This is a genomic window from Peribacillus sp. NPDC097295 (assembly GCF_044761665.1).
Lineage (GTDB): Bacteria > Bacillota > Bacilli > Bacillales > DSM-1321 > Peribacillus.
In genome coordinates this window covers 57,672-98,722 of the sequence record NZ_JBIWCW010000010.1, presented here as the reverse complement: position 1 = coordinate 98,722, position 41,051 = coordinate 57,672, and the positions used below count along the sequence as shown (strand labels likewise).

The window sequence follows — 41,051 nt, the reverse complement described above, 5'->3', positions numbered from 1 at the left end:
CTTGAACAAGTTTGAATTTAAATTCCGTATTATATTTCACCAAAAAAAACACCCCAAAAGTTAGTTTTTAACTCTAACTTTTGGGGTGCAGCACCCCTTCTTTAGACTTTTTTTATTAAAGTTCCAATTCTTTTTCAATGGCGTCAAGATTAAAGCCAATAATGACTTTTCCATCAATGACCACTGTCGGTGTGGAATATGAGCCATATTTATCCGTTAATTCTTTGCGTGCATGCCCATCTGCTTTAATATCTTTTTCCTTGTATTCGATATTATTATCATTTAAGAACAATTTCGTTATTTTGCAGGGAGGGCAATCTGGTTGTGTATAAAGGGTAATGTCTTTCATAGTTCCTCCAATAAACTTTAATTGAGTACTCTTTCATTATATTGAATGGCATCACATTTGAATAGGATTATGTCCTGTTTTTTCGCGCTTGGCACAATAGTCGATTAATCCCATGGCCGATACCTCTAGGTCCAGTCGAAGAATTTCAAAAACGGGGTGATCCCCCATAATGCCTAGGGTGGCTAGCTGGGTGGTGACTTTATCGAATATATTTGTTTGAGTTGCAGCGACTTGTTCCTTGAAAGTTTCGTACTGCTTGAAGGCTGTTTCAGCTATCTCCACGAAAATAGGGAGCCAGTAACGTAATTGCTTATAAACTTCCTTGGGATTATCGGAAACGCCATAATGACCAAAATAAATACGTTTAACATCAAGACTTTCATATAGGTCTGCAGCCGCCAGCATCGCTTCTGGGTTAAATTGATTAGGCGATGTGGATGGTAAATAAAATTCAATGCCGTCTTGCTCCAGTTCGCGATAGTATACACCGACCGTATCACCCGAAAACATCCCTTTTGAAATGGGATCGAAAATGCTGAGATGATGGTTGGCATGACCTGGTGTATCATAAAAGGTCAAAGTACAAGTTTCACTCGTTTGAAGGGAAGCCTTGTCTTCTTTTACGATTATTTTATCGTGAGGGATCGTAAGGATGGGGTTGAAAAGTTTGTCGAAATCTTCCCCATAGACCTCTTTTGCCCCTGCGATAAGTCTAGTGGGATCTTCCAGGTGCCGCGCACCTTTTGGATGAACGATCACTTTGGCGTTAGGGCAATGTTGTAAAAAAAGTCCTGCCCCACCTGCATGGTCCAAATGAATATGGGTAAGAATGATATATGTAATCTCTTCTAGAGCGATTCCTATATCATTCAGCCCCTTGAGAATATGAGGGACGGAGGGGCTTGCGGATGTTTCAACTAAAGTTATATCCTCATCAGCAATTACATAAGTACCTGTTCTATTCTTCCGGCCCAAATCAAAACCATCAATCAGGGAAATGCGGTAACCAAGTTCACTGAAATTCAACATGAAATGACACCTCCAGTAATTTTTTTATGTACAAAATTCATTCCTTATTTTATTCTGATAATAGTAGCATGTAAAGAATGAACGTTTTAATTATTCTGAATTTATTTCAGCGTGGCTACTGCATAGAAAAGTATGGTATAGTGAAACCTATCGAAAAGGTTTTATTCAGAAAGGAGAGGGAGTATGTCTCAATTACAGGGCATTCTTACCAGATTGAAAAGTCTTCAAGAGCAAGCAAAGGAATCTGAATCTGCTCAGCGTTTTTTTGAAATAGATGGTGTGAAAAAATGCCAGGTTACATATTTCAGCAAAACTGAAATGTTCGAGCTTGAAGTATACAGTGATAAAGGGAAATCATCTAAATATCAATTCGATAACGTTGATATGATTACCATTGAAATCTTTGATCTTCTTCAATCTTAATTTGATTTAATGTAAAAGCTGCATTCCATTAGGATTGCAGCTTTTTTATTGATACGGGCAAGTGACGGGTTGAATGAATACAGGGAGTTTATGAAACATTAGAAAGAGGAGGGATTTAAATGGAAAAACCAAAAGTGATTTGCCCTGTTTGCTTAGATGAAAGGATATTGGAGGATGTTTTAACTGCCCAGTCCAATCAAAATGTGATTTACCAATGCCCTGAATGTGGTTATAAAAAAGGTGACATCAAAACGAGTAAGGGATAATAAATGTGATCTGATGTCCCTTATTTTGGAATATGAGCGGTTTTGGTTGGGCCTTTTTCGCATGTTTATGTTAAAATAGAATAAGGGATATATATATAAAAACATATGGTAAGGGGTTTTAACATGATCGGTACTCATGATGGGGATTTATTAGATTCCAGCGTGAAAGACTTAATGATTTCTTCTGAACGCGTGGCCCACGTGCAGGTAACCAATAATTTAGAACATGCGCTATTGGTATTGACGAAGAGCGGTTATACGGCCATTCCCGTTTTAGATCCAATGTATAAACTGCATGGCTTAATCAGCACACCAGTCATTCTCGACTCTATCTTGGGACTTGAGAGAATTGAATTTGATAATCTGGAGAATAAAAAAGTTTCTGAAATTATGAATATAGATATACCTCGTCTGAATATAGAGGATCCATTGATAAAAGGTGTAGAACTGTTAATTGATCATCCATTTGTCTGTGTTGAGAATGACGAACATCTATTTGAAGGCATTCTTACGAGAAGGGCGATTTTGAAGAAAGTCTTTAAAGAACAATTGTTACCTGAATGAGGAAATAGCCATAGTAAATGAACAGTTTACCTCAGACTCGCCAAGTGGCGAGTTTTCTTATTCTACATAAATCACTAAAAATGGGTTAACCATAGATATCATATTAGTTGAGAGGATGCGTAACTTGGTACAAGCAATAAATACTTCGAACGGTCAAAACTTAAAATTAAAGCGGCCATTCATCCTTGCGGCGATCATGTTGGCGATGTTCATGAATGCAATTGAAGGTACGATTGTCTCGACGGCCATGCCGGCAATCGTCAGTGACCTGGGTGGCTTTTCATTATATAGCTGGGTTTTTTCCGGCTATTTACTTATGAATGCCGTGACGGTCTTGATATATGGAAAGTTATCCGACATAGTCGGTCGAAAACCTGTTCTTTTATTTGGCATAATCGTCTTCCTGATTGGTTCGATTCTATGTGGCTTTGCGGATTCGATGACGGAGCTCATATTTTATCGATTTCTGCAGGGGTTTGGTGCCGGGGCGGTCGCGCCGGTGGCATCAACGATTGTCGGGGATATCTATAAGAATGAAGAGAGAGCCCGCATACAAGGATACCTTTCAAGTGTGTGGGGGATTTCCGCGGTAATGGGACCGGCATTGGGCGGGTTGATTGTCGAGTCTCTTTCTTGGAGACTTGTATTCTGGATCAACATTCCCCTGGGTTTACTTTCATTCGTTGGAATCTGGATGTTCCTTCATGAAAATATTGAAAAGAAAAAACGTGACATTGATTATATAGGAGCCGCATTGTTAACGTTATCGATTTCAACCTTGATGGTCGTTCTCGTTCAGGGTGGGGTAAAATGGCCATGGGCCTCTACACCAGCAATTTCACTGGTAGTCATTGCTGTCATTTCTTTTATTTTGTTCATTATGCAGGAAAAAAGGGCTTCCGAGCCTATGATGCCATTTGAAATCTGGAAGGAGAGGTCCATTTTAATCGCTAACCTTGTTTCTCTTACAACAGGGGTCATGATGATTGGATTATCGAGCTTCCTTCCGACATTCGTTCAAGGTGTAATGGAGCGCTCACCTACGGTTGCAGGGTTTACTCTGACTGCCATGTCCATTGGATGGCCGATTGCATCGGTTTTTGCTGGAAAACTCTTACTAAGAATAGGGTTTAAGGCTACATCACTCCTTGGTGGGTTTTCTTTGATTCTTGGAAGTGTGATTTTAGTCCTGATGAAGCCTGAAGCCGGTCCATTCATTGCGGCAATGGGATCCTTCTTTGTTGGGGTTGGGATGGGTTTGACTTCGACATCTTTCATCGTTGTCATTCAAAAGACGGTCAGTTGGGAACGCCGGGGGATTGCCACTGCCTCGAATATGTTTATGCGTAATTTAGGAAATACTGTGGGAGCGGCATTACTGGGTGGAGTCATGAATACAAGGCTGCAAGCCTATATAAATGAACATGCACCAGCCGATTCTGGAGTGACGATCGACACGGCCAATAAATTATTGAACAGTGAAGAAAGGGCTAGATTGCCTAAGGAAGTAGTGGAAGTCTTGCAAGAAGGGCTCACGATGTCCCTGCACAACATTTACTTTATCGTCTTACTCTTTGCTGTAATCAGCCTGGTCACCCTCACTAGGCTAAAACGTAGGGAGAAAGAAACAAAATAGAATGTTAAAAGAGAGGCAATCTAAAATGGGTTGCCTCATTTTAGATTGATTAAGACATGGCAATGCGGATTATAAGTTGAATCAATAAGGCAATCGTTACGCTATGTAAAATGAACTTTAGTTGACGGGTGGAGATTTTCTCGGCAACGCGTAGAGCAAGTTGGGATCCGATAAGGGAGCCTATCGTATAATAAATTGCAACTTTCCATGTGATGTTACCGGCGATTAAGTAAGTGACAAACGCTGCCGCACAGCTGATAAAGGTTTGAAAGCGTGTAAAGGCAAGGGATTGCAGGTAAGTCGCTCCGTTGCGAAGGAAGGTATACATGAGCATGGTTGCCTGACCTGGCCCGAACATGCCATCATACACGCTTATGCCAAAAAGAGATGGATAGACTTTCTTCGGAAGTTTCCATTCCTCTTCATTGTTGGGGCGTGGTTTCTTTAAAAAATTTAGAATCATGGCAACTGTTAGGAGAAAAATAGCCATGACATTCATCGTCTTTTCTGTAAAAGCATTTGCGAGCAGTCCGCCACAAAAGCCACCTAATATAGCAAAGGGTACTAATTTAAGAGCCTCTATCAATTTCAATTGTTTTTTCTTGAACAAGAAGTAAAAACTAGAAAAGGAAGAAAGCATATTGGAAAACTTAACGGAGCCAATGACCTGATGAATCGGGATTCCGATTAAAAGCAGGGAAGGCATACCGATCAATCCACCGCTACCGGCCAGGGTCCCTATAAAAGATGCCGCAAATCCGATGATCAGCAATAAAAAAATTGTCATGAGGATCACTCCCGTTTCTTTTCTCTTGTATTATAATCTAACTTTGTTGATAATTAAATTAATAAAAAATGAGTCATAGTGATAAGAAAAAATTATCAAGAGGTTGGTGTGTATGTCTTTTTCTGAATACCATTTATTATCTGTGTTAGCCCAGGAGATGAATATGAGGAAAGCAGCAGAACGTTTATTCGTTTCCCAGCCTGCGCTTTCTCAACGTCTACAAACGATTGAAAAGGATTGGGGATCAAAGCTGTTCCTCCGTTCACAAAAAGGGCTTTCCTTGACACCTGCTGGGGAAGCGGTCATACGATTGGCCAATGATATATTGGCAAAGGAAGAAACGGTGAGAGAAAGTATCCAGGCGATGGATCACGAGGTATATGGAACCCTGAAAATTGCCTGTGCATCTATAGTCGGCCAGAATTGGCTACCGCAAGTTTTGAAAAAGTTCGTTCAGAAATATCCGTATGCCAAAATTTCTTTAATCACAGGGTGGAGCAGTGAAATTTTAAAATCTTTGTATGAAGGCCAGGTCCATATTGGCATTATTCGTGGAGCGCCCGACTGGAAGGGCGTCAAACAGCATTTGTTCACGGATATGCTCTACTTGGTTGATACAGAGATGAAGGAACTGGATCAGGTATTCGAAACGGACCGCCCTTTCATACAATTTAAGAGTGATTCAAATTATTATCAGGAGATACAGGATTGGTGGCATCGTCAATTCAAGACCACCCCAAAAAATACAATCGTCGTGGATCAAATCGAAACATGCAAACAAATGGTGTTCAACGGAATTGGGTATGCGATTCTCCCGGCAATCACTTTACATGATAAGGATACCAATATTTTTAAAATCCCCCTCTTGGATGGGCAGAACCATTCCATCGAGCGTGATACCTGGCTTTGTGGATATGAATCAGCATTTCAGCTTAAACAGGTCCAAGCTTTCACGGAAGTGGTGAAGGAACATATCCGTGAACAAGGATTGTTGTAGGTTTCAACCAAAAATGTCAAGGAGTGAAACCCTTTAGAAAAAGATATTCATTTCTTGTCTTGCAAGCTGTTGTCTGTTAAATTTAAATCGAGCAATGATACATAATTAGGAGGTTTTTCAGAATGAATAAAATGGACGCGCATGAAATTATTTCTTTTATATCAAACAGTAAAAAATCAACACCTGTGAAGGTATATGTCAAAGGTGAATTAGAAGGCATAGATTTCGGACCTGCTTCTAAAACTTTCATTACTGGTAACACCGGAGTGGTATTCGGTGAGTGGGCTGAAATTGAATCAGCTATCGAAACAGCAGGTTCGAAAATTGAAGATCATGTGGTTGAAAATGATCGTCGCAATTCAGCAATACCACTATTGGATCTAAAAGGAATCAAGGCACGCATCGAGCCTGGCGCGGTGATTCGTGATCAAGTTTCAATTGGCGACAATGCCGTTATCATGATGGGAGCATCAATCAATATTGGTTCTGTCATTGGCGAAGGTACAATGATTGACATGAACGCTACTCTTGGAGGACGTGCAACAGTGGGGAAAAACTGTCACGTAGGCGCAGGAGCCGTACTCGCTGGTGTCATTGAGCCACCTTCTGCACAACCAGTCGTATTGGAAGATGATGTGTTAATTGGTGCTAACGCTGTCGTGCTGGAAGGCGTTACAATCGGTAAAGGTTCTGTTGTAGCTGCAGGAGCTATCGTAACGAAAGACGTACCTCCATACTCAGTGGCTGCTGGAATACCTGCTAAAGTAATTAAACAGATTGATGAAAAAACTAAATCAAAAACTGAAATTATGCAAGAGCTTCGTCAACTTTAATTTAACCTTAATATTGTTCAAGAGCGTGGATAACTATATCCACGCTTTATGTATAGGGAGTGAAGGAATATGGAATTGAGCCCGTTTGTTACCATCCGACGCGATTTGCATAAAATACCGGAAATCGGTTTTCAAGAATTCAAGACGCAGCAATATCTGCTTCATTACATAATGAATTTGCCTTCTGAACGAATCGAAGTAGAAACTTGGAGAACTGGTATTTTCGTGAAAATCAAAGGGGAAAATCCAAGTAAGATAATTGGCTACCGAGCTGATATTGATGGATTGCCGATAAAAGAGGAGACGGGTCTGTCATTTGCTTCTACACACGAAGACTATATGCATGCATGTGGGCATGATTTTCACATGAGCATAGGTCTCGGAGTTTTGACATATTTTGTTGAAAATCCAATCGATGATGATGTACTATTTATTTTTCAACCAGCTGAGGAAGGTCCAGGAGGAGCTGAACCGATGCTGGAATCCGAGACGATGAAAAAATGGAAACCTGATATGATCCTTGCCCTGCATGTTGCACCGGAATATCCTGTGGGAACGATTGCGGTTAAAGAGGGACTTTTGTTTGCGAATACATCGGAACTCTTCATTGATTTAAAAGGAAAGGGCGGACATGCAGCGTATCCGCACCAAACAAATGATATGGTAATCACTGCCTGTTCGCTAGTTGGACAGCTACAAACCATCGTTTCCCGTAATGTGAATCCGCTGGATTCAGCAGTGATCACCATAGGTAAGATCACGGGTGGAACCGTTCAGAATATCATTGCGGAAACGGCGCGTTTAGAAGGCACCATAAGAACGTTAAACCCTGAGTCAATGGTTAAGGTCAAGTCTCGTATAAAAGCACTTGTAGATGGCATTCAGGTAGGGTACGGGTGTGAGGCGGAAATTGACTATGGTTGCATGTATCATCAGGTGTATAATGATGAGAAGCTGACACGTGAATTCATGGATTTCACCGAACAATCAACGGAGGTCCAATTGTACCGTTGTACAGAGGCAATGACAGGCGAGGACTTTGGCTATATGTTGAAAGAGATACCAGGTTTCATGTTCTGGCTGGGTGTAGCATCCGATCATGGCTTACATCACGCTAAGTTGACCCCTGATGAGGAGTCCATTGAACTTGCCATCAATCATCTAACAAACTATATAACATATAAAGGTAAAAAATCTTAAAAGGTATGGGGAAGGTTCATCATAAGAAATGATATTTCCCGATGCGTAAGGGAGATTTTGGAGGGTGTACTGTGAAAAAAGAATTTGCAGTGATAGGACTTGGCCGTTTTGGCGGCAGCATTGTTAGGACGTTGGCAGAAGAAGGAATGGGTGTGCTTGCCATTGATGCCGACGAAGTTCGCGTTAATGAATATGCCAGAATTGCTTCACATGCCATCGTAGGGGATACAACTGATGAAAATGTGCTCAAAAATATCGGTATCCGTAACTTTGAACATGTTATTGTCGCAATCGGAGAAAATATTCAGGCAAGCATTTTAACGACCCTCATGCTCAAAGAACTGGGTGTTACGAATGTTACGGTTAAGGCACAGAATGACTATCACGAAAAGGTGCTCCGGAAAATTGGTGCGGACTTTGTGGTGCATCCGGAACGAGACATGGGAAGACGTATTGCCCATAATATCGGTTCTAATAATATCCTGGACTATTTAGAGCTTTCTGATGAACATTCCATTGTGGAAATCGTTGCTAGCCAAAAAATGAACGGTAAATCGATTTTCGATCTTGATATCCGGGCCCATTACGGTTTGAATATTGTTGGAATCAAAAGGGAAAATGAGATCAATGTCTCTCCACAGGCTAATGATTTAATCCATAAAGGGGATATCTTGATAGTCATTGGTGCTGATTCTGACATCAATCGATTTGAAAAAAAGATCGTCGATTAAATAGAAAGGAGGACCTAATGATTTTTACCGGGTCCTCCTTATACATATAATAAAGAAAAACCCCAACCATTCGGTTGGGGTTTTTCTTTATTATTGAACCTCCATGATGATTGGAAGAATCATCGGGCGGCGTTTTGTTTTTTCATATAAGAATGGTGACAAAGTATCTGTAATCTCATTTTTGATTTCAGACCATTGAGTAGTTTTGCGCTCCATCACTTTATTCAAGTGCTTAGTGATAAGGGACTGAGCATCATTGATAAGGTCTCCAGATTCTCTCATGTAGACAAACCCACGTGAAATGATATCTGGACCGGAAGAGATTTTAAATTCTTTCATGTTTATGCTGACCACGACAACAACTAGTCCTTCTTCGGAAAGGATTCTACGATCACGTAAAACGATGTTCCCGATGTCACCGATACCGCTACCGTCGATATAGACCGAACCTGAAGGGATCTTGCCAGCAATCTGTGCTGTATTTTCACTTAGTGAAAGCACCTCACCATTATCCATGATAAAGCAATTTTCTTCAGGTACACCGCAGTCCATTGCATGTCCTGCATGAAGTTTTTGCATACGATATTCACCATGAATAGGCATGAAGAATTTTGGCTTGATTAAACGAAGCATTAACTTTTGCTCTTGTTGTCCGCCATGACCGGATGTATGAATATTATTCAATGGGCCAGAAATGACATCCGCACCTGCACGATATAATTGGTTAATGGTTCTAGAAACGCTGATTGTATTTCCTGGGATAGGTGAAGAAGAGAAAACGACTGTATCTCCAGGTATGATTTGAATCTGGCGGTGGGTCCCGTTTGCAATCCTCGAAAGGGCTGCCATAGGTTCACCTTGGCTACCAGTACAAAGGATGGTCACTTTGTTGGCAGGCATTCGGTTTAATTGCTGTACATCGATAAATGTATCTTTAGGAGCTACGATATAACCAAGCTCTTGACCGATAGCAATTGCTGAATCCATGCTACGACCAAAGACGGCAATCTTACGGCCATTCTCGACTGCTGCCTCAACGACTTGTTGAAGACGGTGTATGTTCGAAGCAAAGGTTGCAAAGATGATTCGGCCATCTACCTTACGGAATATGTCTTGAATCGTATCACCGACGCGGCTCTCTGACATCGTAAAGTTTTGCACTTCACTATTCGTGCTATCAGAAAGTAAGCATAATACGCCTTCTTTACCGATTTCAGCCATTTTGGTCAAGTTGGCCGGTTCTCCTACTGGTGTAAAGTCGAATTTGAAATCACCGGTATGAACAATTTGTCCAGGTGGCGTTTTTACGACGATTCCGTAAGAATCTGGAATACTGTGAGTCGTGCGGAAGAAAGAGACAGAAGTCTTCCGGAATTTGATTACTTCATCTTCCGTGATTTCAATCATGGTAGTTTGTCGTAAAAGACCATGTTCTTCCAGTTTATTGCGAAGTAGTCCAAGTGCAAGTTTGCCACCGTATACAGGGACATTCACTTTTCTTAATAAATAGGGAATCCCGCCGATGTGATCTTCATGACCATGGGTGATGAAGACCCCTTTGATTTTATCTACATTTTTCTCTAAATAGCTGTAGTCGGGAATCACATAGTCGATTCCTAGGAGTTCGTCTTCCGGAAATTTGATTCCGGCATCGATGACGATGATCTCATCTTGGAATTGAACAGCGTATGTGTTCTTACCGATTTCGCCTAAACCGCCCAGGGCGAATACAGCTGTTTGATCATTTTTCACAAATTTCATAAATTATCCTAGCTCCAATACTTTAAAATCATCACTTTGTTTTTCATATTCCAAATATGCACCAGTTACTGGCGCTACCAACTCCACGTTATACGGTTCTTCTTTTAATTTAAAACGAACGTCACGGATGGATTCACCTTCCACATACATCGTTTTAGTATTCTCCCGGATGGGAACCTCTGCTATGGTTACTTGATAGTATACCTTAAAAACCATTTTAATCTCTCCTCACTTGTTTACATTGCTTTTTTCATTATATATAAAAACAACAATTTTTACATGTTTTTCAACATCATGGAAAAACAAACCCAACTTTCCTTTTGGAAGAGGGGTTTTTATTTAACTTATTATACCAATACGTAATAGTATATAAAAATAAATAGCTGAAATCGAAGCTTCCTCTAATCTCTATTCTTTCCGTTTTTACCAAGAGTAAAACCAAACGGATAAAGATATGTCCCAGAGTAGGCCTTTTTGATGGATCACATATGGATTCAAGAATACCCCTCAATGCATTAGTAAACCGGCGTTTTCCTTATAAGGGAACCATCGGTAGTATGAACTTCAATGCAAGGTCAGGATATTATAGTATGTACATTTAATGTTTCAAGTAGGCTTATAAGCACTTTACAACAAGGAAGAAGCCCTCCGCAAGTTTTAGAAGGGCTGTACAAAAAAATCTCGCTTATGGATGACGGCCAATGACAAAACGGATATGGCTATCAAGCGATTGATTTTTTTCTTAGAAGATCATTCCATTGTTTTACAAGCTTTTTACGAAGCTTTTTTAACATGGTGATCACACTCCCTTAGTTATTATTGTATAGGATTATTCCATAAAGTAAATACGTCTTTGCAGGTAAAAGGCTTATTTATGAAAAAAAGGCTCCGATTCATCTCGAAAGTTTGGCTGCCTTGGGAGGATGGGAAGAGGGATTTGATTACATCTAATAATATATGCTAAAACGCATATGAAAAACCTGGTTATATATGGTGTTGTACAAATGAGTTACTTGACTTATTTTAATGACAATTATTAAATGGGTACATATTAGAAATAGGGAAACTCAATGAATGGGAAGTGAAGAGTAAGTGAAAATCGTATTTTTTGATATTGATGGAACGTTGCTTGATCATGATAAAAAATTACCGGCTTCAACAAAAAAAGCAGTGAAGCAACTGCAGGATAGCGGAGTCTTTGTAGCCATTGCCACTGGACGGGCTCCCTTCATGTTTGAAGATTTAAGAGAAGAGCTGGGGATAGATACTTTTGTAAGTTTTAACGGGCAATATGTAGTATTCGAAGGCAAGGTCATCTATAAAAATCCTTTGAATCTGTCTGAAGTGAGAAGGCTTCATAAGGCTGCCGAAAAAAGTGGGCTGCCCATCGTATTTATGAATGAGGAAACGATGCAATCCAGTGTTCCCTATCATAATCGAATTGAAGAAGCTTTAAGCAGTTTGAAATTTCCACATCCGGAGCATCAGGCGGATTTTTATGAAAAGAATGACATATATCAAGCCTTATTGTTTTGCTCAGAGGAAGAAGAAGGGGAGTACGTGGGCAAGTACGATAAATTTAATTTTATCAGATGGCATACGTATTCGACGGACGTTTTGCCTTTTGGAGGATCAAAGGCGGAGGGCATAAAGATATTGATGGATAAAGTCGGTTTTGGTTTAGAGGATGTTTATGCATTCGGGGACGGTTTAAATGACATTGAAATGCTAAAAGCGGTGGGGTATGGAGTGGCTATGGGCAACGCAGGTCAGCTGGTCAAGCAGGAAGCTGACTATGTGACGAAAGATGTCGATAAGGATGGCATACTTCATGGACTGAAGGAACTTGAATTGATTTAATATAGCATTCAAATACCCCCATCAATTTAAATTGGTGGGGGTATTTGGTACCTATCGGATGGATCTCACCTTTCTATTGGAATGTAATCTTCCGGAATGTCGAAAGGATCTTCTGCATTGATATGGTCATAAAACATAATTCCATTCAAATGGTCGATTTCGTGTTGGAAGCAAATGGCGGCGATGCCCTTCAAACGAAGTTTTACCACTTCCCCTTCTAGGTTCGTACCCGATACTTTTATGCGAGCATAGCGGGGGACATAACCTGAAACAGTCCGATTAACGGAAAGGCAACCTTCACCAGCAGTTAGGTAGGACATTTCCAATGAATGGCTTACGAGTTTAGGGTTGAAAAGAGCATGACTGACCAAATCACCTTTTTCATTTTTAAGATGAACGGCTATCATCCGCTTGGATATATTAACCTGTGGTGCGGCCAATCCAATCCCTGCCCTTAACCCATATTGAGTGGCGATTTCCGAATTTTGGCTGTTGCGGACGTAGTCCATCAAGTCGTTCAATATCTGCTTGTCTTCCTGGGAAGGTGGCAATATGACTTCCTCTGCCACTTTCCTTAATACGGGATTGTCTTCTTTAACAAAATCATTCATTGTAAACAAGTTCTTTCACCCCATTAAAGTTCATAATAGTATGTATGGAATTATTTTAACAAAGATATTCTCAAAAGTTAATAATAGAGAAAATAAATGATAGGGAAGAAACAGCGGTTCCCTATCAATATATTTCTTGAGATTTTCATATGTGAATTTCGTTAATATTCGTAAATAAGGGTAATTATATAATATTTTTGGGTAAAGAGATGGTGTGGTTATCTGTTTAGCATAAGCAAGCGCCGACAATGACAAGTAGGATGAAAAGGACTACGATTAAAGCGAAGCCGCTGCCAAAACCACAACCGCCGCCACCGCATTGCCCCCCATAACCATAGCTTGGTGCAGCGGAAACCGGATAACAACAATCTTGGGTGTAACCTCCGTAATACATAATTTATACCTCCGTTTTATATTTTGGGTTTCAACCATCCTGATTAGAAACGGTTTAATACAGCCTATGCATTATGGTTTAAAGCGTGTAGGCTCAAACCCAGACTTGAAAAAATTCCTGTTCGGATAGTGGAATGTGCGTGTTTTCGGAAGCGGCTAATCAGATTCAGTAAAAAACCATCCATGTAGAAAGATCAGAGGGAGTTGTTAGGGTTGAAGCATTATCGTCTATATGTTGTTTTGTTATTTTCTGTAGTAATGATGGCCGGCTGTTTAAATAGTGGGTCTCCGGAAGGAAGTATCGATAAGATTCTTGATAAAACAAGTGATAAAGAAAGTGATTTTGCGGAAAATCAAGAACCACTTAATGACTTGGAAAGGGAAGAAAAAGAAATATACGAGAAAATCATCAAACTTGGGATGAAAGAGTATGATCAAATCGTTGAACTTTCCGATGAAGCCTTAAACAACATTGAGAAACGGGAAGACTTGATAGAGAAAGAGCAGGAAAGTATGGAAGCTTCAGAAAAACAATTCAATAAAATGGAGGGGAAGACTGAAAAAATCGAGGATCAAAAGGTGAAAAAAGAAGCAGTGAAGATGGAAAGCACCATGAGCGAACGATACAGCTTGTATGAGGAATTATATGAAGCCTATCAACAAAGCTTAGCAAATGATAGGCAACTGTATGAATTGTTCAAAAAAGAGGATCTGAAAATGGATGAACTTCAAATCCAAATCGACAAAATCAATAAATCCTATGCAAAAGTAGTGAAGGCTAATAAGAAATTTAATGAAGTCACAAAAAAATTCAACCAAGAAAAAGAAAGCTTTTATGAAACTGCGGACTTAAAAGATACGGAGACAGACAAAAATTAAAAAGTATGGAATAGGCCATGAGCATCGTTCATGGCCAATTTTTGATTCGTTTTTTTGTTTAGAAAATTAAATCTTTCAGACTTTTCATTTAATTGCAGAATGACTTTGAGTATGAACTGTACTAAAAAAAAATAAAAGTAGAAATTCTAACAGTTCATGGGTATGAAAGCGTTTGAAATTCTTTTAAAATATTATTTAAAAGTTAGAAATCCCTTTAGATAAAGCTAAAAATTGAACCTATAGGAAATTGAGTGTAAGGGAATTACTATACTTTAGCATCTTAAAATTGCTAAAAGGGGAGAACTTTGTAGTACAGATATATTTTAAAAACTATAACAGAGATTGAATTTGTGGAAAATTTAACAAAATAAAATCTAAATGTAAGGAAGTATGGGTGATTGACTTGGTGATAATTCATCTTGTAAACTAAAATCATAAAAGTTCTTGTATCATATTTCTTGATTATTTTATTGGTACAGCATAAGATTAAGACATAAATACCAACCCCGTGTTTGAGAGATTAGTCTTAAGGGGAAAATAAAACAATGAGTTCTTGAAGAGACTATAAGACAAATCATTTTGCTTTATAGAATAATAATTACTAACCTTTTTAATGAAAGGATGAGGTGTCAAATGGCTCAAAAAACTAAACAGCCTAAATTTAATGTTCAAGATCAGCTGAAAAAGGTTGAAGAACAATTTGAAATGTTCCAAATCTTAAATGAAGAGGGAGAAGTCGTTAATGAAGCGGCGATGCCTGATTTAAGTAACGAACAACTACAGGAATTAATGCGTCGTATGGTTTATACGAGGATATTGGATCAACGTTCGATTTCCCTTAATAGACAAGGTAGATTAGGCTTTTATGCACCGACTGCAGGTCAGGAAGCATCTCAAATCGCTTCCCAATATGCTTTGGAGAAAGAGGATTTCATTCTCCCTGGATATCGCGATGTTCCGCAAATCGTTTGGCATGGCCTGCCGCTTTGGCAAGCATTCTTATTCTCAAGAGGGCATTTTAAAGGAAATCAAATTCCAGAAGATGTGAATGTCATTTCACCACAAATCATTATCGGTGCCCAATACATTCAAGCTGCTGGTGTAGCGCTAGGTCTTAAGAAGCGTGGTAAAAAAGCCGTTGCTATTACATATACTGGTGATGGTGGAACTTCACAAGGTGATTTCTATGAAGGAATCAACTTTGCCGGAGCCTTTAAAGCCCCAGCCATTTTCATTGTTCAAAATAACAGGTTTGCCATTTCTACACCGGTAGACAAGCAATCTGCAGCGAAGACTTTGGCCCAAAAAGGTGTGGCAGCAGGTATCCCTGGTGTTCAAGTTGATGGGATGGACGCATTGGCTGTTTACACAGCAGTTAAAGAAGCTCGTGAGCGTGCGATTAATGGTGAAGGTCCAACATTGATTGAAACTTTGACTTACCGCTATGGTCCACATACAATGGCTGGTGATGATCCGACCCGTTACCGGACAACCGATTTGGATAATGAGTGGGAACTTAAGGATCCGTTGGTTCGACTTCGTAAGTTCTTGGAAAGTAAAGATCTTTGGAATGAAGATTTAGAGAACGAAACTATAGATAAAGCAAAAGAAGATATTAAAGAAGCAATCAAAAAGGCTGATGCAGAACCTAAGCAAACAGTGACAGACCTAATTTCGATCATGTTCGAAGAAATGCCTAACAATTTAAAAGAACAATATGAAATTTATAAAGAAAAGGAGTCGAAGTAAGCCATGGCTCAAATGACTATGATTCAAGCAATTACAGACGCATTACGTACAGAACTTAAAAACGATGAGAATGTACTCGTTTTTGGAGAAGATGTCGGTAATAATGGAGGAGTATTCCGTGCAACGGAAAATCTTCAAAAAGAGTTCGGTGAAGAACGTGTATTCGATACACCTCTAGCGGAATCAGGAATCGGTGGATTGGCAGTCGGTCTTTCCCTGCAAGGTTTCCGTCCTGTTCCTGAATTACAATTCTTTGGATTTATTTATGAAGTAATGGATTCAGTCAGCGGACAGCTTGCTCGTATGCGCTACCGTTCAGGCGGTCGCTACAATGCACCTGTTACCATTCGCTCTCCTTTTGGCGGTGGAGTTCACACTCCTGAAATGCATGCGGATAGCCTTGAAGGTTTAATGGCACAGCAACCAGGGTTAAAGGTAGTTATCCCTTCCACTCCTTATGATGCAAAAGGATTGTTAATATCTGCAATAAGGGATAATGACCCTGTCATTTTCCTAGAACACATGAAATTGTATCGTTCTTTCCGCCAGGAAGTGCCTGAAGAAGATTACACCATTCCATTGGGCAAGGCTGATGTAAAACGTGAAGGAACTGACTTATCCATTATTACGTACGGTGCGATGGTACAAGAATCCATCAAAGCTGCGGAAGAATTGGCTAAGGAAGGTCATTCGGTAGAAGTGGTCGACTTACGTACGGTTTCCCCATTAGATATTGATACAATTATTGGATCAGTTGAGAAAACGGGACGGGCTATCGTCGTTCAAGAAGCACAAAAGCAAGCCGGTGTTGCAGCAAATGTGGTAGCGGAAATTAATGAACGAGCTATTCTAAGCCTGGATGCTCCAGTTTTACGCGTAACGGCTGCCGATACAGTCTTCCCATTTTCTCAAGCGGAGACGGTTTGGCTCCCTAATTATAAAGATATTATTGAAACAGCGACTAAAGTCTTGAAATTCTAATTATTTTTTCACGTAAGATAAAAGAATAGGCTTTACAAGGTCTTTTTATAAGTAGAAATACATGACTTAGGGCTTTATTCAAAGTCCTAAGTATGATTTAATATAGGAGGTTGAATTCAGTGGCATTCCAATTTAGACTCCCTGATATCGGAGAAGGTATACATGAAGGTGAAATAGTAAAATGGTTTGTTAAACCAGGAGATAAAATTCAAGAAGATGACGTGCTTTGTGAAGTTCAGAACGATAAAGCCGTAGTAGAAATTCCATCACCGGTGGAAGGTACCGTTGAAGAAATCCTTGTACAAGAAGGAACGGTTGCTGTAGTCGGAGATGTACTTGTCACTTTTGATGCTCCTGGATATGAAGATCTTCAGTTTAAAGGGGATCATGGGGAAGAAGCGAAAACAGAAGGCAAGAAAGATACCGAAGCTCAAGTTCAAGCTACTGCTGAAAGTGGACAGGAAGTTAAGAAAGAAGCTGCTCCAGTTCAGGAAAAAAGTGGAGAAACAGGCGCGGGAGCTCAGCCACAGGTGGAAGCAGATCCTTCAAGACGTATCATTGCCATGCCTTCTGTCAGAAAATATGCACGGGAACAAGGGGTAAATATCCGCGAGATTACTGGCTCAGGAGATAACGGCCGTATCATGAAAGATGATGTTGATGCTTTCAAAAATGGTACAGCTACTTCCGAAGAACCGGCTCGTCAAAGTGATGATGCTTCACAACAAAAAGAATTGGATAGCACAGATAATAAAAAAGTGACGATTCCTGAAGGGCAATACCCTGAAACACGCGAGAAAATGAGTGGCATGAGAAAAGCCATTGCCAAGGCTATGGTTAAATCGAAACAGACAGCTCCTCATGTAACATTAATGGATGAAGTTGATGTGACGGCTCTTGTTGCTCATCGTAAAAAGTTCAAGGATATTGCTGCAGAAAAAGGAATTAAGCTTACATTCCTACCTTATGTTGTAAAAGCCTTGACAAGTGCATTACGTGAATATCCTATGCTTAATACATCATTTGATGATGAAACAAGTGAGATTGTCCATAAACACTATTACAATATTGGAATTGCAGCAGATACAGATAAAGGACTGTTAGTTCCAGTTGTAAAAGATGCAGATCGAAAATCAACTTTTGCTATTTCACAAGAAATTAACGATTTAGCTGCGAAAGCTCGTGATGGTAAATTGGCATCTAATGAAATGAAAGGCGCTTCATGCTCTATCACGAATATCGGTTCCGCAGGCGGTCAATGGTTCACACCTGTAATCAATCATCCAGAAGTTGCCATTCTAGGGATTGGACGAATTGCAGAAAAAGCAATTGTTCGCGACGGGGAAATCATCGCCGCTCCAGTTCTGGCATTATCACTTAGCTTTGATCACCGTATTATAGACGGGGCCACTGCTCAGCATGCTTTGAATCACATCAAAAAGTTATTGAACGACCCAGAATTATTGTTAATGGAGGCGTAAACAATGGTAGTAGGAGATTTTCCGATCGATACAGATACATTAGTAATAGGTTCAGGACCTGGGGGGTATGTTGCGGCAATTCGCGCAGCACAGCTTGGACAAAAAGTAACAGTAGTTGAAAAAGGATCAATCGGCGGAGTTTGCTTGAACGTAGGTTGCATTCCTTCTAAAGCTTTAATTTCAGCAGGACATCGTTTCCATAACGCTCTGCATTCAGAAGATATGGGGATCTTTGCAGAGAAGGTTTCTGTGGACTTTTCTAAAGTGCAAGCTTGGAAACAGTCTGTTGTAAACAAGTTAACGGGCGGTGTAAGTAGCCTCTTAAAAGGAAATAAAGTTGAGGTCGTGTCAGGAGAAGCTTATTTCGTAGATGAAAATAGCATCCGTGTCATGAATGAAGACTCAGCTCAAACATATACATTTAAAAACGCGATTATCGCAACTGGTTCTACACCAATCGAGATTCCATCATTTAAATATACGAAACGTGTACTTAATTCTACTGGTGTTCTTGCTTTGGATGAGTTGCCAAGTTCAATCGTTGTTATCGGTGGGGGTTACATTGGTACTGAGCTTAGTGGGGCATTGGCTAGCTTTGGAACTAAGGTAACTATCCTTGAAGGTACGGAAGAAATTCTTTCCGCTGGTTTTGAAAAACAAATGGCAGCCCTAGTTAAAAAGAACCTTAAAAACAAAGGTGCCGAAATTGTTACAAAAGCTCTTGCTAAAGGAGTGGAAGAAACAGAAACTGGCGTAACCGTTACTTATGAAGTTAAAGGCGAAGAGAAAAAAGTCGAAGCTGATTATGTTTTAGTGACAGTAGGTCGCCGTCCGAACACTTCTGAAATTGGTCTTGAACAAGTCGGTATCAAAATGACTGATAGAGGCTTAATTGAAATCGATAAGCAATGTCGTACAAATGTGAAAAACATTTATGCGATTGGTGATATCGTTTCTGGACCTCAATTAGCACATAAAGCTTCTTATGAAGGAAAAATCGCTGCAGAAGCTATTGCTGGTGAGTCTTCTGAAATCGATTATCTTGCGATTCCGGCTGTTGCATTCACTGAACCGGAACTTGCATCTGTAGGATATAACGAAAAAGATGCGAAAGAAGCAGGAATCGAAGCACTTGCTTCTAAATTCCCATTCGCTGCAAATGGACGTGCCCTTTCATTAAACAGTACGGACGGATTTGTGAAGCTTATCACTCGCAAAGAAGACGGATTGGTTATTGGAGCACAAATCGCAGGTCCGAACGCTTCTGATATGATTGCTGAACTTGGTTTGGCTATCGAAGCAGGAATGACTGCTGAAGATATCGCGATGACAATCCATGCGCATCCAACTTTAGGAGAAATCACAATGGAAGCTGCTGAAGTAGCCCTTGGAACTCCTATCCATATCATCAAATAATTAGTCTTAAAAAAGCACACTTCCCAAATCTGGGACAGTGTGCTTTTTTCGTTTCAACATAATGCTGACTAAATTGAAATTTTTTAATGAAAAGGGAAAATGGGCATATGTTATTAAGAGGACTTACTTTTTTTCAGGAAAAGGTTTGAAACATGCGAAATAGGATAAAAAATAGCAAGAGCTCGTGACTTAAGAAGAAGGAAGTTTGTCGAGAATATGGTAACGGCAGACTGTTCATTTTAAATGGGGTGGATCACTTGAAAGATTATCTTGTCATCCTTTTTCAACTAATCGTTTGGAGCGGATATACGGTGGTGGAATGGCTGTCTGCAAATGATCGTTTTGTTTTTAAAGTATTTATGTTTTTGGTCTTTTCTTATTTAGCCATTTATATCGGAAAAATGATACTGAAATCCAATAAAAGGACACTGCTGGTCACTGTAATAAGTCTACTGTGCTATGGTGTATTGCAAATCCTTTTAGAAACGTTAGTACCTGTTTATTGAATAACGAAGCTCAAACGCCACTTATACCAATGGAGGAGCTATGTTTAACAAAACTTTATATGTGTTTGCAATGATTTCATTCTTATTAATAGGGTGTAATGACACGGATTTAGACACTTCCAAAAAGAGTGTCGAAACGACGAGCGACATTCAAAGCGAACAAAAGGAAGAGAAAAATGTAAATATGGAGGCAACCCATGAAAGCGAGAAGGTAGAAGAAGCCAATGTTCCAGCGCAGTATCGGTTGAATAAAGCGAATTGGTCATTTGAGCCTATAAAGGATGCTGATGAGAAGGTCGTTCTATTGACGTTTGATGATGCACCTGATAAATACTCGCTTGAAATTGCTAAAACACTTCATAAGCTTCATGTGCCAGCGATATTTTTCGTCAATGGCCATTTTATTGAAACGGATGGTGAAAAGAAGAAAATATTAAAAGAGATTCATGATATGGGCTTTTTTATCGGAAACCATACGTATTCTCACGTTAACTTGAAAGAACAGACGGAAGAAGTGCAAAAAAAGGAAATAGTTAAATTGAATGACTTAGTGGAAGAAATTGTTGGGGAACGCCCTAAATTTATAAGGGCACCTTTTGGAGCTAATACCGATTATTCAAAAGAGATGGCAGAAAAAGAAAAAATGCTGGTTATGAACTGGACCTATGGGTACGATTGGGAAAAAGAATACCAAAACAAAAAAGCTTTAGTCAATATCATGTTAAATAGCGAATACTTATCGAATGGTGCAAATTTATTGATGCATGATCGGAAATGGACGAGTGAAGCGATTGAAGATATTGTAATGGGTTTTCAAAAGAAAGGTTATAAGTTTCTTGATCCTAGATTAATAGAAACTCCTGCATAAGGAGCTGGTTACTAAGTAAACTAGTAAAACAGTTGGACTTTTCTAAAGTCCTTTTAACAGCCCCAAGGTTAGCACTTCATTATAAAAGGCATTCGGATGGAATCATTCCGAATGCCTTTTTGAAACTGAAATCAATATATTCGGACTGTGCCATTCATAATATCTTCTTTGCTTGCCTATAGCTGTCTATCATTGCCAATATTATCACGATTGGGGCAAGAATAAACCCTATGGAAACAAAAGCAAGTAAGCAAGAGACTAGATAAGCTAAAGCAAAATATATTGCTCTTTTAAATAACTTTCTGTCTCTTGATGACCATTCCCAACTAGGGTGTAAACTTAGGAATAAATGTCCACCACCAGGAACCCAAAAAGATATAATAAGCGTGATTAATATTTTCAAGCCAATTCCTCCTAACAATACAACACATACAAACATCAACATTAAATTAAATCGCTTAATAGGTCAATAACCATGACTCAATTTAAATGAAAACAAAAGAAAAAGCCCTCATGGAATGCTTACGAGGGGCTTTCATAGATCATGCTCATGTTCACTATCTATAAGAAGTTTGACCAACTAATACATAATGGATATGTTAAAGTGCTGTCTAAAATACGAATCTTTTCTTCAGGCTATGTTCTGCGTGTTTATTCCAAATCGGAGGCATATTTTTAGTGTGAACTCAGTCGATTTTTACTTTTTTGGGGATGATTCAGTTTACATTGATTTTTTTTATTTTCTGGGATAATAATATATGACACGTTTATTAAAGAGGTGAAGTTGCCCTTGTAACTTTTTTGCGAGGAATTTACAAAGCTCATTTGCCTTTCCTTTATCGCCGAATGTTGCGGTTTCTGGGAGGGTAAACTGGATGTAAGATTGTATTCGTTCCATACCCTCTTCATCTTGAATGATTTCCTGGTCGACCCCAATTAAAATCATATGATAGCGGTCGTCATTGGATTGTAAGTAAATCATTTTATCTTTCATTTTCTCAGGCTCTTTCATATCATATGGAAAGGCTTTTTTCTCATAGTCCCAGTCCAACTGTTTTCCTGTCTTTGAGGTGACCATTTGATAATAGATGAGTAATTCCTTCACATCCTCTATCGTGATATTAGTTTTCACGGACGCTGGGACTAGTTTGATATAGGCGTTCTCAATCATCATTCATCCTCCTTTTCCTTGGTATCTTCTTAATATATATTAACATTATTTGTATGTTTGATATACCTATCTATATGTAATTGAATTGGGATAATTCCTTCATCCTATTTTTGAGTCAAGTAATATTTTTAGGTAAAATATGTAAAAAATAAGTTGACAATAAGCTTCCTTTATTTGTAAAATTTAATCAGTTAAAACTCTGTGAGGAGTGAAATGAACATGATTATACATTGTATGGATTCAATTCAGTTGCTACAAAAAAAGGGGCTGTATCGCTTTATTTAAAGTGATACAGCCCCTTTACTATATTAAAGGGGTGTAGGGTATGATTCTTACAGGTGAAGATTTAACGTTACATCTATCAAAAAAGGTCATATTTGAGAAGGAAAAGGTCACCCTCTCCCAAAATGCTTCGAAAAAAGTGTTGAATAGTAGAAAAGTAGTTGAAAAAATTGTCTTGGATAAACGCGTAGTGTATGGAATCACGACTGGGTTTGGAAAATTCAGTGATGTATATATCGATACCGAAGATGTAAAAGAACTGCAACACAACCTTATTCACTCACATGCTTGTGGAGTCGGGAGCCCATTTCCTGAAAGTGTCTCCAGGGCAATGATCTTACTTCGGGCCAATGCTCTAGCTAAAGGATTTTCTGGTGTAAGGCTTGAAGTCGTCTCTAGCTTAATAGCCCTTTTAAATGCAGAGATACATCCCGTTATCCCTCAGCAGGGATCTCTCGGGGCAAGCGGGGATTTAGCGCCGCTCTCGCATTTAGCACTTGTGTTAGTGGGTGAGGGAGAAGTCGTTCACAGAGGAAAACATATGAAAGCCTCCGATGCCATGAAACAGGAAGGCATTTCGCCAATCGAGCTGGAGGCAAAAGAAGGCCTGGCTCTTATTAACGGTACGCAAGCAATGACGGCGATGGGGGTGGTAGCTTTTCTGGAAGCGGAAAAAATCGGATGGCTGTCTGAAGCTATTGCGGCCATGACTGTCGAGGCTTTAAATGGGATCACAGACACGTTTGATGAGAGGGTTCACCTAGCGAGAGGATACCCAGAACAGATTGCTGTTGCCAAGAGAATGAGGAATTGGCTAGAAGGAAGCAGGCTTACCACCCGGCAAGGGGAGATTCGGGTGCAAGATGCCTATTCGCTTCGGTGCATCCCCCAGGTCCTTGGAGCCTCCTGGCAGGTGATCGGATATGTAAAAGAAAAGCTTGAAATTGAAATGAATGCTGCCACTGATAATCCACTTATTTTTGAGGAGAGTGAACAGGTGATTTCAGGGGGGAACTTTCATGGGCAGCCGATTGCTTTTGCCATGGATTTCTTGAAGATGGGCATTGCGGAACTAGCTAATATTTCGGAAAGAAGGATTGAACGGCTCGTTAACCCGCAATTGAATGATTTACCGCCCTTCTTAAGCCCAAGACCTGGACTGCAATCCGGTGCCATGATCATGCAATATTGTGCAGCTTCACTCGTCTCCGAAAATAAGACTCTGGCCCATCCTGCTAGTGTCGATTCCATTCCCTCATCAGCTAATCAAGAGGATCATGTGAGCATGGGGACCATTGCTGCTAGACACGCTTATGAAATAATCCAAAACACTTGGAAGGTGTTGGCGATAGAATGCATCACGGCGATGCAGGGCGTTGAATACAGGGGTACAGAATATATGAGTGCGAAGACTTTTCAATTTTATGAAAAGGCCAGGGAAATCGTACCGACCATTAAGTCGGACCGAATGTTTTCAACTGATATAGAAGCATGTGCTTCATGGTTGAAAAATTATGACTTTACGGAACTATGTCTGGAAGAGATGTAAATAAGGGGTGAAGAGGGTATGGTGGCAAAGGGAAGAAGGGAAATCGTGAATTACAAAGGCTCTACGTTACATGCAAAAGGCTGGATTCAAGAAGCGGCGATTAGGATGTTGATGAATAATCTGGATCCACAAGTAGCCGAGAATCCTGAAGAACTTGTTGTATACGGTGGGATTGGCAAGGCGGCACGGAATTGGGAAAGTTATGACATCATCATGAAGACCCTACATGAATTGGAATCAGAAGAGACTTTGTTGATTCAATCTGGAAAACCTGTAGCCGTTTTCAAAACACATCCTGATGCGCCTCGAGTTTTGCTAGCCAATTCCAACCTGGTCCCGGCCTGGGCCAATTGGAATCACTTTCATGAACTCGACAAAAAAGGATTGATGATGTACGGACAAATGACCGCCGGTAGCTGGATTTATATAGGCAGCCAGGGAATCATTCAGGGAACGTACGAAACATTCTCGGAGCTTGCCAGGCAACATTTCCAAGGGTCATTAAAACAGACCATCACCTTGACGTCCGGCCTTGGTGGAATGGGGGGAGCCCAGCCTTTAGCGGTTACCATGAACCAAGGGATCTGTCTCGCCATTGAAGTAGATGAAGCTAAAATCGACCGGAGAATACAAAGCGGCTATCTAGATCGAAAAACCGCTGACATCGATGAGGCGATTGCCGTTGTAAAAAAAGCAAAGCAGGGTGGTGAATCGTTATCCATTGGTCTGCTCGGTAATGCAGCCGACATTTTACCTCTTATGATTGAACGTGGATTCATCCCCGATGTTTTAACGGATCAAACATCTGCCCATGATCCGTTGTATGGCTATATCCCTTCAGGAATGACGGTTACCCAAGCTGAACGGTTTCGAAAAGAAAACCCAAAGTCTTATGTTGCCCTCTCTAAACAAACGATTGCCAGCCACGTTAAATCCATGCTGATACTGCAGGAAAAGGGAGCCATCACCTTTGATTATGGAAATAACATCCGTCAGGTGGCTAAAGATGAAGGCGTCGAAAAGGCATTTAGCTTTCCAGGGTTCGTTCCTGCTTATATTCGCCCGCTCTTTTGCGAAGGAAAGGGCCCGTTCAGGTGGGCCGCCTTATCAGGCGACCCCGATGATATTTATAAAATTGACGCAGTATTGCTCGAGGAGTTTAAAGGGGATCAAAATCTATGCAACTGGATAAAACTTGCTCAGGAGAAAATTAAGTTCCAAGGCCTTCCTGCCCGAATTTGTTGGCTGGGTTATGGCGACAGGGCCCGGTTAGGAAAAATCATTAATAAAATGGTCACAGATGGGGAATTGAAGGCGCCCATTGTCATAGGAAGGGATCATTTGGATGCAGGTTCGGTTGCCTCGCCTAACCGTGAGACGGAAGCGATGAAAGATGGCAGTGATGCCGTCTCAGATTGGCCAATCTTAAATGCTTTGATCAATGCTGTCGGAGGAGCAAGCTGGGTTTCGGTTCATCATGGCGGCGGTGTGGGGATGGGCTATTCGATTCATGCAGGTATGGTAATAGTGGCGGATGGTACAAAGGAAGCGGAAGTAAGGCTAGATCGGGTCCTTACATCCGATCCTGGTATGGGCGTGGTGCGGCATGCGGATGCAGGTTACGAACTGGCAATCACGACGGCTAGGGAAAAGGGAGTTCATATGCCGATGATGGGAGAGAAATAGATGGATAGACCCGTTTTCATAAAAAATGCATCCCAATTGGTTACGCTTGCTGGAAATATAAAATCCCCCAGGATCAAAGCGGAAATGTCTGACTTGCAGATCATTGATAATGGAGGTGTCTGGCTTGAAGAGGGAATCGTGCAGGCAGTAGGAAAAACGAGTGATTTACATGAAGAATATACAGATCGTTTGTCCCAAGCGGATATCATCGATGCCTCTGGCCTATTGGTTACGCCTGGATTGGTGGATCCACATACACACTTAGTGTTTGCCGGGAGTAGGGAAACAGAATTTAACCAACGCTTAGAAGGTGCCACTTACATGGATATCATGAATCATGGAGGGGGAATTTATGCGACGACCGAAGCTGTAAAACAAGCAAGCCACTCGCAGTTGTTTCAAGAGAGCTGGGAAAGGTTGAATGGTTTTCTGTTACAAGGGGTGACGACAGTCGAAGCGAAAAGCGGCTATGGCCTGGACTGGAACACGGAGAGAAAACAACTTGAAGTGGCAAAGGAGCTTCATGAAAAACATCCGGTTGATGTTGTTTCAACCTTCATGGGTGCCCACGCCGTCCCGTCACATTTTAAAGAAAACCCTGAGGGCTTCGTTGAATTAATCATTAAAGAAATGATTCCTGCGGTTGCACAAAGTAAATTAGCGGAGTTTAATGATGTTTTTTGTGAAAAAGGCGTATTTACCCCCGAACAAGCAAAAAAAATCTTGGAAGCGGGTAAGAAACATGGATTGCAGGCTAAAATTCACGCGGATGAAATCGAGCCGTATGAAGGAGCGGAGCTGGCTTCGGAAATAGGAGCCATTTCCGCAGACCATTTACTGGAAGCATCGCATGATGGAATGAAGAAAATGGCGGCAGCAGGCGTGGTTGCCGTTTTACTGCCGGGGACAGCGTACTTTTTAATGAAAAGGTTCGCGGATGCAAGAAAGATGATCAATCTAGGCGTACCTGTCGCTCTTTCTACTGATTGCAACCCTGGGTCCTCCCCGTCGGTTTCTCTTCCGTTCATGATGAACCTTGCCTGCATGAACATGGGGATGAGCCCAGCTGAAGTTATAACGGCCGCTACGATAAATGCTGCTCATGCCATCGACCGCGCAAAGGAAATCGGGAGTATCGAAGTTGGAAAAAAAGCGGACATCACGATCTTTGACGTGAATCATTTTGCGAAACTTCAATACTTTTATGGAGTCAATCACACTCACATCGTCATTAAAAAAGGGAGAATCGTCGTGAGAGGAGGGAAGCTTGTTGAATGACCTGCATCTTCAACCGGCAATTTTTACATGGAGGAAGGAGACACCAATTGACGATCATCCGGCCAAAGTCCACCAATGGATACGAACGATCGATGAGTTGAAAACAGTGGAAGAAATGGAGAAACCTGATTGTGTCTTTTTTGGGGCCCCACTTTCAAGGTCATCGATCAGTCCATCAGGAGCATCGGAGTTCCCCGAATACTTCCGGCGTTCATGGAAGGGCTTTTCGACCTATAATATGGATTATGAAATGGATTTCTCGGGCTTGCAGGTTTGGGATTTAGGTGACGTAGCCATGCATGGAACAGACATCGATCTTTGTCACCAGTTCATTAGGGAAACATCCGCCACTGTTCACAATCAATTCCGGAATACCTTGATCGGGGGAATTGGAGGTGATCATTCTACGACTGCCATGTTGGTGAAAGGGATGAAACATATCTATCCTGATAAAAAGATAGGCATTTTACAATTCGATACCCATTTTGATTTACGGGATCCGTCAGAGCAAGGTCCTTCCAATGGTACCCCCATGCGTCAGTTGATTGAAGCAGGTACTGTCGAAGGGAACCATATTCATAATATCGGTCTGCATGGATTTTATAACACCAAGGATTTATTGGATTATGCCAAAAAGAAAGGGGTCCGGTATGTCCCTTTACGCCTCGCTCGGAAACGCGGCCTTGAACATGTGGTAAGCGATACATTGAATACTCTAGAAAAAGAAGTGGACATGATTTATGTGACGATTGATATGGATGTTCTGGATATGGCATATGCCCCAGGTGTTCCGGCTGCCACGTCAGGTGGAATGCGTCCGGAAGAATTGTTGGATGCCGTATTCCTTGCCGGCGGTCATAATAAGGTGAAGGCATTTGATATTGTTTGTTTGGACCCGCTTCGGGATACGATAAGACAGACTACGGTTCAGATTGGAACATCTGTTTTTCTAACCATGATATGTGGTCTCCTATCCAGGGGAAAATAACAACGATACCAGGTAGGAATCTTAAAGGGTGATTGAACAGCAAGTGTGTCATTAAAAGGTAGGACCAGAAAAGACATGTGGAAAAATTTATATGTGACATACTTTATAGCTTGAAAAATTAAATGTGCTATATTATAATGGATTAAAGCGGTTACATTAATCGTTTCTTGCATACAATATAGAGGAAGGGGTTGTAAAAATGGGAACTATCGTTTGTCAAACTTGCAACAGCACGATTGATCATTTTGAAGATGAAAAAGTAAGTGTACTTTATACACATAATCACAACTGCCACAGCTGCGATACGGCTGCCTCTAAAGAATAAGGTAAATAACATAGAAGGCTAATAGATTATGAGGGTGTTCAGGGTGTTTAAACCTGGGCACCCTTTTTCCATGAAATTAACGAACCATCCATTAAAGGGATTGTTGAAACGTACAGGATACATCGACGTGTAAAAAAAACCAGAACGGGTAGTTCGTTCTGGTTTTTACTGTTTCTTACTTTTTAATAATCCGTAAGTATTTAATTTCAGGATCCTCTGGACCTTGGACCGGAAGACCTACCTCGATATTTTTCTGGATATACGCGATATTATCTTCCGTGATCAGTTCGCCGGGAATGAAAATCGGAATGCCGGGCGGATAGATCATAATAAATTCGGCACTGATTTTACCGACGGATTCCTCGATAGGTACGACTTCAGTTTCTGCATAGAAAGCATCTCTTGGTGATAAAGCAAGAGGAGGCGTATCCGGAAGCAGGACTTCGATTCTTCCATGATCCGCTGCCTGTTCTTTAAACTCTTCTGATAAGTCCTTAAGGGCAGCGATTAACATATCCGCTTCCTCTTTAGAATCCCCTGGCGTTATCAAACAAAGAATATTATACAAGTCAGAAAGCTCCACCTCGATATTATGCTTTTCACGTAACCACTTTTCTACGTCATATCCGGTAATGTCCAATTCTTTAATGGAAATGATCAATTTTGTCGGGTCATAACTAAAGGCGGCTGGACTTGCTAATATCTCATCGCCAACACAATATAAATATGGAATTTCATTGATTGCTGCCCTCGTATATTCTGCAAGCTTGATTGATTCGTCAATCATCTCCCTGCCGATTGTTGCAAGCTGCCTTCTGGCCGTGTCAAGTGAAGCGAGAAGAATATAGGAAGTGGAAGTCGTCGTAAGCATGCTTAAAATTGCTTGGACCCGATTTGCCGAAATGAGACCGTCCTTAACATTTAAAACGGAACTGCCCGTCATCGAACCTCCGAGTTTATGGACGCTTGTAGCGGCCATATCGGCACCAGCCTGCATGGCGGATAGTGGCAGGTTTTCATGAAAATGAATATGGACCCCATGTGCCTCGTCAACCAGCACGGGAATTTGGTATGAATGGGCCAATTCCACTATCTTTTGTAAATCAGCTGAGATGCCGAAGTAGGTCGGGTTGATTACGAGTAACCCTTTTGCATCGCTGTGTTCCTTCAGTGTTTTTTCAACGGCTTCTATAGTTACTCCATGGGAGATCCCCAAGTCTTTATCGATTTCGGGATTAATGAAAATGGGAACAGCACCGGAAAATACGATGGCAGACATGACGGATTTATGTACGTTCCTCGGAACGATGATTTTATCCCCAGGCCCGCAGACCGACATGACCATTGTCATGATTGCACCGCTTGTCCCTTGTACGGAAAAGAATGTATGGTCAGCCCCGAAAGCCTCGGCCGCTAAATCCTGGGCTTTTTTAATGATTCCTTTTGGTTGATGAAGGTCATCAAGTGGAGCGATATTGATTAAATCTATTGATAAGGCATTTTCACCGATGAACTCTCGAAATTCAGCATCCATCCCTTTACCCTTTTTATGACCAGGAATATGGAATTGAAGCGGATTCTTTTTTGCGTGCTGTAACAAAGATGTATATAAGGGTGTTTCATTCTGTGACAAATTCTTGTAGCCCCTTTTCAATTTAATAGATAAATATACTCATTTATTCCAGTGTATTATGTGTATGACAACATCTACTAAAATGAGATGCCGTTATGGATAGACATAAAACAAAAGAATTATAGCATGTCTAACATTAAATGCCTAGTTATACTTTTTCATCCTAAAATAGCAGGCTAATGCTATCGGATCATGAAATTATGCGAGCTGATTCCTGATCGTTTATTTGAATATACTACATATGAATTTATCATTTGAATAAATAAATAATATTTGCCATAATGATTAGAATTGCATTGAAGTATTGACAGGGGGAAGATGCTTTTGAAATGGAAAACTCGTGTGACCGACTTATTGGGGATACAGTATCCGATTGTACAAGGGGGATTGGCTCACCTTGCCTATGCGGAGTTGGCTGCAGCCGTTTCAAATGCCGGAGGGTTGGGACAGGTAACGGCAATGTCGTTGAATGATCCAAATCAATTGGTTCAAGAAATTCGGAAAACGAAAGCAATGACGGACAAGCCTTTTGGGGTCAATTTCGCTATTGGTCAACATGGTAGGCCATATGAACATATGCTTGAGGCAGCGATGAAAGAAGAGATTGCCGTTGTTTCGGTAACGGGTGGCAATCCGGCCCCATTCCTAGAAATCCTTAAAGATACACCAGTGAAGAAACTTGTGCTAGTTGCGGCTAAAAGACAGGCAATCAAAGCTGAACAATTGGGCGCGGATGCTGTGATGGTCGTTGGGCAGGAAGGCGGAGGACATTTAGGCCGGGATGATATCGGTACTTCCGTACTCATTCCACAAGTGGTTGATTCCGTGAAAATCCCTGTAATCGCTTCAGGTGGCTTTGGGGATGGCCGCGGTTTGATGGCTGCTTTGGCTCTTGGTGCTGAAGGAATTGAGATGGGGACAAGATTCATTGCCGTAGAGGAATGTGTACATGCCCATGAATTATATAAAAATGCGTTGGTTTCGGGATCAGAAAAAGATACCGTTGTCATTAAGCGTTCGATTGGTGCGCCAGCCCGCGTCATTTCCAATAACTGGACAGATAAGATACTCGAAATCGAAAAAGAAAACGGTGGATATGAGCAATTGAAGAATTATATAAGTGGAGAGGCGAACCAGCGTTATATTCATGATGGGGTCCAGGATGGAGGCTTTGCTTGGGCAGGACAGGTCATGGGCATGATTCATGATATACCAACGACGGCTGAGTTATTCAAACGGATCATAGGTGAAGCGGAGGCCATTCGTTCAAAATGGGCTGAATGAAAACAGTTTCCCCATACAACAGGAATTAAAATACAACAGGAATTAAAACTATCTAAAAAGGATGTGTAAACATGGATTATCAATATCCAATGGACCTTGATTGGTCAACGGAGGAAATCGTCGACGTCATTAAATTTTTTGAAGCAGTCGAGAAGGCTTATGAAAGTAAAATCGAAAAAGAGGCATTCATGAAAGCATATCGTCGATTTAAGGAAATTGTTCCCGGTAAGGCAGACGAAAAGAGATATACGGACGAATTCGAATCGGCCAGCAAGTATTCAGCCTATCTTGTTGTTAAGAAAGCGAAGACTCTTGCAGATGGCGACTGGATCAAAATGAAATAAAATTCAAATTTTTAGAATACTACATTGACTTCCTGAAAAGTTTGTTTTAACATAATAAACAAGAAAAGATAAAGGCAGTGACGGAGAATAGTACCTTAATACTGTTCCGCAGAGAACCAGTGGTTGCTGAAAACTGGTGAACAAGTTTAAGCGAATGGACTTCCGAGCCCCAAACCGAAACGGATTGACGGAGTAGGCTTTGGCGATTATCTCATCGTTAATGGAGACAGGCATATAATGTTTTTATGCCGTAAAGTGAGCTATTATAGCTAATTAAGGTGGTACCACGGGTTCCTCGTCCTTTGGATGAGGGCCCTTTTTGCGTTTTTTTAAAATCGATAATTAAATCTACGATTAAGAGTAGTAATCTTATTTACTGTCGTCACAGAGAGCCGGGTCAGGTGAAAACCGGTACGAGAGAAGAAGATGAATGGACTTATGAGTGGTTTCTTGAATGAAGTAGGGAAGCCCGGTGACCACCGTTAAAGGGTTTGGTAGGAATCATTTCCTGCTGTGAGAGGGAAAAACGATTAGTTTTTCCAACTTGAGGTGGCACCGCGGTTTTCCGTCCTCTGCAAGCGCAATATTTGTGTTTGCAGGGGACTTTTTTTATACATGTATCGTTCCAATTAATAGTAAATCTACCTCGGATTCTATTTGGGTAGGTATAACGTTTACTGAATCTAAAGACCGGGAGGGTAATTTTAATGAAATCTTTGAATGAAAAAAAGATACTACGTTTTAAAATGGAAACGATAGAAGGAGATATACATACACCAATATCAATATTTCGGAAATTAGATGATAAGAAGAAGTTCCTGCTAGAAAGTTCAAATTCACATCATGATAATGGTCGCTATTCCTATCTTGGGTCAAGTCCTTATATGGAGGTCACTTCATTGGCTAATCAAGTCCATGTTAGGAATCCTGTAACAGGAGAGGAACAAGTGCAGGAGATGAACATCATCGAATTCCTGAAGGATCAACTTTTGGTCGAGCTTGAAGACATACCCATGAATCTTCCTCCATTTAATGGAGGGGCAATCGGATATCTGGGGTATGATGTCATTCGCTTATATGAAAAGATTGGAGATGTGCCCTCTGATCCGCTTCAAATGCCGGATGCCCATTTTCTTTTCTTTAAGGAATTGTACATATTCGATCACGTTTTACAGAAGATTCATCTTTTGACTGCGGAGGACGATGCAAAAAAAAGCCTTGCGGATATGAAAGAGAAAATCAACCAGCCGAGTAAACCGTCACAAGAATTATCGTCAGAATTTTTGGACTTTTATTCAAATTTCACACAGGCAGAGTTCGAGAAAATGGTGCTTGAAGCAAAGGAAGCCATTATCGCGGGTGAAGTGTTCCAGATTGTTTTATCACAAAGATTCCAGGCTGATTTTGACGGAGAGCCCTTCGATGCCTATCGTCGTCTTCGCTTGGCCAATCCATCGCCATATATGTTTTATATAGAGTTTGGAGAGTATACCGTTCTCGGTTCTTCACCAGAAAGCTTAATCAGCGTTTCTGCGGGTATGGTTCATGTTAATCCTATTGCCGGCACTCGTCCAAGGGGAAAGACGGATGAGGAAGATCTGGGGTTGGAAAAAAGCTTGCTGGTGGATGAGAAGGAATTGGCTGAACACAGGATGCTTGTTGATTTGGGAAGAAACGATCTCGGCCGAGTATGTGAGATTGGTTCCATTCACCTTACAGAAGAAATGGAAATTCAGAGATATCAGCACGTGATGCACATTGCCTCCAAGATTAGTGGGAAGCTTAAGAAGGAGTTTACGAGTTTAGATGCGTTGACGGTCTGTCAGCCTGCTGGAACTGTATCGGGTGCCCCGAAGATACGGGCGATGGAGCTGATCAATGAACTGGAAAATTGTAAACGAGGTGTCTATTCAGGATCTATTGGCTTTATCGGGTTCGGAGGCGACCTTGATATGGCCCTTGCCATCCGGACGATGATTATCAAAGAGGGGCATGCCTACGTACAAGCCGGAGCGGGAATTGTATATGACTCGGATCCGAAAACCGAATATGAGGAAACACAGAATAAAGCACGAGCACTGATGGAGGTAAATAATATATGATTTTATTGATTGATAACTATGATTCATTTACTTATAACTTGTATCAATATTTAGGAGAAGTCGAGAAGGACTTAATTGTTAAAAGGAATGATGAAATCACGATTGCTGAAATTGAAGCCTTGAATCCAATGGCAATCATCATCTCACCAGGTCCGGGCCGGCCAGAGGATGCGGGAATGAGTATGGAAATCATTCGTTCCTTTTATAAGAAACTACCTATATTAGGAATTTGCCTTGGTCATCAGGCTATTGGTGCAACTTTTGGAGCGAATGTGATTGGAGCTAAAGTGATCATGCATGGGAAAACATCAGTCATCGAACATGATGGAACAGGGGTCTTTGTCAATCAGGAATCACAATTTCCGGTGATGCGGTACCATTCCCTGGTTGTTGAAAGAAAAAGCTTGCCTCCTGAATTACTTGTTACGGCGAATGCCATGGATGATGGAGAAGTCATGGCACTGAAACATCGGGATCGTCCGCTTTATGGGTTGCAATTCCACCCTGAATCAATCGGAACAAAGATTGGTAAGGACCTGTTACATGAATTTTTCAAGATTGCTTCTGCATATCAATTAGAGAAGGAACAATCCATTTTATAATTTTAAAAACGAGTGGGGGAGTCAGTTGTGAAGGAGTATTTAGTGAAGTTAGCAGAGCGTCAAACATTGACGGAAGATGAGATGAGTAGAGCAGCCCAAGCGTTATTTTCTTCAGATATTACAGAAAGCGAGATGGCGGCTTTCCTTATAGCGTTAAAAGCAAAAGGGGAAACGGCAGGAGAAATCGCTAGTCTGGTCAAGGCCATGCGAAAGGAAGCAAGAAGCGTACAAACGAATTGTTTGAACGTGATGGATAATTGTGGAACGGGAGGAGATGGCTCACAAAGCTTTAATATCAGTACCACTTCTGCGTTCGTCCTAGCTGGTGCCGGTGTAAAGGTGGCCAAACATGGAAACCGTAGCATTTCCAGTAAAACCGGGAGTGCGGATGTTTTGGAAGAGCTTGGGGTCAATTTATTCCTTGAACCTGAGATGATGAAAGAACTGTTGGAGGAAAACGGAATCACTTTCTTGTTTGCACCGTCAGTCCATCCTAATAGTGCCCGGATTATGAAAGTGAGAAAGGAATTGAAGATTCCAACTGTATTTAATTTGCTAGGCCCCTTAACAAATCCTGTCCAGCTCGAAACACAATTATTGGGAATTAATCGTCGGGATATGCTTGAGCTTTTTGCCGAGGTGCTTCATAAACTAGGCAGAAAACGTGCGGTCGTGGTCCATGGAGCCGGATCTATGGATGAAGCAAGTCTGCAAGGAGAAAATTCTCTCGTTCTTTTAGAAGAAGGGGACATCATTCCTTATACTCTGCATCCTGAAGAAGTGAATTTGCCTATCTACGGAAATGAGGAGATCCGTGGAGGTAATGCCAAGGAAAACGCCAATATTATGCTACGTATTTTAAAAGGAGGAAAAGGGGCATATCGAGATACCGTTCTATTGAATGCAGGGCTGGGATTATTCGCCCATGGAACGGCAACCACGATTGAAAAGGGTATTTCTTTAGCTAGAGAAAGCATAGACAGCGGATCGGCATTGGCTAAATTAGAAACTTTAATTGCCTACAGCAACCGAAATAAGGTGGTAATGTAAATGGAAAACATTTTAACGAAGATTATCGAACAGAAAAAAATAGAAATTGCTCGGTTTAAAGAAGCAGGTATTCCTCAAATGGAGATGGCCTTTTCTACAAGGCCATCGCTTGTGGAGTATTTAAAGACAGCTGCGACGATTTCAATCATTGCGGAAATAAAACGTGCCTCTCCATCAAAAGGCACAATAAAAATGGATGTTGATCCGATCGATCAAGCCCTTTCTTATGAAAAAGGGGGAGCTGCAGCCATATCCGTATTGACTGATGAGTCTTTCTTTAAAGGAACGATCGACGATTTAAGAAATGTGAGCCAAATTGTTGAAATTCCAAGACTGTGTAAGGATTTCATCATTGATGAAATTCAAATTGACCGGGCCTACCATGCGGGAGCCACTATCATTCTATTAATTGTGGCAGCTCTTTCGAAAGAACGTCTACATGAGTTATATCATTATGCAAAAAGTAAAGGACTCGAAGTATTAACTGAAGTCCATGATGAAACAGAGTTAAAACAGGCTTTAGACCTTAAAGCAGAGCTGATTGGGATAAACAATCGAAATTTAAAGACATTCGAAGTGGATTTGGCTGTGACGGAACGTCTTGCGAATCTGCTTGATCCGAAAATTCATATCATCATCAGTGAAAGTGGGATCAAAACGAAAGCGGATGTCCAGCGTGTGCAAAAAGCAGGTGCAAGGGGCATATTGGTTGGAGAAACCTTGATGACGGCTACTAACCTTTCAAAGACAATGGATGAACTGCAAGTGAATTTTTAAGGAGTTAAGGAGATAAATATGTTTGTGAAAATTTGTGGATTGAAAACATTAGCGGATGCTCAATCGGCTGTAAGGGCAGGCGCTGATTTTATTGGGTTCATTTTTGCAGAAAGCAGCCGGAAAGTCCTGCCTGGATTAGTACGCGATATTGGCGGTGAACTTCCCGTCCACGTAAAAAAAGTAGGAGTGTTTGCTAATCAAACAGAACAAGAGGTGATAAGGATTGCTGAAAAGGCCAGATTGGATTATATACAACTGCACGGAAACGAGTCTGCTAGTTTTGCCGAAAAAATGCCGCTTCCGGTCATCAAGGCCTTTGCCATACATTCAGAGAAGGACTTAGAAAACCTTAGCGATTACCCCGCTGAATACCTGCTGGTCGACCTGCCGAAAGGGTCCTCGGGAAAGGGGTTGACGTTGGATTGGGACATGCTCCAAAAAGCCGCCCTTCCGCTTAATAAGATTTTTCTTGCAGGTGGATTGACTCCGGAAAATGTTGATCAAGCAATTTCTGTCGTGTCCCCAGTCGGGGTTGACGTTGCAAGCGGAGTGGAGACGAACGGATTCAAGGATGCAACAAAAGTAGAAGCGTTTATAAGGAAGGTAAAAAATATACCAGGAGAAGAGGAATGAATAGATGAGTACCTATACACACCCTGACAAAACTGGACATTTTGGCGCATATGGGGGCCGTTTTGTCCCGGAAACCCTGATGTCTGCAATCACGGAACTTGAAGAGGTGTATGAACAATCTAAAAAAGATCCGGAATTTCAAAAGCAACTAAACTATTATCTGACTCAATATGTCGGCCGTGAAACACCACTTTATCATGCAGAAAACTTGACGAAACTTGCTGGAGGCGCGGATATTTACCTGAAACGTGAGGATTTGAACCATACCGGTGCCCATAAAATCAATAATACGATTGGGCAGGCTTTATTGACACAGAAAATGGGAAAGAAAAAGGTCATAGCCGAAACGGGTGCAGGACAACACGGGGTTGCCACAGCGACCGTGTGCGCTTTATTGAAGCTTGAATGCATCATCTTCATGGGTGCAGAGGATATCAGAAGGCAGAAATTGAACGTTTTCCGAATGGAACTGTTAGGGGCAAAGGTTATTTCCGTAACACAAGGTAGTTCCACTCTGAAGGATGCAGTCAACGAAGCGCTAAGGTACTGGGTCGCGAATGTAGAAGACACTCACTACATTATGGGATCGGTTCTTGGGCCTCATCCGTTTCCAGTTATCGTCCGCGATTATCAAAGTGTCATCGGCAACGAAACGAAGCGTCAGTATGCTGATATGGCAGGGGGCCTTCCTGAAGCTGTGGTCGCTTGTATCGGGGGCGGCAGTAATGCGATGGGGATGTTTTACCCTTTCATTGAAGACGAAAAAGTGAAGTTATATGGAGTAGAAGCAGCAGGACATGGACTTCATACACCATTACATGCTTCAAGTTTGACGAAAGGAAAGCCTGGCGTACTTCACGGGGCCTTCATGTATGTCCTGCAAAACGAAGACGGGCAAATCCAGGAGGCCCATTCGATCTCGGCGGGATTGGATTATCCTGGGGTAGGCCCGGAACACAGCTACCTAAAGGATACAAATCGCGTCACCTATACTTCAGTTACCGATCAAGAAGCACTGGATGCGCTCGTATTGCTTTCAAGGGAAGAAGGGATCATTCCGGCTCTGGAAAGCTCCCATGCAATCTCTTATGGGTTAAAACTAGCTAAAGAAATGGAGAAAGGGACCGGGCTAGTCATTTGTCTGTCAGGTCGTGGTGATAAGGATGTAGAACAAGTCCAATCTATATTGGGAGGCAGCGAACATGAATAAGTTAACAAGGGTGCTACAGGAATGTGAAAACAAAGGGGAAAAGGCGTTCATCCCCTATATCATGGCAGGCGATGGCGGGTTGGACCGGTTAAGAAACCAGCTTGTATTCCTAGAAAAAAACGGGGCGACTGCCATTGAATTGGGCATACCGTTTTCCGACCCTGCGGCTGATGGACCGGTCATTCAGCAGGCAGGCATCCGTTCATTGGAAAAGGGTACGACTTTAAAGGAAATCTTGAAAAAAGTGACGGAAATCAAAGAGGATGTGAATATCCCGATTATCTTAATGGGATATACAAATTCAATTATGGCATATGGCCTTAAGGAGTTTATAGAAGATTGTCTCCAGGCAGGGATTGCGGGATGTATCATTCCTGATTTGCCGATTGAAGAAGAAAGAATATTTTCATCCATTAAAGCTTCGGGCATTACCCTGATTCGACTTGTGACCCTCACTTCCTCAAGGGAGCGGATCATGGAAATCACAGCAGGAGCAGAAGGGTTTATCTATGCAGTGACGGTAAAGGGAATCACAGGGACACGCGATGCCTTTGGGGGGGAAGTCGGTGAATACCTTAAACAGGTAAAGGAACTTAGTCCTGTGCCGGTACTTGCCGGATTTGGTATCTCCACGCCGGAGCATGTGAGGAACGCAATTCAATCTTGTGACGGGGTCATCGTCGGCAGCAAGGTCATAGAATGCTTCGAAAGTGGACAAGAGGAATACATCACCGAGCTGATAAGAGCAAGCAAAATATTGGTGCAAAGATAAAAATAAGGAGGGCCCATTAAGGAAGCCCTCCTTATCTTCTTATTTATTAGTATTCCATGCATATTTTGTAAATCCAATGTCATATTTCGACATACGTGTTTATTTTAATTGATATAAGGGTAAAAGATGTTCAAATGCATCTTGAATGGTTTGAATGAAATCATCTTCTTTTATTTGAATGGCCTTTTCGCGGGGGATCTGTATTCCGCAAAGGATTTCGGCTTTCTTTACCGTTTGCAAACGCGTAAACATGGAACGTAAATCTTCAGTAGAAAGACCTTCATGTGGAATGACTTCTGGTTTAGTATGATCCATTGACCAAACATAGTCTGAAGGGATATTTTCTTTTAACTGGATGACATTTTTCTCAAAATGCTGTCCGATTTCCACCTTATTGGGAGCTTCATAAATGACAGCGTACCAAATGAACAAATGAGTTTCCCATAACCCAATTTGGAAATGGGGCATCATCTTATAGCCCCGACTATTAGCCGCAAAAGCAACCCATGTATCGTTAGGAGGGTTTACTTTCCGTCTAGCATGTTTTGCGACATGAGGAAACATTTCTTCACCAGTCATTATAGAAAGCTGATGTGCAAAATGTTCGCCAAGCGCATGGAGCTTGGGTTGGATTTTTTCTTTTAAAGCTTCCATTCTTGGCTCTAATCCATCAATTTTAAATATGTTAAAATCATCAGAGGTGAAAATAGGTAAATTCATTTTTTATCTCTCCTACCGTAAATATCTGCACATATTGTAGCATAAGTATAAGGTGAAATCGAAAAAAGCGTTTTGAAATCCGAATCTGAATAACATGATGGGTAAAAACACAAATTAGTTGCTATTTGTTTGTGAAAGACATATGATAAAATAAAATTAAATTCTGAAAATTTAGTTTATTAATGAAGGGAGAATGTTAATTATGAAACAAGTCATGAACCAAGCATTAAAAGCTAAAGAAGTAGAAAAACATAGAGCTGCAGTGTTACGAATGGAAATGGACTATGAATTAGCAACCCTTTTTGAAGCGATAAGTGAAGAAAATGAGCAGAAGAGGTCACAATGCAAGCAAAGGCTAGAACGTATCCGATTGGAATTGCTAAAGCTTAAAGCATTGTAAATTAGCTGTAGAGATCGTTAAGGAGCATATGAATTAAATGGAAAATGTAAACAATCATAGATGAACGGACACTTATTTTTTCTGAAAATAAAGTGTCCGTTTTTCAATACATATTTTATCTTGTATGAAGAAAGTATTTCCTAAACGCACTATAATATATTTAAATAATAAGAAAATGACCCCTTTAAAGTGTTTGATTATTTAATCCCCTACATGGACATCTCTGTATTCTTAATTTTTAAAAAATTAAGAATACAGAGATGTTAAAAACTTGAAGTCTTGGTATATTTGCATTACTCTTTAAAATATCTATTTAATGTAGGTTAGATTACAAAGGACGGGATATTATGATGGCATCGGTTAAAGAAATGGATACATATGCGAAAAGATGGATAAAGCAAGCTGGAGGAAAGCTGAGGGAGTCTTTTGAAACCAAGCTGAATATCGAGGAGAAAACGAATCCCAATGATTTGGTAACCAATATGGATAAGGCAATAGAGAAGTTCTTTGTTGATAATATAACGTCAACATTTCCTGGCCACCGTATTTTTGGGGAAGAAGGCATGGGGGATGATATAAAAGATTTAAAGGGGACCGTATGGATCATTGATCCTATCGATGGCACACTGAACTTCATCCATCAACAAAGGAATTTTGCAATTTCCCTGGGTGTATATCAAGAGGGCATTGGGATTATCGGCATGGTCTATGATGTTGTGCATGATGAGTTATATCATGCGGTTAAAGGGCATGGAGCATTTATGGATGATCAAAGGCTTGCTCCATTAAACGAAGGGTCAGTCAGTACATCCATTCTTTCTATGAATGCGAGTTGGGTCACGGAAAATCGGCGGATTGATCCAAATCTCCTTGCCCCACTTGTCAGGGATGTTAGAGGAACGCGATCATATGGTTCAGCGGCATT

Annotated in this window: 43 protein-coding genes and 2 other annotated features (1 of these 45 only partly in view); of the genes, 32 read left to right on the top strand and 11 right to left on the bottom strand. The window is 41.0% G+C overall.

The annotated features are described in order from the left end of the window. Positions 1-115: 115 nt before the first annotated feature. Positions 116-349, bottom strand: coding sequence for a glutaredoxin family protein (locus ACIQXN_RS15970; RefSeq protein WP_402968563.1), 234 nt, complete (start codon positions 347-349; stop codon positions 116-118). 51 nt (positions 350-400) lie between these two features. Next, positions 401-1,378 (bottom strand): MBL fold metallo-hydrolase, encoded by a 978-nt coding sequence (locus ACIQXN_RS15965; protein ID WP_402968560.1) that lies wholly within the window; start codon positions 1,376-1,378, stop codon positions 401-403. A gap of 183 nt (positions 1,379-1,561) precedes the next feature. On the opposite strand from ACIQXN_RS15965, the gene ACIQXN_RS15960 reads away from it, so the two are divergent. The 4 genes from ACIQXN_RS15960 (at position 1,562) to ACIQXN_RS15945 (ending at position 4,267) form a co-directional block, all read left to right on the top strand. Further along, complete coding sequence (locus ACIQXN_RS15960) at positions 1,562-1,801, top strand: YkuJ family protein (protein ID WP_402868027.1); 240 nt, start codon at positions 1,562-1,564, stop codon at positions 1,799-1,801. Between the two features lie 119 nt (positions 1,802-1,920). Beyond that, a complete protein-coding gene (locus ACIQXN_RS15955) occupies positions 1,921-2,067 on the top strand; it encodes a hypothetical protein (RefSeq protein ID WP_402968557.1) in 147 nt (48 codons plus the stop codon). A gap of 123 nt (positions 2,068-2,190) precedes the next feature. Next, complete coding sequence (cbpB, locus tag ACIQXN_RS15950) at positions 2,191-2,631, top strand: cyclic-di-AMP-binding protein CbpB (RefSeq protein WP_402968554.1); 441 nt, start codon at positions 2,191-2,193, stop codon at positions 2,629-2,631. A gap of 91 nt (positions 2,632-2,722) precedes the next feature. Beyond that, on the top strand, positions 2,723-4,267 hold the full coding sequence (locus ACIQXN_RS15945) for an MDR family MFS transporter (RefSeq protein WP_402968569.1): 1,545 nt from the start codon (positions 2,723-2,725) through the stop codon (positions 4,265-4,267). Between the two features lie 49 nt (positions 4,268-4,316). Here ACIQXN_RS15945 and ACIQXN_RS15940 read toward each other — a convergent pair whose 3' ends face one another. Further along, entirely contained in the window at positions 4,317-5,054 is a 738-nt protein-coding gene (locus tag ACIQXN_RS15940) for a sulfite exporter TauE/SafE family protein (RefSeq protein WP_402968553.1), read from the bottom strand. 112 nt (positions 5,055-5,166) lie between these two features. Between ACIQXN_RS15940 and ACIQXN_RS15935 the strand changes: the two genes are divergently transcribed. The 4 genes from ACIQXN_RS15935 to ACIQXN_RS15920 all read left to right on the top strand — a co-directional run bounded on the left by ACIQXN_RS15935 (position 5,167) and on the right by ACIQXN_RS15920 (position 8,815). After that, positions 5,167-6,051: a transcriptional regulator CcpC gene (locus ACIQXN_RS15935; RefSeq protein WP_402968550.1), complete on the top strand. Its 885-nt coding sequence runs from the start codon at positions 5,167-5,169 to the stop codon at positions 6,049-6,051. Between the two features lie 122 nt (positions 6,052-6,173). Beyond that, positions 6,174-6,884 carry a 2,3,4,5-tetrahydropyridine-2,6-dicarboxylate N-acetyltransferase gene (gene dapD, locus ACIQXN_RS15930; RefSeq protein ID WP_402968547.1) on the top strand — a complete coding sequence of 237 codons (711 nt, stop codon included), beginning with the start codon at positions 6,174-6,176 and terminating at the stop codon, positions 6,882-6,884. A gap of 69 nt (positions 6,885-6,953) precedes the next feature. Beyond that, positions 6,954-8,084, top strand: a complete 1,131-nt coding sequence (locus ACIQXN_RS15925; protein WP_402968544.1) for an N-acetyldiaminopimelate deacetylase — start codon at positions 6,954-6,956, stop codon at positions 8,082-8,084. A gap of 71 nt (positions 8,085-8,155) precedes the next feature. Then, entirely contained in the window at positions 8,156-8,815 is a 660-nt protein-coding gene (locus ACIQXN_RS15920; RefSeq protein WP_402968541.1) for a potassium channel family protein, read from the top strand. A gap of 90 nt (positions 8,816-8,905) precedes the next feature. Here ACIQXN_RS15920 and rnjA read toward each other — a convergent pair whose 3' ends face one another. Next, the gene (rnjA, locus tag ACIQXN_RS15915) at positions 8,906-10,576 is read right to left on the bottom strand and encodes a ribonuclease J1 (protein ID WP_402968538.1); all 1,671 of its coding nucleotides are present in this window, start codon (positions 10,574-10,576) and stop codon (positions 8,906-8,908) included. Positions 10,577-10,579: 3 nt separating this feature from the next. Beyond that, on the bottom strand, positions 10,580-10,792 hold the full coding sequence (locus ACIQXN_RS15910; RefSeq protein ID WP_402968536.1) for a DNA-dependent RNA polymerase subunit epsilon: 213 nt from the start codon (positions 10,790-10,792) through the stop codon (positions 10,580-10,582). An 876-nt stretch (positions 10,793-11,668) separates the two neighbouring features. On the opposite strand from ACIQXN_RS15910, the gene ACIQXN_RS15905 reads away from it, so the two are divergent. After that, positions 11,669-12,436: a Cof-type HAD-IIB family hydrolase gene (locus ACIQXN_RS15905; protein ID WP_402968533.1), complete on the top strand. Its 768-nt coding sequence runs from the start codon at positions 11,669-11,671 to the stop codon at positions 12,434-12,436. Between the two features lie 65 nt (positions 12,437-12,501). Here ACIQXN_RS15905 and def read toward each other — a convergent pair whose 3' ends face one another. Together def and ACIQXN_RS15895 are read right to left on the bottom strand one after the other, a co-directional pair. Further along, positions 12,502-13,056, bottom strand: a complete 555-nt coding sequence (gene def / locus ACIQXN_RS15900) for a peptide deformylase (RefSeq protein WP_402968530.1) — start codon at positions 13,054-13,056, stop codon at positions 12,502-12,504. Positions 13,057-13,273: 217 nt separating this feature from the next. Then, on the bottom strand, positions 13,274-13,441 hold the full coding sequence (locus ACIQXN_RS15895; RefSeq protein WP_402968527.1) for a YjcZ family sporulation protein: 168 nt from the start codon (positions 13,439-13,441) through the stop codon (positions 13,274-13,276). Between the two features lie 212 nt (positions 13,442-13,653). On the opposite strand from ACIQXN_RS15895, the gene ACIQXN_RS15890 reads away from it, so the two are divergent. The 7 genes from ACIQXN_RS15890 to ACIQXN_RS15860 all read left to right on the top strand — a co-directional run bounded on the left by ACIQXN_RS15890 (position 13,654) and on the right by ACIQXN_RS15860 (position 21,320). Beyond that, the gene (locus ACIQXN_RS15890; protein ID WP_402968524.1) at positions 13,654-14,319 is read left to right on the top strand and encodes a YkyA family protein; all 666 of its coding nucleotides are present in this window, start codon (positions 13,654-13,656) and stop codon (positions 14,317-14,319) included. A gap of 633 nt (positions 14,320-14,952) precedes the next feature. Further along, positions 14,953-16,068, top strand: a complete 1,116-nt coding sequence (gene pdhA / locus ACIQXN_RS15885; protein WP_402968521.1) for a pyruvate dehydrogenase (acetyl-transferring) E1 component subunit alpha — start codon at positions 14,953-14,955, stop codon at positions 16,066-16,068. Between the two features lie 3 nt (positions 16,069-16,071). Continuing rightward, entirely contained in the window at positions 16,072-17,049 is a 978-nt protein-coding gene (locus ACIQXN_RS15880; RefSeq protein ID WP_402968518.1) for an alpha-ketoacid dehydrogenase subunit beta, read from the top strand. Positions 17,050-17,168: 119 nt separating this feature from the next. Then, complete coding sequence (locus tag ACIQXN_RS15875) at positions 17,169-18,530, top strand: dihydrolipoamide acetyltransferase family protein (RefSeq protein ID WP_402968515.1); 1,362 nt, start codon at positions 17,169-17,171, stop codon at positions 18,528-18,530. 3 nt (positions 18,531-18,533) lie between these two features. Beyond that, entirely contained in the window at positions 18,534-19,946 is a 1,413-nt protein-coding gene (lpdA, locus tag ACIQXN_RS15870) for a dihydrolipoyl dehydrogenase (protein ID WP_402968512.1), read from the top strand. A gap of 248 nt (positions 19,947-20,194) precedes the next feature. Beyond that, complete coding sequence (locus ACIQXN_RS15865) at positions 20,195-20,452, top strand: hypothetical protein (RefSeq protein ID WP_402968509.1); 258 nt, start codon at positions 20,195-20,197, stop codon at positions 20,450-20,452. Between the two features lie 40 nt (positions 20,453-20,492). Then, positions 20,493-21,320: a polysaccharide deacetylase family protein gene (locus ACIQXN_RS15860; protein ID WP_402968506.1), complete on the top strand. Its 828-nt coding sequence runs from the start codon at positions 20,493-20,495 to the stop codon at positions 21,318-21,320. A gap of 154 nt (positions 21,321-21,474) precedes the next feature. Here the strand turns inward: ACIQXN_RS15860 and ACIQXN_RS15855 are convergent, their stop codons facing one another. Together ACIQXN_RS15855 and ACIQXN_RS15850 are read right to left on the bottom strand one after the other, a co-directional pair. Next, the gene (locus tag ACIQXN_RS15855; protein WP_402968503.1) at positions 21,475-21,723 is read right to left on the bottom strand and encodes a hypothetical protein; all 249 of its coding nucleotides are present in this window, start codon (positions 21,721-21,723) and stop codon (positions 21,475-21,477) included. A gap of 333 nt (positions 21,724-22,056) precedes the next feature. Beyond that, positions 22,057-22,491, bottom strand: a complete 435-nt coding sequence (locus ACIQXN_RS15850) for a DUF1885 family protein (protein ID WP_402968500.1) — start codon at positions 22,489-22,491, stop codon at positions 22,057-22,059. A gap of 325 nt (positions 22,492-22,816) precedes the next feature. Between ACIQXN_RS15850 and hutH the strand changes: the two genes are divergently transcribed. From hutH to ACIQXN_RS15825, 5 genes are all read left to right on the top strand, one after another. Next, positions 22,817-24,322 (top strand): histidine ammonia-lyase, encoded by a 1,506-nt coding sequence (hutH, locus tag ACIQXN_RS15845; protein ID WP_402968497.1) that lies wholly within the window; start codon positions 22,817-22,819, stop codon positions 24,320-24,322. Positions 24,323-24,340: 18 nt separating this feature from the next. Continuing rightward, a complete protein-coding gene (gene hutU, locus ACIQXN_RS15840; protein WP_402968494.1) occupies positions 24,341-26,008 on the top strand; it encodes a urocanate hydratase in 1,668 nt (555 codons plus the stop codon). Then, positions 26,009-27,286, top strand: a complete 1,278-nt coding sequence (gene hutI, locus ACIQXN_RS15835; protein WP_402968491.1) for an imidazolonepropionase — start codon at positions 26,009-26,011, stop codon at positions 27,284-27,286. Further along, positions 27,279-28,274, top strand: a complete 996-nt coding sequence (locus tag ACIQXN_RS15830) for an agmatinase family protein (RefSeq protein ID WP_402968488.1) — start codon at positions 27,279-27,281, stop codon at positions 28,272-28,274. Before hutI ends, ACIQXN_RS15830 begins: the two co-directional genes overlap by 8 nt. Before the next feature lie 199 nt (positions 28,275-28,473). Further along, the gene (locus ACIQXN_RS15825; protein WP_402868072.1) at positions 28,474-28,599 is read left to right on the top strand and encodes a GapA-binding peptide SR1P; all 126 of its coding nucleotides are present in this window, start codon (positions 28,474-28,476) and stop codon (positions 28,597-28,599) included. A gap of 175 nt (positions 28,600-28,774) precedes the next feature. Here ACIQXN_RS15825 and ACIQXN_RS15820 read toward each other — a convergent pair whose 3' ends face one another. Then, entirely contained in the window at positions 28,775-30,232 is a 1,458-nt protein-coding gene (locus ACIQXN_RS15820; RefSeq protein ID WP_402968485.1) for an aminotransferase class I/II-fold pyridoxal phosphate-dependent enzyme, read from the bottom strand. A 324-nt stretch (positions 30,233-30,556) separates the two neighbouring features. On the opposite strand from ACIQXN_RS15820, the gene ACIQXN_RS15815 reads away from it, so the two are divergent. The 9 genes from ACIQXN_RS15815 (at position 30,557) to trpA (ending at position 39,006) form a co-directional block, all read left to right on the top strand. After that, on the top strand, positions 30,557-31,516 hold the full coding sequence (locus ACIQXN_RS15815) for an NAD(P)H-dependent flavin oxidoreductase (RefSeq protein WP_402968482.1): 960 nt from the start codon (positions 30,557-30,559) through the stop codon (positions 31,514-31,516). 71 nt (positions 31,517-31,587) lie between these two features. Then, a complete protein-coding gene (locus ACIQXN_RS15810; protein ID WP_402968479.1) occupies positions 31,588-31,860 on the top strand; it encodes a UPF0223 family protein in 273 nt (90 codons plus the stop codon). 68 nt (positions 31,861-31,928) lie between these two features. Next, positions 31,929-32,166: a binding site (T-box leader), on the top strand. A gap of 35 nt (positions 32,167-32,201) precedes the next feature. Continuing rightward, positions 32,202-32,436: a binding site (T-box leader), on the top strand. A 131-nt stretch (positions 32,437-32,567) separates the two neighbouring features. Further along, complete coding sequence (gene trpE, locus ACIQXN_RS15805; RefSeq protein WP_402968476.1) at positions 32,568-33,962, top strand: anthranilate synthase component I; 1,395 nt, start codon at positions 32,568-32,570, stop codon at positions 33,960-33,962. Continuing rightward, positions 33,959-34,564, top strand: a complete 606-nt coding sequence (locus tag ACIQXN_RS15800) for an anthranilate synthase component II (protein WP_402968473.1) — start codon at positions 33,959-33,961, stop codon at positions 34,562-34,564. The genes trpE and ACIQXN_RS15800 overlap by 4 nt, the downstream gene beginning before the upstream one ends. Before the next feature lie 27 nt (positions 34,565-34,591). After that, complete coding sequence (gene trpD, locus ACIQXN_RS15795; RefSeq protein WP_402968470.1) at positions 34,592-35,614, top strand: anthranilate phosphoribosyltransferase; 1,023 nt, start codon at positions 34,592-34,594, stop codon at positions 35,612-35,614. Further along, entirely contained in the window at positions 35,615-36,391 is a 777-nt protein-coding gene (trpC, locus tag ACIQXN_RS15790) for an indole-3-glycerol phosphate synthase TrpC (RefSeq protein ID WP_402968466.1), read from the top strand. It abuts the gene before it with no gap. Positions 36,392-36,409: 18 nt separating this feature from the next. Next, positions 36,410-37,024: a phosphoribosylanthranilate isomerase gene (locus ACIQXN_RS15785; protein WP_402968463.1), complete on the top strand. Its 615-nt coding sequence runs from the start codon at positions 36,410-36,412 to the stop codon at positions 37,022-37,024. A 4-nt stretch (positions 37,025-37,028) separates the two neighbouring features. Next, on the top strand, positions 37,029-38,234 hold the full coding sequence (gene trpB / locus ACIQXN_RS15780) for a tryptophan synthase subunit beta (protein WP_402968460.1): 1,206 nt from the start codon (positions 37,029-37,031) through the stop codon (positions 38,232-38,234). Next, positions 38,227-39,006 carry a tryptophan synthase subunit alpha gene (gene trpA, locus ACIQXN_RS15775; RefSeq protein WP_402968457.1) on the top strand — a complete coding sequence of 260 codons (780 nt, stop codon included), beginning with the start codon at positions 38,227-38,229 and terminating at the stop codon, positions 39,004-39,006. The genes trpB and trpA overlap by 8 nt, the downstream gene beginning before the upstream one ends. Positions 39,007-39,105: 99 nt before the next feature. Here trpA and ACIQXN_RS15770 read toward each other — a convergent pair whose 3' ends face one another. Next, on the bottom strand, positions 39,106-39,726 hold the full coding sequence (locus ACIQXN_RS15770; protein ID WP_402968455.1) for a DUF1054 domain-containing protein: 621 nt from the start codon (positions 39,724-39,726) through the stop codon (positions 39,106-39,108). Between the two features lie 202 nt (positions 39,727-39,928). Between ACIQXN_RS15770 and ACIQXN_RS15765 the strand changes: the two genes are divergently transcribed. After that, positions 39,929-40,126 carry a hypothetical protein gene (locus tag ACIQXN_RS15765; RefSeq protein WP_402968452.1) on the top strand — a complete coding sequence of 66 codons (198 nt, stop codon included), beginning with the start codon at positions 39,929-39,931 and terminating at the stop codon, positions 40,124-40,126. Positions 40,127-40,473: 347 nt separating this feature from the next. Then, positions 40,474-41,051, top strand: partial view of an inositol monophosphatase family protein gene (locus ACIQXN_RS15760; RefSeq protein ID WP_402968449.1) — the 5' portion only. Its footprint extends 229 nt past the window's final position; only the first 578 of its 807 coding nucleotides appear in the window; it begins with the start codon at positions 40,474-40,476; its stop codon lies off the right edge, out of view.

What these genes read in the sequence shown, in the direction of transcription:
- ACIQXN_RS15970 (WP_402968563.1), bottom strand. Translation starts at nt 349, where the DNA reads ATGAAAGACATTACCCTTTATACACAACCAGATTGCCCTCCCTGCAAA.
- ACIQXN_RS15965 (WP_402968560.1), bottom strand. Translation starts at nt 1,378, where the DNA reads ATGTTGAATTTCAGTGAACTTGGTTACCGCATTTCCCTGATTGATGGT.
- ACIQXN_RS15960 (WP_402868027.1), top strand. Translation starts at nt 1,562, where the DNA reads ATGTCTCAATTACAGGGCATTCTTACCAGATTGAAAAGTCTTCAAGAG.
- ACIQXN_RS15955 (WP_402968557.1), top strand. Translation starts at nt 1,921, where the DNA reads ATGGAAAAACCAAAAGTGATTTGCCCTGTTTGCTTAGATGAAAGGATA.
- cbpB (WP_402968554.1), top strand. Translation starts at nt 2,191, where the DNA reads ATGATCGGTACTCATGATGGGGATTTATTAGATTCCAGCGTGAAAGAC.
- ACIQXN_RS15940 (WP_402968553.1), bottom strand. Translation starts at nt 5,054, where the DNA reads ATGACAATTTTTTTATTGCTGATCATCGGATTTGCGGCATCTTTTATA.
- ACIQXN_RS15935 (WP_402968550.1), top strand. Translation starts at nt 5,167, where the DNA reads ATGTCTTTTTCTGAATACCATTTATTATCTGTGTTAGCCCAGGAGATG.
- dapD (WP_402968547.1), top strand. Translation starts at nt 6,174, where the DNA reads ATGAATAAAATGGACGCGCATGAAATTATTTCTTTTATATCAAACAGT.
- ACIQXN_RS15925 (WP_402968544.1), top strand. Translation starts at nt 6,954, where the DNA reads ATGGAATTGAGCCCGTTTGTTACCATCCGACGCGATTTGCATAAAATA.
- rnjA (WP_402968538.1), bottom strand. Translation starts at nt 10,576, where the DNA reads ATGAAATTTGTGAAAAATGATCAAACAGCTGTATTCGCCCTGGGCGGT.
- ACIQXN_RS15910 (WP_402968536.1), bottom strand. Translation starts at nt 10,792, where the DNA reads ATGGTTTTTAAGGTATACTATCAAGTAACCATAGCAGAGGTTCCCATC.
- ACIQXN_RS15895 (WP_402968527.1), bottom strand. Translation starts at nt 13,441, where the DNA reads ATGTATTACGGAGGTTACACCCAAGATTGTTGTTATCCGGTTTCCGCT.
- pdhA (WP_402968521.1), top strand. Translation starts at nt 14,953, where the DNA reads ATGGCTCAAAAAACTAAACAGCCTAAATTTAATGTTCAAGATCAGCTG.
- ACIQXN_RS15880 (WP_402968518.1), top strand. Translation starts at nt 16,072, where the DNA reads ATGGCTCAAATGACTATGATTCAAGCAATTACAGACGCATTACGTACA.
- lpdA (WP_402968512.1), top strand. Translation starts at nt 18,534, where the DNA reads ATGGTAGTAGGAGATTTTCCGATCGATACAGATACATTAGTAATAGGT.
- ACIQXN_RS15860 (WP_402968506.1), top strand. Translation starts at nt 20,493, where the DNA reads ATGTTTAACAAAACTTTATATGTGTTTGCAATGATTTCATTCTTATTA.
- ACIQXN_RS15850 (WP_402968500.1), bottom strand. Translation starts at nt 22,491, where the DNA reads ATGATTGAGAACGCCTATATCAAACTAGTCCCAGCGTCCGTGAAAACT.
- hutH (WP_402968497.1), top strand. Translation starts at nt 22,817, where the DNA reads ATGATTCTTACAGGTGAAGATTTAACGTTACATCTATCAAAAAAGGTC.
- hutU (WP_402968494.1), top strand. Translation starts at nt 24,341, where the DNA reads ATGGTGGCAAAGGGAAGAAGGGAAATCGTGAATTACAAAGGCTCTACG.
- hutI (WP_402968491.1), top strand. Translation starts at nt 26,009, where the DNA reads ATGGATAGACCCGTTTTCATAAAAAATGCATCCCAATTGGTTACGCTT.
- ACIQXN_RS15825 (WP_402868072.1), top strand. Translation starts at nt 28,474, where the DNA reads ATGGGAACTATCGTTTGTCAAACTTGCAACAGCACGATTGATCATTTT.
- ACIQXN_RS15810 (WP_402968479.1), top strand. Translation starts at nt 31,588, where the DNA reads ATGGATTATCAATATCCAATGGACCTTGATTGGTCAACGGAGGAAATC.
- trpE (WP_402968476.1), top strand. Translation starts at nt 32,568, where the DNA reads ATGAAATCTTTGAATGAAAAAAAGATACTACGTTTTAAAATGGAAACG.
- ACIQXN_RS15800 (WP_402968473.1), top strand. Translation starts at nt 33,959, where the DNA reads ATGATTTTATTGATTGATAACTATGATTCATTTACTTATAACTTGTAT.
- trpC (WP_402968466.1), top strand. Translation starts at nt 35,615, where the DNA reads ATGGAAAACATTTTAACGAAGATTATCGAACAGAAAAAAATAGAAATT.
- ACIQXN_RS15785 (WP_402968463.1), top strand. Translation starts at nt 36,410, where the DNA reads ATGTTTGTGAAAATTTGTGGATTGAAAACATTAGCGGATGCTCAATCG.
- trpB (WP_402968460.1), top strand. Translation starts at nt 37,029, where the DNA reads ATGAGTACCTATACACACCCTGACAAAACTGGACATTTTGGCGCATAT.
- trpA (WP_402968457.1), top strand. Translation starts at nt 38,227, where the DNA reads ATGAATAAGTTAACAAGGGTGCTACAGGAATGTGAAAACAAAGGGGAA.
- ACIQXN_RS15770 (WP_402968455.1), bottom strand. Translation starts at nt 39,726, where the DNA reads ATGAATTTACCTATTTTCACCTCTGATGATTTTAACATATTTAAAATT.
- ACIQXN_RS15765 (WP_402968452.1), top strand. Translation starts at nt 39,929, where the DNA reads ATGAAACAAGTCATGAACCAAGCATTAAAAGCTAAAGAAGTAGAAAAA.